Origin of the sequence: Marinobacter sp. C2H3, from assembly GCF_037080155.1 — a bacterium.
Classification (GTDB): Bacteria; Pseudomonadota; Gammaproteobacteria; order Pseudomonadales; family Oleiphilaceae; genus Marinobacter.
The window spans coordinates 1-56,779 of sequence record NZ_JBBBNZ010000005.1; the positions used below are offsets into that span (position 1 = coordinate 1).

At 62.0% G+C, this 56,779-nt stretch carries 54 protein-coding genes and 2 tRNA genes (1 of these 56 cut by a window edge); 40 read left to right on the top strand and 16 right to left on the bottom strand.

Annotated features, from left to right (window positions below; all coding sequences use genetic code 11):
• Positions 1-74: 74 nt before the first annotated feature.
• The 5 genes from V3388_RS13690 to V3388_RS13710 all read right to left on the bottom strand — a co-directional run bounded on the left by V3388_RS13690 (position 75) and on the right by V3388_RS13710 (position 5,993).
• Positions 75-650, bottom strand: a complete 576-nt coding sequence (locus V3388_RS13690; protein ID WP_336368139.1) for a hypothetical protein — start codon at positions 648-650, stop codon at positions 75-77.
• Between the two features lie 106 nt (positions 651-756).
• The gene (locus V3388_RS13695; RefSeq protein WP_336368140.1) at positions 757-2,220 is read right to left on the bottom strand and encodes a hypothetical protein; all 1,464 of its coding nucleotides are present in this window, start codon (positions 2,218-2,220) and stop codon (positions 757-759) included.
• Positions 2,221-2,351: 131 nt separating this feature from the next.
• On the bottom strand, positions 2,352-2,753 hold the full coding sequence (locus V3388_RS13700; protein WP_336368141.1) for a hypothetical protein: 402 nt from the start codon (positions 2,751-2,753) through the stop codon (positions 2,352-2,354).
• A gap of 379 nt (positions 2,754-3,132) precedes the next feature.
• Positions 3,133-3,825: a TSCPD domain-containing protein gene (locus V3388_RS13705; RefSeq protein ID WP_336368142.1), complete on the bottom strand. Its 693-nt coding sequence runs from the start codon at positions 3,823-3,825 to the stop codon at positions 3,133-3,135.
• A 29-nt stretch (positions 3,826-3,854) separates the two neighbouring features.
• Positions 3,855-5,993: an adenosylcobalamin-dependent ribonucleoside-diphosphate reductase gene (locus V3388_RS13710; protein ID WP_336368143.1), complete on the bottom strand. Its 2,139-nt coding sequence runs from the start codon at positions 5,991-5,993 to the stop codon at positions 3,855-3,857.
• Between the two features lie 486 nt (positions 5,994-6,479).
• On the opposite strand from V3388_RS13710, the gene V3388_RS13715 reads away from it, so the two are divergent.
• Positions 6,480-7,292 (top strand): DUF6160 family protein, encoded by an 813-nt coding sequence (locus tag V3388_RS13715; RefSeq protein WP_336368144.1) that lies wholly within the window; start codon positions 6,480-6,482, stop codon positions 7,290-7,292.
• 80 nt (positions 7,293-7,372) lie between these two features.
• On the opposite strand, the gene V3388_RS13720 is transcribed toward V3388_RS13715, so the two are convergent.
• From V3388_RS13720 to V3388_RS13730, 3 genes are all read right to left on the bottom strand, one after another.
• On the bottom strand, positions 7,373-8,167 hold the full coding sequence (locus V3388_RS13720) for an ABC transporter ATP-binding protein (protein WP_336368145.1): 795 nt from the start codon (positions 8,165-8,167) through the stop codon (positions 7,373-7,375).
• Between the two features lie 9 nt (positions 8,168-8,176).
• Positions 8,177-9,079 carry an ABC transporter permease gene (locus V3388_RS13725; RefSeq protein WP_336368146.1) on the bottom strand — a complete coding sequence of 301 codons (903 nt, stop codon included), beginning with the start codon at positions 9,077-9,079 and terminating at the stop codon, positions 8,177-8,179.
• A 65-nt stretch (positions 9,080-9,144) separates the two neighbouring features.
• Positions 9,145-10,167, bottom strand: coding sequence for an ABC transporter substrate-binding protein (locus V3388_RS13730; protein WP_336368147.1), 1,023 nt, complete (start codon positions 10,165-10,167; stop codon positions 9,145-9,147).
• Positions 10,168-10,376: 209 nt separating this feature from the next.
• Here V3388_RS13730 and V3388_RS13735 point away from each other — a divergent pair, with 209 nt between their 5' ends.
• The 5 genes from V3388_RS13735 to V3388_RS13755 all read left to right on the top strand — a co-directional run bounded on the left by V3388_RS13735 (position 10,377) and on the right by V3388_RS13755 (position 15,034).
• On the top strand, positions 10,377-12,044 hold the full coding sequence (locus V3388_RS13735) for an AMP-binding protein (protein WP_336368148.1): 1,668 nt from the start codon (positions 10,377-10,379) through the stop codon (positions 12,042-12,044).
• 105 nt (positions 12,045-12,149) lie between these two features.
• On the top strand, positions 12,150-12,635 hold the full coding sequence (locus V3388_RS13740) for a thioesterase domain-containing protein (RefSeq protein WP_336368149.1): 486 nt from the start codon (positions 12,150-12,152) through the stop codon (positions 12,633-12,635).
• A gap of 18 nt (positions 12,636-12,653) precedes the next feature.
• A complete protein-coding gene (locus V3388_RS13745) occupies positions 12,654-12,926 on the top strand; it encodes a PilZ domain-containing protein (protein ID WP_336368150.1) in 273 nt (90 codons plus the stop codon).
• A 43-nt stretch (positions 12,927-12,969) separates the two neighbouring features.
• The gene (locus V3388_RS13750) at positions 12,970-13,545 is read left to right on the top strand and encodes a hypothetical protein (protein ID WP_336368151.1); all 576 of its coding nucleotides are present in this window, start codon (positions 12,970-12,972) and stop codon (positions 13,543-13,545) included.
• A gap of 175 nt (positions 13,546-13,720) precedes the next feature.
• Entirely contained in the window at positions 13,721-15,034 is a 1,314-nt protein-coding gene (locus tag V3388_RS13755; protein ID WP_336368152.1) for an HD-GYP domain-containing protein, read from the top strand.
• Between the two features lie 36 nt (positions 15,035-15,070).
• On the opposite strand, the gene V3388_RS13760 is transcribed toward V3388_RS13755, so the two are convergent.
• Complete coding sequence (locus V3388_RS13760) at positions 15,071-16,189, bottom strand: organic solvent ABC transporter permease (protein ID WP_336368153.1); 1,119 nt, start codon at positions 16,187-16,189, stop codon at positions 15,071-15,073.
• 260 nt (positions 16,190-16,449) lie between these two features.
• On the opposite strand from V3388_RS13760, the gene V3388_RS13765 reads away from it, so the two are divergent.
• From V3388_RS13765 to queF, 3 genes are read left to right on the top strand one after another with little or no spacing between them, the layout of a single operon-like run.
• The gene (locus tag V3388_RS13765; protein ID WP_336368154.1) at positions 16,450-17,370 is read left to right on the top strand and encodes an ABC transporter ATP-binding protein; all 921 of its coding nucleotides are present in this window, start codon (positions 16,450-16,452) and stop codon (positions 17,368-17,370) included.
• Positions 17,367-18,140: an ABC transporter permease gene (locus V3388_RS13770; RefSeq protein WP_336368155.1), complete on the top strand. Its 774-nt coding sequence runs from the start codon at positions 17,367-17,369 to the stop codon at positions 18,138-18,140. Before V3388_RS13765 ends, V3388_RS13770 begins: the two co-directional genes overlap by 4 nt.
• A 14-nt stretch (positions 18,141-18,154) precedes the next feature.
• A complete protein-coding gene (queF, locus tag V3388_RS13775) occupies positions 18,155-18,985 on the top strand; it encodes an NADPH-dependent 7-cyano-7-deazaguanine reductase QueF (protein ID WP_336368156.1) in 831 nt (276 codons plus the stop codon).
• 6 nt (positions 18,986-18,991) lie between these two features.
• Here the strand turns inward: queF and V3388_RS13780 are convergent, their stop codons facing one another.
• Positions 18,992-20,494, bottom strand: coding sequence for an adenylate/guanylate cyclase domain-containing protein (locus V3388_RS13780; protein WP_336368157.1), 1,503 nt, complete (start codon positions 20,492-20,494; stop codon positions 18,992-18,994).
• A 1-nt stretch (position 20,495) separates the two neighbouring features.
• The gene (locus V3388_RS13785) at positions 20,496-20,807 is read right to left on the bottom strand and encodes an Mpo1-like protein (RefSeq protein WP_336368158.1); all 312 of its coding nucleotides are present in this window, start codon (positions 20,805-20,807) and stop codon (positions 20,496-20,498) included.
• Between the two features lie 201 nt (positions 20,808-21,008).
• Here V3388_RS13785 and V3388_RS13790 point away from each other — a divergent pair, with 201 nt between their 5' ends.
• The 18 genes from V3388_RS13790 to secF all read left to right on the top strand — a co-directional run bounded on the left by V3388_RS13790 (position 21,009) and on the right by secF (position 39,079).
• A complete protein-coding gene (locus V3388_RS13790; protein ID WP_336368159.1) occupies positions 21,009-21,590 on the top strand; it encodes a nitroreductase family protein in 582 nt (193 codons plus the stop codon).
• Between the two features lie 330 nt (positions 21,591-21,920).
• On the top strand, positions 21,921-22,319 hold the full coding sequence (flgB, locus tag V3388_RS13795) for a flagellar basal body rod protein FlgB (RefSeq protein WP_336368160.1): 399 nt from the start codon (positions 21,921-21,923) through the stop codon (positions 22,317-22,319).
• A gap of 29 nt (positions 22,320-22,348) precedes the next feature.
• Positions 22,349-22,798 (top strand): flagellar basal body rod protein FlgC, encoded by a 450-nt coding sequence (gene flgC / locus V3388_RS13800; RefSeq protein ID WP_336368161.1) that lies wholly within the window; start codon positions 22,349-22,351, stop codon positions 22,796-22,798.
• 18 nt (positions 22,799-22,816) lie between these two features.
• Positions 22,817-23,494: a flagellar hook assembly protein FlgD gene (locus tag V3388_RS13805; RefSeq protein WP_336368162.1), complete on the top strand. Its 678-nt coding sequence runs from the start codon at positions 22,817-22,819 to the stop codon at positions 23,492-23,494.
• 27 nt (positions 23,495-23,521) lie between these two features.
• Entirely contained in the window at positions 23,522-25,408 is a 1,887-nt protein-coding gene (locus tag V3388_RS13810) for a flagellar hook protein FlgE (protein WP_336368163.1), read from the top strand.
• Between the two features lie 84 nt (positions 25,409-25,492).
• Positions 25,493-26,248 (top strand): flagellar basal body rod protein FlgF, encoded by a 756-nt coding sequence (locus V3388_RS13815; RefSeq protein ID WP_336368164.1) that lies wholly within the window; start codon positions 25,493-25,495, stop codon positions 26,246-26,248.
• Between the two features lie 81 nt (positions 26,249-26,329).
• Complete coding sequence (gene flgG / locus V3388_RS13820; protein WP_336368165.1) at positions 26,330-27,118, top strand: flagellar basal-body rod protein FlgG; 789 nt, start codon at positions 26,330-26,332, stop codon at positions 27,116-27,118.
• A gap of 43 nt (positions 27,119-27,161) precedes the next feature.
• Positions 27,162-27,863 (top strand): flagellar basal body L-ring protein FlgH, encoded by a 702-nt coding sequence (gene flgH / locus V3388_RS13825; RefSeq protein ID WP_336368313.1) that lies wholly within the window; start codon positions 27,162-27,164, stop codon positions 27,861-27,863.
• Positions 27,864-27,892: 29 nt separating this feature from the next.
• Positions 27,893-28,972: a flagellar basal body P-ring protein FlgI gene (locus tag V3388_RS13830; RefSeq protein WP_336368166.1), complete on the top strand. Its 1,080-nt coding sequence runs from the start codon at positions 27,893-27,895 to the stop codon at positions 28,970-28,972.
• Positions 28,973-28,996: 24 nt separating this feature from the next.
• The gene (gene flgJ, locus V3388_RS13835; RefSeq protein ID WP_336368167.1) at positions 28,997-30,025 is read left to right on the top strand and encodes a flagellar assembly peptidoglycan hydrolase FlgJ; all 1,029 of its coding nucleotides are present in this window, start codon (positions 28,997-28,999) and stop codon (positions 30,023-30,025) included.
• A 5-nt stretch (positions 30,026-30,030) separates the two neighbouring features.
• On the top strand, positions 30,031-32,091 hold the full coding sequence (gene flgK, locus V3388_RS13840; protein ID WP_336368168.1) for a flagellar hook-associated protein FlgK: 2,061 nt from the start codon (positions 30,031-30,033) through the stop codon (positions 32,089-32,091).
• Between the two features lie 49 nt (positions 32,092-32,140).
• Positions 32,141-33,355, top strand: a complete 1,215-nt coding sequence (gene flgL / locus V3388_RS13845) for a flagellar hook-associated protein FlgL (protein ID WP_336368169.1) — start codon at positions 32,141-32,143, stop codon at positions 33,353-33,355.
• Positions 33,356-33,419: 64 nt separating this feature from the next.
• Positions 33,420-33,506 (top strand) — tRNA-Leu (locus V3388_RS13850).
• Positions 33,507-33,540: 34 nt separating this feature from the next.
• Positions 33,541-34,635 carry a tRNA preQ1(34) S-adenosylmethionine ribosyltransferase-isomerase QueA gene (gene queA / locus V3388_RS13855; RefSeq protein WP_336368170.1) on the top strand — a complete coding sequence of 365 codons (1,095 nt, stop codon included), beginning with the start codon at positions 33,541-33,543 and terminating at the stop codon, positions 34,633-34,635.
• 14 nt (positions 34,636-34,649) lie between these two features.
• The gene (gene tgt, locus V3388_RS13860) at positions 34,650-35,771 is read left to right on the top strand and encodes a tRNA guanosine(34) transglycosylase Tgt (protein WP_336368314.1); all 1,122 of its coding nucleotides are present in this window, start codon (positions 34,650-34,652) and stop codon (positions 35,769-35,771) included.
• Between the two features lie 29 nt (positions 35,772-35,800).
• On the top strand, positions 35,801-36,169 hold the full coding sequence (yajC, locus tag V3388_RS13865; RefSeq protein WP_336368171.1) for a preprotein translocase subunit YajC: 369 nt from the start codon (positions 35,801-35,803) through the stop codon (positions 36,167-36,169).
• Between the two features lie 92 nt (positions 36,170-36,261).
• Entirely contained in the window at positions 36,262-38,136 is a 1,875-nt protein-coding gene (gene secD, locus V3388_RS13870) for a protein translocase subunit SecD (RefSeq protein WP_336368172.1), read from the top strand.
• Positions 38,129-39,079 carry a protein translocase subunit SecF gene (gene secF, locus V3388_RS13875; protein ID WP_336368173.1) on the top strand — a complete coding sequence of 317 codons (951 nt, stop codon included), beginning with the start codon at positions 38,129-38,131 and terminating at the stop codon, positions 39,077-39,079. The genes secD and secF overlap by 8 nt, the downstream gene beginning before the upstream one ends.
• Before the next feature lie 111 nt (positions 39,080-39,190).
• On the opposite strand, the gene V3388_RS13880 is transcribed toward secF, so the two are convergent.
• Positions 39,191-39,991 (bottom strand): inositol monophosphatase family protein, encoded by an 801-nt coding sequence (locus V3388_RS13880; RefSeq protein WP_336368174.1) that lies wholly within the window; start codon positions 39,989-39,991, stop codon positions 39,191-39,193.
• 200 nt (positions 39,992-40,191) lie between these two features.
• Here V3388_RS13880 and trmJ point away from each other — a divergent pair, with 200 nt between their 5' ends.
• The 13 genes from trmJ (at position 40,192) to der (ending at position 53,029) form a co-directional block, all read left to right on the top strand.
• Positions 40,192-41,070, top strand: a complete 879-nt coding sequence (trmJ, locus tag V3388_RS13885; RefSeq protein ID WP_336368175.1) for a tRNA (cytosine(32)/uridine(32)-2'-O)-methyltransferase TrmJ — start codon at positions 40,192-40,194, stop codon at positions 41,068-41,070.
• Positions 41,063-41,836, top strand: a complete 774-nt coding sequence (gene cysE, locus V3388_RS13890) for a serine O-acetyltransferase (RefSeq protein ID WP_336368176.1) — start codon at positions 41,063-41,065, stop codon at positions 41,834-41,836. The genes trmJ and cysE overlap by 8 nt, the downstream gene beginning before the upstream one ends.
• A 98-nt stretch (positions 41,837-41,934) precedes the next feature.
• Entirely contained in the window at positions 41,935-42,432 is a 498-nt protein-coding gene (locus V3388_RS13895; protein ID WP_336368177.1) for a Fe-S cluster assembly transcription factor, read from the top strand.
• Positions 42,433-42,455: 23 nt separating this feature from the next.
• On the top strand, positions 42,456-43,604 hold the full coding sequence (locus V3388_RS13900; protein WP_336368178.1) for an IscS subfamily cysteine desulfurase: 1,149 nt from the start codon (positions 42,456-42,458) through the stop codon (positions 43,602-43,604).
• Between the two features lie 132 nt (positions 43,605-43,736).
• Positions 43,737-44,165 (top strand): nucleoside-diphosphate kinase, encoded by a 429-nt coding sequence (gene ndk, locus V3388_RS13905; protein ID WP_336368179.1) that lies wholly within the window; start codon positions 43,737-43,739, stop codon positions 44,163-44,165.
• 58 nt (positions 44,166-44,223) lie between these two features.
• Positions 44,224-45,336 (top strand): 23S rRNA (adenine(2503)-C(2))-methyltransferase RlmN, encoded by a 1,113-nt coding sequence (gene rlmN, locus V3388_RS13910; RefSeq protein WP_336368180.1) that lies wholly within the window; start codon positions 44,224-44,226, stop codon positions 45,334-45,336.
• A gap of 50 nt (positions 45,337-45,386) precedes the next feature.
• The gene (gene pilW, locus V3388_RS13915) at positions 45,387-46,178 is read left to right on the top strand and encodes a type IV pilus biogenesis/stability protein PilW (protein ID WP_336368181.1); all 792 of its coding nucleotides are present in this window, start codon (positions 45,387-45,389) and stop codon (positions 46,176-46,178) included.
• On the top strand, positions 46,168-47,208 hold the full coding sequence (locus V3388_RS13920; protein ID WP_336368182.1) for a RodZ domain-containing protein: 1,041 nt from the start codon (positions 46,168-46,170) through the stop codon (positions 47,206-47,208). The genes pilW and V3388_RS13920 overlap by 11 nt, the downstream gene beginning before the upstream one ends.
• Before the next feature lie 53 nt (positions 47,209-47,261).
• Positions 47,262-48,380 carry a flavodoxin-dependent (E)-4-hydroxy-3-methylbut-2-enyl-diphosphate synthase gene (gene ispG, locus V3388_RS13925; protein WP_336368183.1) on the top strand — a complete coding sequence of 373 codons (1,119 nt, stop codon included), beginning with the start codon at positions 47,262-47,264 and terminating at the stop codon, positions 48,378-48,380.
• Between the two features lie 47 nt (positions 48,381-48,427).
• On the top strand, positions 48,428-49,708 hold the full coding sequence (hisS, locus tag V3388_RS13930; protein ID WP_336368184.1) for a histidine--tRNA ligase: 1,281 nt from the start codon (positions 48,428-48,430) through the stop codon (positions 49,706-49,708).
• Between the two features lie 41 nt (positions 49,709-49,749).
• Positions 49,750-50,406 carry a YfgM family protein gene (locus tag V3388_RS13935; protein ID WP_336368185.1) on the top strand — a complete coding sequence of 219 codons (657 nt, stop codon included), beginning with the start codon at positions 49,750-49,752 and terminating at the stop codon, positions 50,404-50,406.
• Complete coding sequence (gene bamB, locus V3388_RS13940; RefSeq protein WP_336368186.1) at positions 50,406-51,578, top strand: outer membrane protein assembly factor BamB; 1,173 nt, start codon at positions 50,406-50,408, stop codon at positions 51,576-51,578. The genes V3388_RS13935 and bamB overlap by 1 nt, the downstream gene beginning before the upstream one ends.
• A 29-nt stretch (positions 51,579-51,607) precedes the next feature.
• Positions 51,608-53,029 (top strand): ribosome biogenesis GTPase Der, encoded by a 1,422-nt coding sequence (gene der / locus V3388_RS13945; protein WP_336368187.1) that lies wholly within the window; start codon positions 51,608-51,610, stop codon positions 53,027-53,029.
• Positions 53,030-53,036: 7 nt separating this feature from the next.
• Here der and V3388_RS13950 read toward each other — a convergent pair whose 3' ends face one another.
• From V3388_RS13950 to V3388_RS13965, 4 genes are all read right to left on the bottom strand, one after another.
• Positions 53,037-55,463, bottom strand: coding sequence for a bifunctional diguanylate cyclase/phosphodiesterase (locus V3388_RS13950; protein ID WP_336368188.1), 2,427 nt, complete (start codon positions 55,461-55,463; stop codon positions 53,037-53,039).
• Between the two features lie 210 nt (positions 55,464-55,673).
• A tRNA-Glu gene (locus V3388_RS13955) sits at positions 55,674-55,749 on the bottom strand.
• A 64-nt stretch (positions 55,750-55,813) separates the two neighbouring features.
• Complete coding sequence (locus V3388_RS13960; RefSeq protein ID WP_336368189.1) at positions 55,814-56,740, bottom strand: TIGR01777 family oxidoreductase; 927 nt, start codon at positions 56,738-56,740, stop codon at positions 55,814-55,816.
• Positions 56,737-56,779: the 3' end of a sirohydrochlorin chelatase gene (locus tag V3388_RS13965; RefSeq protein WP_336368190.1), read on the bottom strand. 329 nt of this gene lie beyond the right edge of the window; 43 of the gene's 372 nt are visible here — the last part of the coding sequence; the start codon falls outside the window, past its right edge; it ends in the stop codon at positions 56,737-56,739. The genes V3388_RS13960 and V3388_RS13965 overlap by 4 nt, the downstream gene beginning before the upstream one ends.

Sequence of the window (56,779 nt, forward strand, 5' to 3'; positions counted from 1 at the left end):
TACCATGATCAAAAACCAGGAATCATGGCGGGGTGAAATGGCTTAATTTATGGAATTGACACCACAGTCACTTGTTACCTTGCCAGAACATTGAGCCAGACACTGTCTATTTTAAGTACATCTAAACGCGATTTCAGTGATGCTGCCGTTTCCTCTATAGGCTCGAAGAAACCTTGCTTCCGAAGTTCGATCGCGCTTCGTTCGTGATAATAATAAAGATTTAACAAATACAATGCTGTAAAGGCATTTAGGACATTGCCTAGATTGGCGTCCCTGAAATTGACGCCGCGATTGTGTTTCACGCCATTATGTTTTTTCCACCAATCTGGCGTAGATAGCTGCTCCCATTCGGAAAATGGCGTCATTGAGAGCCCAAATCTCTGGAAATTCACGGTTTGCGAACAAAGCCCCTTCTTTGACGAAACGATCACTTCAGCATATTCGTTGATTCTTGAGGGATTAGAGCCAGCGTCGAGAAGCTTGCAGTACGCTTTTAGAAGTACATCAATTTCGGAACATATGGCCAAGTACAAGCGTGTAAGCTCTACCGAATAAACGGAAAAGTTCTGTTCAGAGGGTTCTATATACCGAAAGAGCCGATCAATGTCCTCCTCAAACGAGAGGTAGTACTGCCAATAATTAGCTTCCACCATATCTCCTCAGGAAAGGTAACGCCACTCAGCACGCGCGGCTACAGAATGGAGGCGAAGCCGCAATGCAGTAGCCGTCGCTGTGCCTGAGTTTGTTAGGCCAGCATCAGTCGTTGGTCCAGCCAAGCTCTCGGGCATAATTTTTTAACTTCTCCAAAATATACTGAGCCACTGTTGAGCGGTAATTTGATGAAAGGAAATCGCTCTTTCTCCAAGTGTATTCCACGCACTGGACTCGGTTCTCAAAATAAACGGCGTTATCGGGTATCAAGGGACAAAATGAAAGCTTCTCTTCTGCAGTAACTCTTTCAAAAGGGATCTCAGAATCATGAAGAAGGTGATCAATACCGATGGCCATTACTCCATTCAGGTTCTTGTCTTTACCTAGATTAAAACCTGACTCTGCGAGCAGTTGGAATGCGGCTGTAGCTTCGTCGCCCGGAGTGCCTCGCGCTTCAAAACGGGACATTGGCGAGTTTGTAAGAAACTTACCTAGATCGCTTCGCAAAAAATCTCGCACACCTCGGGCTGGGCCATACCGCCGATAACCTGCTTCGTCAAAAAGAGACATCTCACTAGAAAAGTTTCTGATACATGATGCTGCTGTGGTGGGAGGTAAGCAAAGTGCTGATGCACTAAGCTGAACGATAGTTCTGGTCAATAATCCTCTTCTCTGATCCCACCACTTACCGATAACACTTTGCGGGGTTACTGAAATAAGTGAATGACCATCTAAAAGTCCGTATTTTGCGGAGGAGGTGATCTGGGTTAGCACGCCCGGATCAGCGCTTTGGCTCACGAAGACGATAGTGACAGAGACCGGAACTTCTAACTCTGATCGAAGCGCTTGAATTCGTTTGTTGAAGTCTCGCGAAATTCTTCTTAGAAAATCACCGAGGGACCGAAACCTTTGTGGCTCGTAGTCTTCAGGATCGACACCGAGCTCCTCAAGGTGAGGAAGATCGTTGCAAAGAGAGAGCGTATGACGCGCAATTTCTCTCCACATATCATGTGCCGGACCCTCGCAAACCACAGGTAGGTCTACAGAAGCCTCACCCGCGATTCCCACGTACCTGTCAGAAAGAGTGTTAGCCGTTTCAGGGTCTGTTTCTGGCCAAAAGACGACTACCGGAACTCCTGCAGCATTTGTACGCAAAAACCGCTTAATAGCAGCCAGTTCTGCGTCAGAAGGTGGATTATTTTCACGATGATCAATATTGATTGGAATTATCCTAGCGTTATCGGCTGGCAACGATTTAGAAAATTCCTTAACTGCGCGATTTAGGGAGTCAAAATCAAGTTCACCTTCGTACTGAAGCGACTGGGTAAATTCGCCTGGAACCCATTGTGCAGCGTTCATTGCAAAAGTAGTCTTGCCAACCCCAGTTTGTCCGCTGAGAGGGACCAAAACTCCCTCTTTCCGTGTCTTGATCTCGTCAGACAGCACCCTCAGCGTTTCAATATTGGAGTCAGCTGGCTGCACAAGTAGATTGGCAATGTCATCGCCAAGGTGGTCGCGGAGACGCTCGTACCTATCGGGTAAAACGAGTTGATTGAGTATGTGATCCATATATTGTTGGTTTTCTCCTTAATTTGTGTATTGGCTAACGCCAATATTCAGCGGCGGCCTTTGCGTAGCGAAGCGGAGAAAAGGCGGTCCGGTGGAGGCCCTTTAGGGCTGTAACGAACTGGAATGACTTGTTAAGCATTTACAGCTTCTCGGTTTGATATAAGCTCGATTCCCATTTCTCGATATCGCGCCAGCGGGTCTTTACCATCCCAATCCTGTGGCATGCTCTTATTCAAACCAGCCGATTTGAGCATCTGGTCTTCATCCTTGGTGATGAGCGCTATCAGGTTAAGCTGCTGTAGCAAAGCGCGAATTGAAGGCTCATCGACAGTTTCCAATGCGAGTAAATGCCGCTGAAGATAAATGAATGGCACCGCATGATCATAAACCAGCTTTCCTTTCCCAAATGATAGGCCCACCGCAGATCTTGAACGATAATGTGCAGCCGCAGCTTTCGATCCAGCTCTTCGCTCCCACAAAAAGTGGATGGGCTCTCGCAGTGCTTTAGAAAAGGCTGAGGCAGGCATACCCATTGCGCTAACTCGCTGACAATAGCGAACGGCCTCAGCTATTAACTCCAATCGCTTGGACTCACTCATCTCCCTAACTTTCAACAGATAGGCTCCCGACGAACAAATTTGCAGGGCTTTCAGTGCTTAACAGCTTGTATATAGGTCATTCCGATCATTTTCTCTGATCGAATTTAAAAATTACCATATAAGAAAGTAGCGTAAAGCGGTGCTAATTCAAGCCTTTAAACCAAAAGCTCAAAAAAACCACCTGCAAAAACGATCAAAACGCCCACCTACCCAAATATCCCACCCTTTCTGATCACCGCGATCACTTTCTCCCAAAACAAAAAAGGCCCAGCCACTCCCGCAGCCAGGCCTTCCTCACTCAGCGGTCACTACCTCAACCGCACTTGCTGTCCCCACAGGACAAGCAGGTCGCACAGCCGTCCATCACAATCACCGCCTTGGTGCTGCACTTGGCGCACATGGTGGCGTTGGCGGGGTACTCGCTGGCGCTTTCGTCGTTGGTGGCGGCTTTCTGGCTGGCCTCAAACTCGGCGCGTTTTTCGGCGAGGATGCGCTTGGTGGTTTCGCTCATCTCGTCGCTTTCCAGCAGGCCGATGGCCTTCAGGTGCTTCTCGATCACGGCGCCGATTTCGGCCACCAGGGAGGGCATGAACACGCCGCCTTTCTTGAAGTAGCCGCCGTTGGGGTCGTACACGCTGCGCAGCTCTTCCACCAGGAAGGTCACGTCGCCGCCTTTGCGGAATACCGCAGAGATAACGCGGGTGAGGGCGATGACCCACTGGAAGTGTTCCATGGACTTGGAGTTGATGAACACCTCGTACGGCTGCCGGCTTTCATGGTCGGTGCCTTCGTTCAACACGATGTCGTTGATCGTGATGTACATGGCGTGCTCGGCCACCGGCGGTTTGATCTTGTAGGTGGTGCCTAGCAGAAAGTCCGGCCGCTCGATGGTTTCGTTCATGCGAACGGGCTTGGCTTCCACCGGGGCGGCCGCCGGTGCCGCTTGTTCGGTGTCGGCTTTCTTCACGCGGTAGCCGACGATTTTATGATCAATTTTAACGGTCATGGTTGTGTTCCTGTGTGTCGGTTCCCGGATCAGTATTTGCCGTAGGTGCCTTCTTTGAGCGCGTCGAACAGGTTGGCGGCGGTGTGGGTTTCGCCGTCGTACTCGACCTGTTCGTTGCCCTTGAGGGTGACCTTGCTGCCGTCGTCCAGGGTGAATTCGTAAAGGGTGTTCTCAAGGTCTTTCTCTTTTACCAGTACGCCCTGGAAGGCTTCCGGGTTAAAGCGGAAGGTGGTGCAGCCCTTCAGGCCCTTGTCGTAGGCGTACAGGTAGATGTTCTTGAAGTCCTTGTAGGCGAAGTCCGTGGGCACGTTGGCGGTCTTGGAGATGGAGGAATCCACCCACTTCTGGGCCGCGGCCTGGATGTCCACGTGCTGGTCCGGGGTCACGTCGTCGGAGGTGGTGAAGTAGCTCGGCAGCTTCTTGTCTTCGTCTTCGGAGAAGGGCATGGCGCCGGCGTTCACCAGGTGGCGGTAGGCCAGCAGCTCGAAGCTGAACACGTCCACTTTTTCTTTGGTCTTGCGGCCTTCCCGGATGATGTTGCGGGCGTAGTGGTGCGAGAAGCTCGGCTCAATGCCGTTGCTGGCGTTGTTGGCCAGGGACAGGCTGATGGTGCCGGTGGGCGCGATGGAGGTGTGGTGGGTGAAGCGGCCACCTTTCTCGGCCAGCTGGGCCACCAGCTCCGGCTCCACTTCGGCAATGCGGTTCATGTAGCGGCTGTACTTGGCGTGCAGCACCTTGCCCTTGAGCTTGTCGCCCACCTTGATGCCGTCTTCGGCCAGGCGCGGGCACTTGCTCATCATCTTGGGGGTAATCTCGAATTCCTGGTCCATGATCGGCGCCGGGCCTTTTTCTTCGGCCAGGGCGAGGGACTGGCGCCAGCCTTCCACGGCCATTTCGCGCACCACTTCCTCGGTGAACTTCACGGACTCGTCGGAGCCGTAGGGCATGCGCAGCATGGCGAGGGTGGAGCCCAGGCCCAGAATGCCCATGCCGTGGCGGCGCTTGGTGGTGATTTCATGGCGCTGCTCGGCCAGGGGCAGGCCGTTGATTTCCACCACGTTGTCCAGCATGCGGGTGAAGGTGGCCACCACCTTGCGGTACTTCTCGTAGTTGAAGCTGGCCTTCTCGGTAAACGGGTATTCAACGAACTTGGTGAGGTTCACGGAGCCCAGCAGGCAACTGCCGTATGGGGGCAGGGGCTGCTCGCCGCAGGGGTTGGTGGCGCGGATGTCTTCGCAGAACCAGTTGTTGTTCATCTGGTTGACCTTGTCGATCAGGATGAAGCCCGGTTCGGCGTAGTCGTAGGTGCTGGTCATGATGGTGTCCCAGATGAACTGGGCTTTCACCGTCTTGTAGATGCGGCAGGCGACTTTGCCTTCGTCGTTCACCACGTAGCCTTTCTGCACGGGGAAATCCCGGTACAGGAAGCGGGTGCTGTCGGAGAGGTCCAGGCCTTCGTCTTCGGCTTCCTTCTCGGTAACCGGGAACGACAGGTGCCAGTCGTCGCCGTTGCGAACGGCTTCAATGAAGTCTTCGGTGATCAGCAGGGACAGGTTGAACTGGCGCAGGCGGCCGTCTTCCCGCTTGGCCTGGATGAACTCGATCACGTCCGGGTGGTGCACGTCGAAGGTGGCCATCTGGGCGCCACGGCGGCCACCGGCGGAGGACACGGTGAAGCACATGCGATCGAAGATATCCATGAACGACAGCGGGCCGGAGGTGGTGGCGCCGGCGCCGGCCACGTAGGCACCCCGGGGGCGCAGGGTGGAGAATTCATAACCGATGCCGCAGCCGGCCTTGAGGGTCAGGCCGGCTTCGTGGTTTTTCTCCAGGATGTCGTTCATGGAGTCCTGCACGGTGCCGGACACGGTGCAGTTGATGGTGGAGGTGGCAGGCTTGTGGGCTTCCGCGCCGGCGTTGGAGGTGATGCGGCCGGCGGGAATGGCGCCGTTCTGCAGCGCCCACAGGAATTCCTTCATGTACTTGTCGCGGACGCTTTTCTTCTCGACTTCCGCCAGGGCGCGGGCCACGCGCTCGTAGGTGGCTTCGATGTCCTTGTCGACCGGTTCGCCCGTTTTGGTCTTGAGCTGGTACTTGCTGCTCCAGATGTCCAGTGAGGCTTCCTGCATCGGAATTGTTGTGATCACTGCCTGTGCCTTCGCGTTCATTGCCACCCTCGATGTATTCAGTATGTCGCGTTTTGATGGTGCTGTCGCATGCACCATACCCCGGTAAATCTGCGGTCCGGCGGCGCCACGGCGGGCTTGGCCGGCGGTGCCGCTGGTGAATCCTTAACCACTACATGTGGGCTTGTTTTCGCAGGAGTATAACAGGATATAGTGTTCTGTGAAGTCGAGAGAACACTATTGAAGCCCGGCTTGCGGCAGAGAAAATCAATGGGTGAGGGGTTGCTTCGGCGGGAGGCCGCCATTAGTGCGGGGTTGGCGGATTCCGGCAAATCGGGCCCGGTTTTGGGGTGGGGCGGGACGGGGTAGGTTCGCCGCGCGGTCAATAGTTTGTTTGTGCAAGTTATTTTGTGATGCCTGCACGTATCTCCCTGCGACCTGTCGTTACAGTAGAGCAGTGGCGTCGTAGTACGGCAGTGGCCCACAGGATGTGATCACCACGACACAACGATAATAAGGGACAAACCAATGAAAGGCCTGAAACCTTCTTTGCTGGCGCTGTGTGTTGCAGGCGCGCCGCCTGCGGCCATGGCCGAAATCCAGAGCCTGGATGAAGCCGCAATGGGGAACATCACCGGCCAGGCCGGTGTGACCATTGAGCTGGAAACCAAGGTGAACATCGACCGTTTTATCTACACCGATGAGGGTTCACTGGAAGTGAACGACATCTTCGTGGGTGGTGGTAACCGGAACGATTACTTCTCCGAGCTGGGCTTCAACCTCACCGGGCAGGCACCGACGGATCGGATTGACAACCTGCGCATCAACATCGACATCGCCAACGACGGCGATGCCATCATCAACATCCTGCCGATGGCGTTCGGCGCGGTGGATTTCACTGTGGCCACGGGCGCGTGGAACCTGGTGGGTACCGGCGGCAGCACGACCATCCTGGATAACTTCAAGATGGACGCGCTGATCGGCTCCGGCACCATCCGGGTGGACACCGCCACGGACAAGCTGAACTTCAAGTCGTCGTTCGCCATCGACGATATGGACTTTGATGTGCCGTTCCTGGCCATCGGCGTGCGGGACTTCCAGCTCACCGGCGCGGATTACGATCTGTCCGCTCCGCAGCCGCTGGACCTCTTCGCCGAGGTGAACATGGATATCTACAAGGCGCCGAACGCGGCGGGTGTGGATAGCCTGGCAGTGGATCTGCAGTCGTTCACGGCGGACATCCGCATCGGCGGTGTTCTGGTGGGCGGCACGTCCATTGGCTCCATTGCCATGGACAACCTGGCCATCACCAACACGGCGATGCGCATCTACGGTCACTGATCGTTGGTGTGAGGCAAACAAAAACGGCGGAGCCGGTCTGGCTCCGCCGTTTTTTTTGGCCGAATGGCCGGGCAGGGCAGTTAGCCCAGCAGCAAGCTGTCGTCGTCCACTTCCAGGCCGCGCTGTTTCTCGAACAGGCCCAGCAGGTCTTTCACTTCCAGCCCTTCCCGCTCCTTGCCGGCAATGTCGAACACCACCTGGCCCTGGTGCAGCATTACCGTGCGGTCGCCCACGTCCAGCGCCTGCTTCATGCTGTGGGTGACCATCAGCGCGGTGAGCTTCTGCTCGGCGATGATCTGGGTGGTCAGCTCCAGCACGAAGGCCGCGGTCTTCGGGTCCAGGGCGGCGGTGTGTTCGTCCAGCAGCAGGATGCTGGAGGGCGTGAGGCTGGCCATCAGCAGGCTCACCGCCTGGCGCTGGCCGCCGGAGAGCAGGCCCATTTTGTCCCCGAGGCGGTTTTCCAGGCCCAGGTTGAGGGAGGAGAGGCTCTCGCGGAACCGGTCCAGGTACTGCCGTTTCACCGCACTGGTCAGCCCACGGCGCTGGCCGCGCTTGATGGCCAGGGCGAGGTTCTCCTCAATGGAGAGGGTCTCGCAGGTGCCCGCGAGCGGGTCCTGGAACACCCGGGCCACCCGGGCGGCGCGCTTGTGGGTGGGCAGGCGGGTGACGTCCTGGTTGTCGATCAGGATCTGCCCGCTGTCCACCAGCACCTCGCCGGAGAGGGCGTTCAGGAAGGTGGACTTGCCGGCGCCGTTACTGCCGATCACGGTGACGAACTCGCCCTGGTTCACCGTCAGGCTCATGCCCCGCAGGGCCGGGTTTTCCAGCGGCGTCCCCTTGCCGAAGGTCAGTCTCAGGTCGTTTGCGCTGATCATGGGGACTCCTCAGGCCTTGTTTCGGGAGAATTTGGCGGCGATGTTGGTGCGCACCCCCGGCAGTACGATGGCCAGGGTCACCAGCACGGCGGTGATCAGGTTCAGGTCCTGGGCCTGCAGGCCGAGCACGTCCGCGTTCAGGGCGAAGGCAATGGCCAGGCGGTACAGGATGGCGCCCACCACACAGGCAATCAGGGCCCGGAACACGGTGGAGGGCGTCACGATGGCTTCACCGCCGATCAGCGAGGCCAGGCCGATCACAATCACACCCACGCCCATGGTGACGTCGGCGGCGCCCTGGCTCTGAGCGAACAGGGCGCCCGCCAGGCCCACCAGGCCGTTGGAGAGCGCCACGCCGAGCACAATCATGCCGCCGGTAGCGATGCCCTGGGCCCGGGCCATGCGAGGGTTGGCACCGGTGGCGCGCATGGCCAGGCCGGTTTCGGATTTCATGAAGCGCCACAGCAGCACCAGCGCCACTACAATCACGATGCTGAACAGCAGCACGGGCACTTGGTGGTAGGCCAGGCCCAGGTCGTACCAGGGCGTGAGCACCGTGTCTTCGGACAGCAGCGCGATGTTCGGCCGGCCCATCACCCGCAGGTTCACCGAGTACAGGGCAATCATGGTGAGGATGGACGCCAGCAGGTTGAGGATCTTCAGCTTGACGTTGAGCAGGGCGGTGACGGCCCCGGCGGCCATGCCGGCGAGGATGGCGGCGCCGGTGGCAATCCAGGGGTTCCAGCCGTGGATGATCAGCACCGCGGCCACGGCGGCACCCAGGGGGAAGCTGCCGTCCACGGTGAGGTCGGGAAAATCGAGAACGCGGAACGAGAGGTAGATGGCGAAGGCGACGAGGCCGTAGATCAGGCCGGTCTCCAGGGCGCCGAAAAAGGCGATTTCACTGAGCATGGGGTGTTTTCACTGTGACGAACAACGGGCGGGCCCTTGTGGAGCCCGCCCGTTGAGGTGGAACGTTACTTGTCGTTTTTGACGACTTCTTTGGCGTCCTTGATAAGATCGTCCGACAGGGTAATGCCCATTTCCTTGGCAGCGGCCGGGTTTACGTACAGGTCGAGCTGGTCCATGGTTTCCACCGGCATGTCGGCGGTGCTGGCACCGTTGAGGATACGGGCGACCATCTTGCCGGTCTGGCGGCCGTGGTTGTAGTAGTTGAAGCCCAGGGCGGCAACGGCGCCGCGCTCGACGGTGGCGGTGTCGGCGGCGAACACGGGGATGTCCGCGCGCTCACCCACGGAGATTACCGCTTCGGCGGCGCTGATCACGGTGTTGTCGGTGGTCAGGTAGATGGCGTCCACCTTGCCCACCAGGGAGCGGGCGGCGCCCAGCACTTCGGAGGTCTTGGTGGCGGCGGCCTTTTCCAGGGTCAGGCCCCGGGCTTTCAGGCGCTCGTCCAGCAGGTTCACCAGGGACACGGCGTTGGCCTCACCCGGGTTGTACACGGTGCCGATGCGCTTGGCGTTGGGCATGACCCGCTGCAGCATATCCAGGTGCTTGTCGATGGGCAGCATGTCGCTGACGCCGGTGATGTTGGCGCCGGGCTTGTCCAGGCTTTTGACCAGCTTGGCGCCGACCGGATCGGTGACGGCGGAGAACACCACGGGAATGTCGTGGGCGGCGGCGGCCACGGTCTGGGCGGACGGGGTGGCGATGGCCACGATCACGTCCGGCTGATCGCCGACGAACTTGCGGGCGATCTGCGCGGCGATGGCCTGGTTGCCCTGGGCGCTTTCGTGCATCACCTTGAGGTTCTCGCCTTCCTTGAAGCCTTCATCGGCAAGTTCGTCCTTGATGCCCTGGTACACGGCATCCAGCGCCGGGTGCTCTACAATCTGGGTGATGGCGACGGTTTTCATATCCTGTGCCTGGGCCAGGCCGCTGGCGGCCAGCAGGGAGGTGCCCAGAAGGGAGGCGCCGAGGACGGTGCGCAGTGTCTTGCCAAAGGGGGTATTCAGGGTCCGGAATCTCGTGGTGGCCATGTAACCCGTCTCCAAGTGTGTCAGGGGATAGTGGTGGGTGGTCGGGATCGCGAAAGAGCGTGAGTCTATCACGTTTTGACCCCAAACCTGTGTTGCAATACCCTACGAAAGTCTAATAATGATGCCTATAAAAACACGACAGCGACAGGCTGCAAGTTATAACGATCACAACACGTAACGACGATCATAACGAAAAACAAGGAAGGTCCATGGACAACGTAACCACGCTCCCGCTGGAAATGGTCTATCACTGGGAAAAGGCCAAGGCGAACGCGCTTTACATGACCCAACCGATTGGCGACGGCAAGGTGGTGGAATACACCTGGGGCCGCGCCGTGGACGAAGCCCGCCGCATGGCGGCCTATCTGAAATCCCTGAATTTGCCGGAAGGCAGCCGTATCGGCCTGATCTCCAAGAACTGCGCCCACTGGATCATGACTGACTGGGCCATCTGGATGGCCGGCCACGTCTCCGTGCCGCTTTATCCCACCCTGAATGCCGATACCGTCAGCTATATTCTCGAGCACTCCGGTTGCGAAGTGCTGTTCGTAGGCAAGCTGGACGACTGGGACATGATGAAACCGGGCGTTCCCGAGTCCCTGCGCTGCATTGCCTATCCGCTGAGCCCGCCCAACGATTTCGAATCCTGGGACGACATCATCAGCAAGTACCCGCCGCTGGCCGAGAACACCCACCGCGCCCCGGACGAGCTGGCCACCATTGTGTACACCTCCGGCAGCACCGGCCGGCCCAAGGGCGTGATGCTCAGCTTCGGCAACATGGCGTTCGCCGCCGCCGGCGGTATCCAGACCCTGGGCGTGGGCCCGAACGAGCGCATGCTGTCCTACCTGCCGCTGGCCCACGTGTTCGAACGTACCTTTGTGGAGCTGGGCTCCCTGTACTCCGGTTTCCAGCTGTTCTTCGCCGAGTCCCTCGATACCTTCGTGCAGGACCTGCAGCGGGCCCAGCCGACCCTGTTCCTGTCCGTGCCGCGCCTGTGGGTGAAGTTCCAGCACGGCGTGCTGCAGAAGATGCCCAAGAAGAAACTCGACCGCCTGCTGAAGATTCCGGTGCTCAACCGGGTGATCAAGAAGAAGGTGCTCAAGGCCCTGGGCCTGGACAAGGTCAAGCTGGCCGGCAGCGGCTCCGCGCCCCTGTCCCACGATGTGCTCGATTGGTACCGGAGCCTGGGCCTGGAGCTGCTCGAGGGCTACGGCATGTCCGAGAACTTCGCCTATTCCCACATGAACAAGCCGGGCCGCAGCCGCACCGGCTACGTGGGTGAGGCGCTGCCGGGCGTGGATGTGAAAATCAGCGAGCAGGGCGAAGTACTGATCAAGAGCCCGGCCACCATGATGGGGTACTTCAAGGACGAGGAGAAAACCAAGGAAGCGTTCACCGAGGACGGCTACCTGCGCACCGGCGATAAGGGCGAGATCGACGAGATGGGCCGCCTGAAGCTGACCGGCCGCATCAAGGAAATCTTCAAGACCAGCAAGGGCAAGTACGTGGCCCCGGCGCCCATCGAGAACCGCCTGATGGCCCACAGCGCCATCGAAATGGTGTGCGTGTCCGGTGCCAACCAGACCCAGCCCCACGCGCTGGTGATGCTGGGGGAGGAAGCGCGGCCCAAGCTGGCAGACGAAGCGTTCCGGAAGGATCTGGAGCTGAGCTTCAAGAGCCTGATCCAGGAAGTGAACAAGACCGTCGACCCCCACGAGCAGTTGGCCTTCATTACCGTAGTCAGCGATGAATGGTCCATCGAGAACAGCTTCCTGACCCCCACGCTGAAGCTCAAGCGCAACGTGGTGGAAGACGCCTACCAGGGCCAGGTGGACCAGTGGTACGCCAAGAAGCAGCCGGTGATCTGGCAGTAAGCCGTTACCGGGCCGGTGCCGCTCGTGTGGGCGGCACCGGCCCGACGTTAGTCGCATAGGGTTTCATCCGGGCCAGGCCTAGACTCAGGGTGTCAGGAGGAAGGTATGACGCAGTTGGCCCTGTTTGAAAAACGCATTCACGAGGACATCCCGCTCACCCGCGCACTCGGGGTGCGGCTGAACCATTGGGATGGCCGGGTGCTGGTGGTGTCCGCACCGCTGGCGCCAAACCAGAACCACCAGGGCACCGGGTTTGGCGGCAGCGTCTACTCGGTGGCGGTCACCGCCGCCTGGGGGCTCACGGAACTCGCGCTGGCGGATCTTGGCCTGAAAGGCTCCGTGGTCGTGCAGAACGGCACCATAGACTACCGCGAGCCGGTGACCACCGATTTTTACGCGCTCTGCCGGCTGCCGGGGGATGAGATTCCCGAACGGTTCCGCAAGAGCCTGGCGCGCCACGGCAAGGGCCGGCTGGACCTGAACGTAACGGTGTACCTTGGCGAGCCCACGCCGGAGCCCACAGCGGACCCGGTCGCGCTGTTCCACGGGCGCTTTGTGGTTCGGGATGTGCACTCCCGGCTGAGCCTTTAACTTTCCGGAAGTCCGTTCATGGCAGTAGACGATCGACGAGAACACATCCGCACCGCGATGAGTGCCAAGGTGAAAGTGGTGCACCACACCCAGGGCGAGTTCGTGTTCTCCACCCGGGACATCTCGGACGGCGGCATTTTTGTGGTGGTGGACGAGGCCCCGTTCGAACCGACCATCGGCGATCCGGTGACGGTTCAGGTGCAGGGCCTGCCGGTGCCGGCGCCCGTGCTCGACATGGTGGTGGTGCGCAAAACCAACGATGGCTACGGGCTCCAGTTCGCCAACGACTGACCGGCCCGCGATTCCCGCAAGACACGCTCGAAGGACTGATGCGATGCAATCCGTTCGATGGACCTTTCTGTTGATTCCGGCGCTGCTGTCCGGCTGCGCCAGCTATTACACCCACTACGCCATGTTTCCGGCGGAAAACAGCCAGGGCGATGTGCGCCAGGTGAGGGTGTCCTGGGATACCGCAGAATACCCCGGCTGGTGGGTCCAGCAGGACCAGGCCACGTCCATGAAGGTGGAAACCCAGTGCAGCGAGCGGGTCTGGCGGCTGCGGGATGCCAGCCAGGAAAACGCCGGTGCCTGCGGCGACGGCATTCGCGCCTGTGGCGACGCTGGCCAGGACCGGCGGGTGGTGCAGGTACCTGCCATGGCCCCCGGCGCCTGCCTGGCGGTCAACCCGGAAGACCCGTCCGCCCGGGTGGCCACCGTCGGTGACAGTTTTGAGCTGCTGGTGGCCTGCCAGCCGGTGAAGCCGGTGGTCGGGCAGGGCGACGATGCGGTAAACATGAGCTACCCCCGGGCCTCGGCGGTGCCTTACACCGTGTATGCCCGGAAAGTGCCACGGGGTTCTCTGCGGGCCCGTCCGCCGGCGTTCGACGAGCACGTCTGCGAGCAAAAGTAGTTCCCTTTCCTAATGTGATGCGGGTCACACTGCTACATTCTGTTTCCGCACTCACGATTTCCGTTACGCAATGTTTCCTCGTGCGGGTATTTCGCTACCAAAACGTAATGGACTCTTGCACCGGCCGGCGCACAATGTAAAACATCGAAAAATTTCATCAGGTCGGAGGTGCCCCGTGGGCGTACAACAGCGAAAGGTTGCCGTGCATGATCTGGAGCTGGGCATGTTCGTGTCGGACCTCGACCGACCCTGGCACCAGACACCGTTCCCTATCCAGGGGTTTCACATCCGCTCCCAGGACGATATCCGCGCGCTCGTCTCCCACTGCAAGTGGGTGATGGTGGATGTGGCGGAAACGCGCGAATCCAAGAGCAGCGCCACCGCAGAAACGGGCTCCGTGTTCGGTCGGCGTCCGCGCAAGATGAAAGGCGACCGGGAAGAGCTGAAGCTGCCGCCGCTGCACATCCGTGAGCCGGTCGCCTACGAGACCGTCACGACGCTGAAAAAGGAAGTGAAAACCGCCCGGCACCTGCTGGACGATGCCGAGCTGGCGCTGGATCGCTACGTTAAGTCAGTGGCCAACGGCAGCCCGGCGGACGTTCGGCCGGTGCTGGAGATTACCCGGAAAATGGTCAGCAGCGTGGTGCGCCAACCCGACGCGCTGCTCTGGCTGAGCCGCATTCGCAGTACCGACGATTATCTGTACCGCCATGGCCTGAACACCGCCGTGTGGGCGTTGGTGTGTGGCCGCCAACTGGGGCTGAACGAAGGGCTGCTGAACCATCTGGGCCTCGGCTGCCTGCTGTCTCAGGTGGGCAAGCTGGCGCTGCCGGCGGAACTGCTGAACCAGGAAGGTCACTTTACGGCGGAGGACTATGCGGTTTATCGCACCTACGTGGAAAAGGGCCTTTCCATGCTGGAGTCGTCCGGCCTGTCACGGGCGGTGCTGAGCGTGGTCCAGTGCCATCGTGAGCGGCACAACGGCTCTGGCTTCCCGGAAGGCATTCGGGGCGACCGCATTCCCCTGTTGGCCAAGGTGGCCGGTATTGCCGAATTCTTCGAGTCCCTGATCGCCCCCCGGGAAGGTGGTGGCGAACCGATGACGCCGGCCCGGGCCGTAAGCCTGCTGTACGAGATGCGCAACATCGAGTTCCAGGAAGACCTGGTGGAGCACTTCATCCAGGCCATTGGCATCTACCCGACCGGCACGCTGGTGGAACTGAGCGACGGGCAGCGGGGCGTCGTGGTTAGCCATACACCGGATCGCCGGCTGTGGCCAAAGATCATGGTGATGACGGACGCCGAGCGCCAGCCGCTGAAGTCCGCGCACATCATCGACCTGGCCCGGCTCAACGAAGAGCGGCTGCACGGCGACGCCATCACCGTGAAGGAGTGCCTGCCCCATGGCACCGAGGGCCTGGATCCGGCCCGGTACGACGTTACCGGCGGCGAGTCCCGCTGGGGCCTGGGCCGGTTGCTGAACGGCTGAGGCCGTTCGGCAGGCGCCCGCCAGCGCCCCGCCGGGTTATTCGATCCGCACCCGCAGGGATTTGCGAATCCAACGGTAGGTGTCGTCCGGCCGGAAGTTGATCAGCAACTCGGACGAGCCGCCGGCGTCGCCGCTGACAAAATACTCCACCTGCGCCGTCTGCCAGCTCCAGCTGTGCACCGTCACGTCCACCGGGCGGGTGCTGATGGCTTCAATATCCTGCAACGACGGCGTTCCCCCGATCTTCCGTAACGTGACCGACTTGATCGCGGTGTCGCTGGCGGCAACGTTGGCGATGTCGTCGTCCAGGTAGTAGCGGTTGCCGTAGACGGTGGTGATTGCGTCCAGTTCATGGGTGAGGTAATCCCGGGCGTCTTCGGTGGCAACGTCATCAATGGAGCGTACGGCGTTCAGAATGCGGTCCCGCTTGTTGATAAGATCCTGGCGGTACTCCACGTTCGGATCCCAGAGGGCTTCGTCGTCCGGACGGATGGGCGCGCCGTCGATCTCCGCCTGCGTGGGCGGCGCCTCGCACAGTTCGTCGTCCTTTTCGTAGAAGCAGATCTGGGCCAGCAACTGGTTCGCCGGTGACATCGAGGCCCCGGTGGCGGCAAAGGTCTGGGGCGGCACAGTGAAATCAATGGCGCCCTGAACGTTGGGGAGCGCCCGGTTGAGCTGGTCAATCACCCGCTGGCGGATCTCGATGCCTTCGCCTTCTTTCACGCCTTCGGTCCAGTCGAGGGACATCAGGAACCGGGTGAGGTTCATCAGGGTATTGTTCTGCAGGAGCTGCTGTTCGGTGAGACGGTGAGAGCGGAGATTCTGGCTGTCCACCATGGCGTCGGTCAGTGCGTTGCGGGTGACCGCGAAGAATTCGAGTGGCGTAACGTAACGCTGCGCCGGCACGCCGGACACCAGGGCCAGGTCGCCGACGGCGAACGACAGGGTTTCACCGGGGTAGTAGCGGAACTCGCCCCGGGCGCTGGTGGTGCCGCTCTGGCTGGCGGTCTGGTAGTTCAGGCCGCTGATGCCGTTGGCGTTGACCTGGCCGGTACTGGCGTCGTTGCCGCCGCCACCGCCACCCCCGCCGCAGCCGGCGACGCCAAGGGTGGTCAGCAGCAGGGCCAGGGCGGAAAGTCGTTGCGCGGGTTTCATGCTGGTCGGTGCGTCCACGGTTTGTAAATTGTTGTAACCGCATTATAAGGAGGGTGCTGCAGGCAGTTCGGGATTCCCGTCGCAGTTTGGCGGTTTTCGGGAAACCGGTCCGGGCGGCCTTGAATTTCCCACGCCAGCCACAATACTTAGCCCTCCTGATTCTTTCGTAGCACGCTACCCGATTCTCATCCGTCCGGCGCCCGCCGAACGTGTAGCGCAGCGTGCTGACGGCGACTGTATGACGCAACCCGGGATCACCTATGACCAACGCACTGGAAATCGAGGGCCTGACCAAGACCTACGGGGATGGGTTCAAGGCGCTCAAAGGGATTGATCTGAACGTCAGGGAAGGGGACTTTTTTGCACTGCTGGGCCCCAACGGCGCGGGCAAATCCACCACGCTGGGCGTTGTGTGCTCGCTGGTGAACAAGACCGCCGGGCGGGTCCGGGTGTTTGGTCACGACATCGACACCGATCTGGTCAAGGCCAAGCTGAACCTGGGCGTGGTGCCCCAGGAGTTCAACTTCAACCAGTTTGAAAAGGTGTTCGACATCGTCGTCACCCAGGCCGGCTATTACGGCATTCCCCTGGCAAAGGCCTCGGTCTCGGCGGAGAAATACCTGCGCCAACTCGGGCTCTGGGAAAAACGGGATTCCCCGGCGCGGATGCTGTCCGGCGGCATGAAGCGCCGGCTGATGATTGCCCGGGCCCTGGTGCACGAGCCCAAGCTGCTGATCCTGGACGAGCCCACCGCCGGCGTGGACATCGAGCTGCGCCGCTCCATGTGGACCTTCCTGGAGGACATCAACCGCCAGGGCACCACCATCATCCTGACCACCCATTACCTGGAAGAAGCGGAAGCGTTGTGCCGCAACATCGCCATTATTGACCGTGGCCAGATCGTCAAGCACACCAGCAAGCGGGACCTGTTGCAGCAACTGAGCGTGGAAACGTTCGTGCTGGACACCGAAAAAGACCTGCCGGAAGCGCCCACGCTGGAGGGTGTGCAGTGCCGCCTGAACGGCGACGGCGCTCTGGAAGTGGAGGTGGAAAAAGGCCAGGGCCTGAACGCCGTGTTCGCCCAGCTGGACGCCCTGGGTATCAAGGTGGTGAGCATGCGTACCAAGGCCAACCGCCTTGAAGAACTGTTCCTGCGGCTGGTGGAGGAGAATGCAGCATGACGTTTAACGCACTCTGGGTTGCCTTCAGCACCATTGTTATCCGGGAAGTCCGCCGGTTCACCCGCATCTGGCCGCAGACCCTGCTGCCGCCGGTGGTGACCATGACGCTGTACTTCATCATTTTCGGCAACCTGATCGGCTCCCGCATCGGCGAGATGGGCGGGCTCACCTACATGCAGTTCATTGTGCCGGGGCTGATCATGATGTCCGTGATCACCAACTCCTACTCCAACGTGGTGTCCTCGTTCTTCTCCATGAAGTTCCAGCGCAGCATTGAGGAGCTTCTGGTATCGCCGGTGCCGAACTGGGTGATCCTGGCCGGCTGGGTGGTGGGCGGCATGGCTCGGGGCCTCAGCATTGGTGTGATTGTCACCATTGTCTCTCTGGTGTTTACCCACCTGACCATCCATAACCTGCCGATGATCGTGGTGACCGTGGTCCTGACCTCCGCACTGTTTTCCGTGGGCGGGTTCATCAACGCCATGCTGGCTACCAAGTTTGACGATATCTCCATCGTGCCGACCTTCGTGCTCACACCACTGACCTACCTGGGCGGGGTGTTCTACAGCATCGATCTGCTGCCGGACTTCTGGCAGGGCGTGTCCATGGCGAACCCGATCCTGTACATGGTGAACGGCTTCCGCTACGGCATTCTGGGGGTATCGGACGTTAATCCGTTCGTGTCCCTTGGTATGATTCTGGCCTTCATCATCGTGCTGTCGGCGGTGGCCCTGCGGCTGCTCAAGCGCGGTAAAGGCATCCGCCACTGATTTCAGGAGCCACCATGGCCTTGCACAACGCGCCGCTGGGCACATCCAGCGAATACCCGGACCGTTACGATCCGGACCTGCTGTTCCCGGTGCCCCGGGTGGAGAACCGTCAGCGCATCGGGCTGGAGGACGGCCGGTGGCCCTGGTTTGGTGAAGATCTCTGGCAGGCGTGGGAGTTGTCCTGGCTGCGCCCGGGCGGCGTGCCAGTGGTGGCCTGGGCGGAGATTCACGTGCCGGCCGCGGCGCCCAACCTGATTGAATCCAAGTCGCTGAAGCTGTACCTGAACTCCCTGAACCAGGAGGTGTTCGGCAGCGCCGAGCAGGCCAGGGAGCGCATCGTCGCCGACCTGTCGAGCGCCTGTGGCGCCTCGGTGCGGGTGGATCTTCATAGCGTTGATGAGGCGGGCACGGCGGAAGGGCGGCCGGCCGGTTTCACGTTGATCGACGACGTGCCGCTTGAGGATGTGGTGTACGAGTATGCGCCGGAATCCCTGGTGTGCGAGGGCGGGGAAGGCGATGAGGTGGTGACCGAAGCCCTGTGCTCGCACCTGCTCAAGAGCAACTGCCCGGTGACCGGCCAGCCGGACTGGGGCACGTTGCTGATTCGCTACACCGGCCGCAGGATCGACCGGGCCGGACTGCTGCGGTACGTGGTGAGTTTCCGGAACAAGCAGGATTTTCACGAGCACTGCGTGGAGACGGTGTTTACCGATCTGATGGCCCGGTGCCAGCCGGAGTCGCTCACCGTGTGCGCCCGCTACACCCGACGGGGCGGGCTGGACATTAACCCCTGGCGCAGCACGACGCCGGACGCCAGTCCCGGGCCTCGGCTGGTGCGTCAGTAACGGGCATCAGCTCAGCCGGGAGGTTTCGGAGGAGGTCGGGGAGTCGGCCTGGGCGTCGGCCCGCGGGTCGGAATCGGGCAGATCGTCTTCGGAGCGCAGTTTGTCGGCGGCGTCTTCCAGAGCCTGGAGGATCGCACGGCGCTCTCGCTCGGTGATCTTGTCGGAATCCAGGTACATGGCAAACCCGCTGTGTTCGTGCTCCATGAAGCTGCGGTTTGGCCCCAGATCCCGGCGGAAATCCACCACCTCGTAGATGGCCACCGGCTTGGCAAAGCCCTTGACGGTGATCTCGCCCTTGTCCCGGCACATGATCCGGTCCTTGATCAGCGAGAAGGTCTCGTAGGAAATCAGGATTTCGCCGGGCTGGGCCAGGGATTCCAGACGACTGGCCAGGTTCACTTCTTTTCCGATGATGGTGTAGTCCATCCGGTTTTCGGCGCCGAAATTGCCCACGGTGGTGTAGCCGGTGCTGATGCCCGTGCGGATTTCCAGCGGCGTCTTGATACCCTGGCTGCGCCATTTCTGCCGCATGATCTTCATCAGCTTGCGCATCTCGATGGCCATGGATACGCAGGCGAAGGCGTCCTCCCGCTGGCCCCGGCTGGTGGGGTCGCCGAAGAACACCATGATGGAATCGCCCACGAACTTGTCGATGGTACCGCCGTAGCGCAGGGCCACTTCAGACATCTCGTTGAAGTAGTGGTTCAGAAGCTCGGTGAGGGCCTCGGGTTCCATTTCCTCGGACAGCTCGGTGAAGCCCTTGATGTCCGAGAAGAACACCACCAGCTTTTTGCGCTGGGTTTCCAGGCGGACATCCCGCTCCCCGGTAAAGATGGACTGCCACACCTGAGGCGACAGGTACTTGGACAGTTTGTGGGAGAGGGCGATGGACTGTTCCCGCTGGTTCTGGATCTGGGTCTTGGCCAGCATCAGGGCCCGGGCCTGCTGGTGGGAGTAGAAGGCGGTCACACAGATGTACAGCCCGGTGGACAGAATGGCCGCCACGCTGGTCAGCAGCGGCGACTGGAAGGTCTCGGCGGGCCCGACGATGGCCAGGGCAATCACGGCGGCGATGGCCATCAGCCCGGTGCCGAAAAGCCACTGGCGGATGCCGCCCACCATCAGGCAACTGAACATCAGCATCAGCACCACGGAAACCGACGGAACGGCCACCAGCCCGGTGCACCCGATAAATCCGCCGCCGATCAGGCAGTCCACCAGCAGCATTTTATGGCGAATGCGGGACGAACGACGCAGGAAGGTTTTCCGGGTCAGGCCGTAGACGACATGGGGCCAGAGCAGGGCGCCGGCGAGCAACCAGAGCAGCCAGTGGGCAAAGCTTTGCTGGATAACCCCGATGATGATGATGGCGGCCGTGGCGGTGTAGGCAAGAATGCGGCCGCTGTAATCCGGCATCGGCGGGATCGCAATGGCGTCCCCCGACAGCTCACCGGTGAGGGTGCGGGTGGCGCTGCCAGCGCTTCTCAAGTCCGTTTGGGCGCTCATCATGTCAGAACCGGATCCGACCGGTCAGCATATCCCGGAACATGACCCAGTCACCCATCAGGCTGTACAGTGGGTGGCGGAACGTGGCCGGGCGGTTTTTTTCGAATTTGAAGTGACCGACCCAGGCGAAGCCGTAGCCAATCACCGGAATGGCCAGCAGCCACAGGGGTTGGGCGGTACCGAGGGCATACAGGGCAACCGCAATCACCAGCGTGCTGCCCACGAAGTGCAGGCGTCGGCAGGTAACGTTACTGTGCTCTTCCAGATAGTACGGATAGAATTCCGAAAAACTGCGAAAGGTCTGTTTGTCCGTCATCGTGCTGCCATCGTGATTTGTCGTTGTTTGGCAAGGCGGCCTACGACTAAAGGATAACAGTATGACACAGATCTCACAATCTGCCTGTAAAGCGGCTCGACATACCCGCGCAAGTGCGCTTCGGATGTCCGTGCAGCGCTCCGTGATGGCGATTGCGCCGTGTGCCTTCGTGCTGGATTCATTGAACACAAGAGAGGCTGTATGACGTCTGCAACCGTCGCTTTTTCCGTAACCGATTTTCTGCTGTCCCGCGCCTCGGAGCCTCGGCTGACCGAGCCGGCACCGGGTCCGGCGATTCTGGCCCGGGCGTTTGCGTGCGCGGCGCGAACGCCGGATCACGCCCTGCTGCGGCCCTGGCGCTATCTCGTGGTCGAGGGCGACGGCCGGGATCGGCTCGGTGAGTTGCTGGCCAGCACCGCCCCGGCCGACGACGAGGCCAAGCAGGCGAAACTGCGCAAGGCGCCGCTCCGCGCCCCGATGGTCATCGTTGGCATTGCGTCGCCAACGCCCCACCCGAAAGTCCCCGAGGTGGAACAGGTCATGTCGGCGGCCGTGGGCATGGGCTTTCTCGAGCTGGCGCTGGCGGATGCCGGCTTTGGTGTCATGTGGCGCAGTGGAGACGTGGCCCATCATCCGGACGTTCGAAAAGGGCTTGGGTTGGCCGAGGGCGAGACCATCACCGGCTTCCTTTATGTGGGCACCGTGCTGGAGGCCAAGCCGCCGGTGCCCCGGCCGGAGCCGGAACGGTTCGTTCGCCGCTGGCCGGAGGACGGCCCACTGTAATCCCGCCATCGTTCGGAGGGCCGCCTGGCCGGCCACCGGGCGGATGAGGCAGGGGTTTGCCGCCTTCCGCCGCCGGGCCGGTCGGCCCCGCGGTTTTTCGGCTTCCCCGGGCCCGAAAAGCCGGCTTCCGCGAACCATTCCATTCACCACGCCCTGCCGCCAAACCTTGCCTCCAAACTGCGCCGCTACTGGCTTTCCAGAGAATTCGATGGTGCCGGCGCCCGCCGCACCGTGATCACTTCGGATCTTGGCATCAGGATTGCTTTATCCCTTCCAGAGACTTCGACCGGCAACCCATGCCCGGTTGCAACGGATCATGAGGAGAACGGGATGGCGATTTCCTTCGACAACGCCCTCGGCATTCACGAGCGGGCCCTGCAGGTTCGGGTCCAGCGCGCGGAAGTGCTGGCCAACAACCTGGCGAACGCCGATACCCCGGGCTACAAGGCGCGGGACATCGACTTCCGGGCCATGCTCCAGCAGGCCAACGAGTCCATGAGCGGTCTGGCCATGGAGCGTACCAACAGCGCCCACCTGTCCGGCGGTTCCGGTGGTGGCGACGGCGACCTGCTGTACCGGAATCCATACCAGCCGTCCGTTGACGGCAACACCGTGGATGCCCAGCAGGAGCAGGCGCGGTACATGCGCAACGCCATGGACTTCCAGGCCAGTTTCCAGTTTCTCAGCAGCAAGTTTGCCGGCCTGACCAAGGCCCTCAAAGGTGAGTAATCCGGGGTTCCGGGTTCAAGGAGACAGTTATGTCATTGGGTAGCATTTTTGACATCGCCGGTTCCGGCATGACCGCCCAGTCCCTGCGGTTGAACACCACCGCCTCGAACATCGCCAACGCGGAAACCGCCAGTTCCAGTACCGGTGAAACCTACCGGGCCCGCAAGCCGGTGTTTGCCGCCATCCAGCAGTCCATGCTGGACCCGGAGCGGCAGGGGTTTATGACCCAGGGCAACGAAGGCCCCGGCGCGGGCGTGCAGGTGGCTGGAATCGTCGAGAGCGACGCCGAGCTGCAGATGCGCTACGAGCCAGACAACCCCGCGGCCAACGAAGACGGGTACGTGTACTACCCGAACGTGAACGTGGTGGAGGAAATGGCGGACATGATGTCTTCATCCCGCAGTTTCCAGATGAACGTGGATGTGATGAACACGGCCAAATCCATGATGCAGCGCATTCTGACGCTGGGTCAGCAGTAACGGGCGGGGAGCAGGATCATGAGCGCCATTAACGCAACGGATGTATCGGATGTCCTTGGCCAGTACCGGGCCAAAAATGCATCGTCCGGCCAGGGCAGCAGTGAACTGGGCCGCAACGAATTCATGGATCTGATGCTGGCCCAGCTGAAAAACCAGAACCCGCTTGAGCCCCAGGACAACGGTGAATTCATCTCCCAGCTGGCCCAGTTCAGCTCCCTCCAGGAGATGCAGAACCTCTCGAGCACCGTGGACGACGTGGTCGGCCAGTTCCGGTCCTCCCAGGCCCTGCAGGCCTCGGCGATGGTGGGCAAGAGCGTGCTGGCACCGTCCGGGGTTGGCCTGCTGGGTGCCAGTGGGCAGCTGACGGGTGCCATCGAGGTGCCGGCGTCCACGGGTGGCCTGAAGCTGTCCGTGGCCAACGCCTCCGGTGAGCTGGTGCGCCAGATTGACCTCGGCAGCAGCCCGGCCGGCGTCACCAGCTTTACCTGGGACGGCAAGGATGGCAACGGCAACGCCTTGCCGCCCGGCCGCTACCAGATCATTGCCGAAGGGTCCTACCCCGGCGGTACCGAACAACTGAACACCATGGTCAGCGCCAACGTGGACAGCGTCTCCCTCGGGCAGGGCGGCTCCATTACGCTGAACCTGGCGGGCATGGGCTCCATCGCCCTGTCCGATGTGAAACAGATCAACTGAGCGCGGTCGCGGACCGAGAGGTGAATCATGGCATTTAATACCGGATTGAGCGGCCTGCGGGCGGCATCGGTGGATCTGGACGTGACCGGCAACAACATTGCCAACGCCAGTACCGTCGGCTTCAAGGGCAGCCGGGTGCAGTTCGGCGACCTCTACGCGAACGGTTTCCTGAGCTCCGGCACCAACCCGGTGGGTGACGGTGTGCGGGTGCAGGACATCCAGCAGTCCTTCGGCCAGGGCAACATCAGCTTCACCGACAACGGCCTGGACATGGCCATCAACGGCGATGGCTTTTTCATCCTGAGCAACAACGGCGAGGTACGCTACTCCCGGGCCGGCCAGTTCAACATTGATAAAGACGGCTTCGTTGTTAACAACCAGAACATGAAGGTTCAGGGCTATACGGCGGACGACGATGGCAACCTGTCCGGCGTTCGTGGGGATATCCAGATAGCCACCGGCAACCTGGCGCCCCGGCGGACCACCAACCTGCAAACCGACGTGAACCTGGATTCCCGGCAGAGCGTGCTGGAAAAGCGCGTGCGCGATATCGGCCCGTTGGGTGTCGGCACGATCGCCGGCGAGACGTTCGCGTTCCAGTACGCCGACGGCACCCCGGACTACAGCGTAACCATCCCAGCCGCCTCCAGTGCAGCGGAGGCCGCCGCAGCCATTGACAATGCGCCCGGTGTCAGCGCCTCGGCGACAACGACCGCCTTGCTGCCCACCACCCTGAATAACGCCTACATTTCCGGCGCCAGCCCGTTTTCCTTCAGCCTGTCCATTGGCGGCGCTCCGCTGGCCCTGGACACGTCAGGTGTAAACTCGCTTCAGGATCTGGCCGACGCCATCAACAATTCCAGTGAGACCACCATCTCCGCGTCCGTGGTGGACGAGGGCTCGGGCCCGCAGCTGCGGGTGATCCAGAGCCGTGGTGAAAACCTGGACTACTCCTTCAACGATGGTTCGGGTGCCACCACCGGTACGGTGCAGGGCGACGTGAACGTCACCACGGATCGCACCATCACCGGCGTGGCCGCGACCAGCGGCGGCACCGATTTTGCGGATGCGTTTACGGCGTCGCCGATTCGCATCACCAACGCGTTCAACCCGATCGACCAGCGCACGTACAACCACGCCACCTCCACGACCATCTATGACAGTCTGGGCAACTCCCATGAGCTGACCCAGTTCTACGTCAAGGAACCGTCGCCGGGCAACGGGGTGGGCCAGAGCCAGTGGTCGATCTATCTGCAGATCGACGGTGAACTGGTGGCCGGCACCGACCAGCAGCCGTACACCGCGCTCTTTGACCAGGACGGCCAGCTGCAGTCGATCAACGGCGACCCGAACGGCGAGATCGTCGTGACCGACTGGGTGCCCAAGGACGATAGCGGCGCGCCCAACGGCGCGGATGGCCCGCCGGCGGATCCGACCAGTGTGGTGAGCCCGATTCCCGAGCCGCCGACCAGCTCGGCGTTTGTGGTGGATCTGGGCAATACCACCCAGTACGGCGCCGCGTTTGGCGTCAACGACCAGCAGCAGAACGGCTACACCACCGGTCGCCTCTCTGGCCTGGACGTGTCGGATCAGGGCGTGGTTTTTGCTCGGTACACCAACGGGCAGTCCAAGTCCCTGGGGCAGGTGGCACTGGCGTCCTTCAACAACACCGACGGCCTGTCGCCGGCGGGCGACACCACCTGGGTGGAAACGTTTGAATCCGGCCAGCCCATCATTGGCAAGCCGGATACCGGCACCCTGGGCTCCATCAAGGCCAGTTCGGTGGAGGAGTCCAACGTCGACCTGTCGGCAGAGCTGGTGAACCTGATCATTGCCCAGCGCAACTACCAGGCCAACGCCAAAACCATTGAAACCTCCGATGCGGTCACCCAGACCATCATCAACCTGCGGTAATTCCCTCCCACAGGCGCTTTAGCGGACATGGCACAACTCCTGCTTAGAATAGACTGAACGTCATTATTCCGGCAGGAGTTTGCCATGGACAAAGCGCTCTACATCGGTATGTCCGGGGCCAAGCAGAACATGCTGTCCCAACGGGCCCACGCCAACAACCTGGCCAACGTCAGCACCACCGGCTTCAAGCGGGATTTCGCCCAGGCTCGCAGTATGCCTGTGTTTGGCGAGCACTTTCCCACCCGCGCCTACGCCATGTCCGAAAGACCCGGCACGGACCTCTCTGCGGGCCCGCTGATGCAGACCGGCCGGGACCTGGACCTGGCCGTTCAGGGCGACGGATTGATGGCCGTGCAGAACCGGGCCGGCCAGGAAGTGTTCACCCGTACCGGCAGCCTCCAGGTGGACGTGAACGGGCTCCTGCGCCTGCCCAGCGGCGAACTGGTGCTGGGCAATGGCGGCCCGATTGCGCTGCCGCCGTTTGACAAGCTCGACATCGGCGAAGACGGCACGATCTCCATTGTTCCCAGGGGCGCAGGCGCCGGCCAGGTGGTGCAGATTGACCGCCTGAAGCTGGTGAATCCCCCCCGGGACGCGCTGGAAAAAGGCGAGGACGGGTTCCTGCGGCGCAAACCGGACCAGGCCGTCGGTGGCGTTGAGCCACCGGACGGCACGGTGCGCGTGGCCTCCGGCTTCCTGGAAGGCTCCAACGTGAACGCGGTGGAAGAGATGATCGACAACCTTCAGCTGTCTCGCCAGTACGAGATGCAGGTGAAGGTGATGCGGACCGCCCGGGACAACTCTGAGGCAACGGCACGACTGTTGCAGAATCTGGGTTAACGACGACATAACCGGCTCCGGGGCGGCGAAAGCGGCAAACCATCGCCGCCCCGGGCATCGCCACAGGCGAGGAGAAACACCATGAATCCAGCACTTTGGGTAGCCAAGACCGGCCTGAGCGCGCAGGACATGAAACTGTCCACCATTTCCAACAACCTGGCGAACGTGAACACCACCGGGTTCAAGCGGGACCGGGCTCAGTTCCAGGATCTGCTGTACCAGATTAAGCGTCAGCCGGGTGGGCTCAATACCCAGAACACCGAGCTGCCGTCTGGCCTGCAACTGGGCACCGGTGTCCGGGTCGTGGGCACCACCAAGCAATTCTCCCAGGGCAACCTTCAGATTACGGACCAGCCGCTGGACATGGCGGTGAACGGCCGTGGGTTCCTGCAGGTGGAAACCCCGGACGGCCAGATCGCCTACACCCGGGACGGCCAGTTCCAGTTGAACTCCGATGGCGATGTGGTCACGCCCAACGGCTTCCCGCTGGTGCCGAACATCAACGTTCCGCAAAACGCCACCAACCTGACCATCGGCAAGGATGGCACGGTAACCGCCGTGGTGGACGACCAGGCCGCGCCCATCAATCTCGGGCAGATCACCCTGGTGGACTTCATTAACCCCCAGGGGCTGCAGGCCATCGGGGATAACCTGTTCAAGGCCACCAACGCCAGCGGTGATCCGGTGGAAGGTGAGGCGGGCTTGAACGGGCTGGGCTCCATCGAGCAGGGCCAGGTGGAGGCGTCGAACGTGGAGGTGGTGCAGGAGCTGGTGGACATGATCACGACCCAGCGCGCCTACGAGATGAACTCCAAGGTGGTCTCCACCGCGGATCAGATGCTTCAGTTCCTGACCAACAACATTGGTTAACGGGCCGGGTGGCCGGGAAGGTAGTGTGATGGTTGAGCCGAAAATGACAGCGAACCGGGTAGGCCAGCGGGCCCGTGCGCTGGCCACCGTTGGTCTGGTTCTGGTTTTGGCCGTGTTGCAGGGCTGCGTGGCCATGACCCGGCCCCGGCCGGTGCCGGACGATCCGGCCTACGCGCCGGTCGCCCCCCAGGCCATGATGCCCCGTGACCCGAATTCCGGCGCCATTTTCCAATCGGCGCGGAACTACGATTTCTACGGAGACACGACCGCCCTGAACGTGGGCGACGTGCTGACCGTGACCCTGCAGGAGTCCACCCGGGCGAGCAAATCCCAGGACACGGACATCAAGAAGGAAAACAACATTTCCCTGCCGAACCCGACCATCCTGGGCCGGAACAAGCTTGGGCTGACCACCGATCTCGACAACAAGCGGGATTTCAAGGGCCAGGCGGGCGCCGACCAGAGCAACAGCCTGAACGGCAACATTACCGTGACGGTGACCGAAGTGCTGCCCAACGGGGTACTGCGCATCCGGGGCGAGAAATGGCTGTCGCTGACCAACGGTGACGAGTACATCCGCCTGACGGGCCTGGTGCGGCCGCAGGATATCCAGCCGGACAACACGGTCGCCTCCAACCGGATTGCGGACGCCCGCATCGGCTACGGCGGCACCGGTGACCTCGACCAGGCCAATCGAATGGGCTGGGCGTCCCGGTTCTTTAACAGTGAATGGTGGCCGTTATGAGTCGGTATTTCTGGCGCGGAACGCGCGTAATGGCCTGTCTGCTGGCCGTCGCCCTGGTGTCGGGGCCGGTGTTGGCGGATCGGCTCAAGGACCTGGCGCGGGTGAAGGGCGTGCGGAACAACCAGCTCGTGGGCTATGGCCTGGTGGTGGGCCTGGACGGCTCCGGTGATTCTGCCCCGTTCACCAACCAGACCTTCCGAAACATGATGAACCAGTTTGGCATCACCCTGCCGGACGGGGTCAACCCGAACACCAAGAACGTGGCGGCGGTGACCATCAGCGCCACCCTGCCGCCGTTCGCCAAGCGCGGCCAGGAAATCGACATCACGGTCTCGTCCATTGGTAACGCCAAAAGCCTGCGGGGTGGCACGCTGCTGATGTCACCGCTCAAGGGCGCGGACGGCCAGATCTACGCCATGGCCCAGGGCAACCTGGTGGTGGGCGGCTTCGGGGCGGAGGGGCAGGACGGCTCCAAGATCACCGTGAACATTCCCAGCGTGGGCCGGATTCCGAACGGCGCCACCGTCGAGCGGGAAGTGTCCACGCCGTTTGATCAGGGCGACACCATTACCTTCAACCTGATGAACGCGGACTTCACCACCGCCCGGCGCGTGGTGGAAGCCATCAACAGCACGCTGGGGCCGGACATGGCCTATGCCCACGACGCCACGTCCATTTCCGTGCGCGCCCCCCGGGATCCGTCCCAGCGGGTCAGCTTCCTGTCGATCCTGGAAAACATCAACGTGGACCCGGCGGAAGAGGCGGCCAAAGTGGTGATCAACAGCCGGACTGGCACCATCGTGGTGGGCCAGAACGTGCAGGTCAGCCCGGCAGCGGTCACCCACGGCAGCCTGACCGTGACCATTCAGGAAAACCCGAACGTGAGCCAGCCCAACCCGCTGTCCCAGGGCCAGACCGCCGTGACCCAGGACAGCCAGATTGCGGTGACCCAGGGCCCGTCCCACATGTTCAAGTTCGGGCCAGCGGTCACCCTGAACCAGATCGTGGAAGCGGTGAACCAGGTGGGCGCGGCCCCGGGCGACGTCATGGCCATTCTGGAAGCTCTCAAGCAGGCCGGCGCGCTGCGCGCCGAGCTGATTGTGATCTGAACGGACCCGCGGGAGTGCTGAGCGATGCAGGATAACCGGATTGCGCAGGCCCAGGTCTACACCGACCTGCAGGGCCTGAACGCCCTGAAAACCGAGGCCCGGCACGATAAACAGGCAGCCCTGCGGCAGGTGGCGAAGCAGTTCGAGAGCTTGTTCCTGGCGGAAATGCTGAAATCCATGCGCAAGGCCGGCGACGTGCTGTCCGAAGGCAATTACATGAACAGCCAGCAGTCCAAATTCTACCGGGACATGTTCGACAAGCAGCTGAGCGTCACCCTGGCGGGCAATCAGGGCACCGGCCTCGCCGATGTCATGGTGCGCCAGCTCAGCCAGCAGATTCCCGGTATGCAGCCGGACGGCCAACCTCTGGCGGCCCATCGGGCGAGCTTGGCGGATTACCGCCGTTCCGCCATACCGGTATCGCCCCAATTGCCGGAGCAGCTCAACCGCGTGCGTGCCCTCGAGGCGCCGTCATCCGTGGCGACAGACACAGCGGCTCAGGCTGCGGCTCCGGAGGCGGTCGCGGGCGATGCGCCCACGTTGCCCGCCCGTTTCGACTCGCCGGAGCAGTTTGTCCAGACGCTGCTGCCGTTGGCCCGCCGGGCCGCCGGCGACAGTGGTATTGATCCGCAGGTGATGGTGGCCCAGGCCGCCCTGGAAACCGGCTGGGGTAAACACATGATTGAAGGCGAGGGCGGTCAGCCCAGCCACAACCTGTTTGGCATCAAGGCCGATGCCCGCTGGGCAGGTGGCTCGGTGGCGATCACTACCACGGAATACCGCAATGGCTTGCCCCTGAAGGAGCAGGCGGATTTTCGCGCCTACGGTAGCTACGAGGACAGTTTCCGGGATTACGTGGATTTCCTGCAGTCCAACCCCCGTTACCGCGATGTGCTGGCGGCGGCGGATCAGCCCCGGGAATTTGCCCGCCGGCTGCAACAGGCCGGTTACGCCACCGATCCGGCATACGGCCAGAAGATTCACAGCATTCTGGGGCGCAGTGCCCTGATGACGGCGACCGGTGGCGAGACGCCGCCCGAGCGTGAGGAATAACCACCATGTCGAGCCTGATCAATATCGGACTGACCGGCATCATCGGCCACCAGACCGCGCTGAACACCACCGGCAACAACATCACCAACGCCAATACGCCGGGCTATAGCCGCCAGGAAGTGCAGTTCAGCACCCAGCCGGAGCAGCGCACGGGTGCCGGCTCGATTGGCAGCGGCGTCAATGTGGACAATATCCGCCGCCTGGCCAGTGAGTACCTGGTGCAGCAGGTGCGGGAAGACACCTCGCTGAGCGGCGAGCAGGAAGCGCTGAACACCGAGCTGACCCGCCTGGACGATCTGCTTGGCGGCGAATCCACCGGCCTGAGCAGCGCGTTGAACAATTTCTTCGCGGCGCTGCAGAATGCCTCCGAAGACCCCACATCGCTGCCACAGCGCCAGCAGATCCTGAGCGAGGCGCAGCAGGTGGTCAACCGGTTCCAGGGCATCAACGAGCAGCTTATCCAGCAGCGGGAATCGGTAAAAACCCAGGAGCAGCAGGGCGTCAAGGATGCCAACACCCTGCTCAAGAGCATCGCCGACCTGAACCTGGCGATTTCCGAATCGCCGGGTCTTGCCCAGGGCAAGATGCCGAATGAGTTGCTGGACCAGCGGGACGAAAAACTGCGCCAGCTGTCCGAGCTGGTCAGCATTCGGGTCAGCGCGGCGGATGGCGGGCAGGTCAACGTGTCGCTGAACAACGGCCTGGCCCTTGTGGTCGGCAACAATGCGGCGGAGTTTGGCACCCGTGAGAACGCGGCCGACCCCACCCAGCTTGAGTTTACCCTGCAATCCGGTGGCCGCACCCTGGTGGTGGACGATCAGATTGTGGGCGGCAAGCTCGGCGGTCTCCGACGGTTTGAGACCGAGGGCCTCAGATCGGCCTTTGAGGACCTGGGTAACGTGGCACTGGCGTTGTCGGCCGAGATCAACCACCAGCACGAAATCGGCATGGACCTCGAGGGCGACCTTGGCGGGCTGTTCTTCACGGACATCAACGATCCGGCGGTACAGAACAGCCGGGTGATTGCCAACGCCAATAACCAGTCGCCGCAAAACACCCAGCTGGCGGTGGAGATCACCGACACGGGTGCCCTGCAGGGCGGCACTTACACGCTTCAGTTTGGCAACAACGGCAGTTACGAGGTGCTCGATGGCACAACCGGCGAGGTCATCAAACAGGGGCGGCTGCCCAATGATCCAAAAGCCGAGATCAACCTGCCTGGCTTCAATATCCGCTATGAAAGCGGCAGCATCAACGCCGGTGACAAGTTCCTGATCCAGCCCAGCCGGAACGCCGCCGCCAATATGGGGCTGGTGGTCCGGCGTGAGGAAGACCTGGCGCTGGCCAGCCCCATTCGCGCCCTGACCGGGGCGGTGACCAGCGCGAACCCGCTGGCGGTTGCGGACACCAACAAGGGCACCGGGATCATCAATCAGGGCACCATGCTGAACGTGCGCAACCCGCTCACCAACAGCCCGCTGCCCGGATTTACCCAACAGCAGGACCTGGCCAACGGGCCGCTGCAGGTGGAGTTCTCGGACGACGGCGCCGGCAACCTTCAGTTCAGCGTGTTCGACAACGCCGGTACCGCGCTGATCACCAACCAGCCGTTTACCCAGGGCGTCGCCAACAAAGTGTTCAGCGAAGACCCCGGCGCCGGTGCTGCGTACCAGGGCTATCAGTTCGAAATCTCGGGCAAGCCGGAACCGGGCGACACCTTCACCATCGATTTCAACGCCGGTGGCGTGTCCGACAACCGCAACGCGCAGTTTCTCGCGGCATTGGGCACGGCCAATACCATGAACGGTAACAGCCAGAGCTTTGCCGAAGGCTATGCGGGGCTGGTGGAGGACGTGGGTGTGAAAACCCGTCAGAGCCAGCTGGACCTGGACGCCGGCAAAACCTTGCTGGAGCAGTCCACCAATCAGCGCGAATCCATCTCTGGGGTGAACCTGGATGAGGAAGCCGGCCGGCTGATCCAGTACCAGGCTGCCTACAACGCCTCGGCCAAGGTGATTTCCGTGGGCCAGGATCTGTTCAATACGCTGTTGCAGAGTTTTGCGTGATGAACGCAGTGACCAGGGGGTTAGCGGCAGTGTCAACGTGGGGTGACGTATGATCCGTATCTCTTCGCAGCAGGTGTTTTCCGGTGGCGTCAATCGGCTTCAGGAGCTGAACGCCAGCCTGAATAAGACCCAGCAGCAGATCTCGACCGGCAAGAAGGTTAATCAGCCGTCGGACGACCCGGTTGCCGCTGCGCGCATCCTCAAGCTGGACCAGGAGGTCAAGCGCATTGAAACCTATCAGCGCAACACCTCGCTGGCGGATAACCGGCTGAAGCAGGAAGAGAGTGCTCTGGCGAGCGCTACCGACATCATTCAGCGCATCCGGGAACTGACCGTGCAGGCCGGTAACGGTGCTCTGTCGGTAACGGACCGCGATTCCATCGCGGCGGAGCTTCAGGAGCGCGTCGATCAGCTGGCCGACATTACCAACACCCAGGACGCGTCCGGTGAATATGTGTTCAGCGGATTTCAGGGCAGACAGCCGGCGTTCGTAAAACAGCCGGACGGCTCCTGGCAGTACAACGGTGACGAGGGCCAGCGGGTGCTGGAAATTGATGACGGCGTCACGGTGCCGGTCAGCGACCCGGGCAAGGGCATCTTTGTGGACATTCCCCGGGCAGTGACGGTCAAGGACTACACGCCCGCTAACCCGGCCGCGCCGGATGGCTACATCTCGGACCTGACGCTCGACGACGCTCAGGCCCTGCGCAGCGCGTTTGCGCCCCGGGTGCCCGATGACATGACGGTGACCATCGGCGCCGCCGGCGCGATCACCGTGACCGACCCGAACGGCAACACCCTTGGCACGGGCACGGTGGGCGAGCCGTTTACCGTGGCCGGCGTGAGCCTGACCGTTAACGACGCGGTGGCGGGTGACACGTTTACCTTGGGGGTGGGTGATCGCCAGTCGATGTTTGGCACCATTGAAAACCTGATCAGCGGCCTGACCTCTATCGACAAAGGCTCGCCCAAGGGCTCGGCTGCCTACGACGCCCTGATCGCCGAATCCCTGGCCAATCTCGACAACGCCCAGGAAAGCATCACCCTGAAGCAGACCGAGCTGGGCGGGCGCATGAACGCCGTGGAGTCCACCCAGGGCTTCCTGGAGGACTCCAACCTGTACGCCAAGGACATTCGCTCTCAGCTGCAGGACGTCGACTATTCCGAGGCGATCAGCAATCTCAGCTTCCAGAGCTTTGTGCTGCAGGCGGCCCAGCAGTCGTTCGCGAAGGTGTCCCAGTTGTCGCTGTTTGACCGTCTGTAGGCAGGGAAGCCCTGCGGTTATTGCTTTCGCAAGTCACCTCAGTATAATCCCCACACTCTTCGATGGCGGCGTGGTGAAATTGGTAGACACGACGGATTCAAAATCCGTTGGGGTAAAACCCGTGGCGGTTCGAGTCCGCCCGCCGCTACCACTTTCACTCCCTGCATGCGCATGCCAGTTCAGCCATGAATGTGTCCGATTTTCACTTCGACCTGCCGGACGAGCTGATCGCCCGCTATCCTCTGAAAGACCGTACCAGCTCCCGTCTGCTGGCGCTGGATGGCGTCACCGGTGACATCCACCATGGCCAGTTCACCGACCTTACCGATCTGGTGCGCCCCGGCGACCTTCTGGTGTTCAACGATACCCGCGTGATCCCGGCCCGGCTGTTTGGCCACAAGGACACCGGTGGTCAACTGGAAATCCTGGTGGAGAGGGTGACCTCCGAGCACGACTTCCTTGCGCACGTCCGAGCCTCCAAGGCGCTCAAACCGGGGCAGGGCGTGGTGCTGGAAGACGGCAGCCGGCTGACCATGGTGGAGCGGCAGGACGCTCTGTTCCGCCTGCAAGTGGCCGGCGACGAGCCGGTGCTTGAGCTGCTCGAGCGCATCGGGCACATGCCGCTGCCACCCTATGTGGATCGCCCGGACGAGTCCTCGGACCGGGAGCGCTACCAGACGGTCTACGCCCGGGAAGCCGGCGCGGTGGCCGCGCCCACCGCTGGCCTGCACTTTGACGAGGCGCTGATGGCCCGTCTGAAGGATCATGGCGTCGACATGGCGTTTGTGACCCTGCACGTGGGCGCCGGCACCTTCCAGCCGGTCCGGGTCGATCGTATTGAAGATCACGTGATGCACAGCGAAGTGGCCCACGTGCCGGAGCAAGCGGTGGCCGCCATTGAGCGCGCCCGGGCCCGGGGCGGCCGGGTGATCGCCGTCGGGACCACCTCGGTGCGGTCGCTGGAATCGGCCACCCGGGACGGTGTCACACGGGTGTTCCAGGGAGAGACGGATATCTTTATTCACCCGGGCTACCGGTTTCAGGCCATTGACGCGCTGATTACCAATTTCCATCTGCCGGAATCCACGCTGATCATGCTGGTCAGCGCCTTTGCCGGCTACGAGCACACCATGAACGCCTATCGGGCCGCCGTGGCCGAGCGCTATCGCTTCTTTAGCTACGGCGACGCCATGTTCATCACCGGCTGCGAGCCCAGCGTCGGGCGCGAGCGCGCCCAGGCGGGCCGCGCCGGCGCCACACCTTCTGGAGACGGCCTGTGAGCACCCCCTGTTTCATGCAGTTTGAGCACCTCGGTAACGATGGCCAGGCCCGTCGTGGCCGGCTCACTTTTCCCCGGGGCGTGGTGGAAACCCCGGCCTTTATGCCGGTGGGCACCTACGGCACCGTCAAGGGCATGCTGCCCAGGGACATTGAGGCCATCGGCGCGCAGATTATTCTCGGCAACACGTTTCACCTGATGCTGCGTCCGGGTACAGACGTGGTAAAAGCCCACGGCGATCTGCACGATTTTACCCAGTGGCAGGGGCCGATTCTCACGGATTCCGGCGGCTTTCAGGTGTTCAGCCTGGGGGATATGCGCAAGATCACGGAGCAGGGCGTGACCTTCCGGTCGCCGGTGGATGGTTCGCCGGTGGAACTTTCTCCGGAAATTGCGATCAGGGTGCAACGGGATCTGGGCTCAGACATCGTGATGATCTTTGACGAGTGCACCCCGTACCCGGCCACCGAGCAGGAGGCCCGGGAGTCCATGCAGTTGTCCCTGCGCTGGGCGGAACGCAGCAAGCGCGCCCATGAGGGCAACCCGGCGGTGCTGTTTGGTATCGTGCAGGGCGGCATGTATGAGCCGCTGCGGGAACAGTCCCTGAAAGGGCTGACGGACATCGGGTTTGACGGCTATGCCATTGGCGGCCTGTCCGTCGGCGAGCCCAAAGAAGACATGCTGCGCATCCTCGATTTCCTGCCGGCGCGCATGCCGGAGGATCGGCCCCGTTACCTGATGGGCGTTGGCCGGCCGGAGGATATCGTTGAGGCGGTCCGCCGGGGCGTGGACATGTTTGATTGCGTGATGCCCACGCGCAACGCCCGCAACGGTTATCTGTTCACCTCCGAGGGGATCGTGAAAATCCGGAACGCGAAGCACCGGCACGATACCTCACCGCTGGACAGCCGGTGCGACTGTTACACGTGTGAGAATTTTTCGAGAAGCTATCTGCATCATCTGGATAAATGTGGAGAAATGCTCGGTTCCCAGCTGAACACCATCCACAACCTCCGGTACTATCAGAACCTGATGGCCGGATTGCGTGGGGCCATTGAAGCAGGTAAATTGTCGGACTTCATTAGCGAATTCTATCGCCTGCGGGGGCAAGACGTACCACCCGTGGCCGGTGCCTGAACATTCTTGAAAACCAACGGAGAGAACGAATGAAAGCAATCAAACTGCTGACCGCGGGCCTGCTGGGTCTCACACCGGCGCTGGCCATGGCGCAGGACGCGGGTGCCGCAGCGGGCGGCATGGGTGTGATGGGGCAGATCATTTTCTTTGCCGGCTTCATCCTGATCTTCTACTTCCTGATCTGGCGTCCCCAGTCCAAGCGGGCGAAAGAGCACAAGAACCTGATGTCCAGCCTGAACAAGGGCGACGAGATTGTCACTTCCGGTGGCGTGATCGGCCGGATTACCAAGGTCACCGATGATTTCATCGTGCTTGAGGTCTCGGACAACGTCGAGATCAAGATCCAGAAAGTGGCTGTCGCCGCCGCCCTGCCAAAGGGCACCCTGAAAGACATCTGATCCCGATCGGGGGCGCTGGAGACAGCGCCCCCGTTCCGCGTTTACTGGCTGACAACCCAGGCTGGCCGCCCAGGCCGGCGACAAGGTAACCCATGCTGAACAAATACCCGCTCTGGAAAAACCTGGTCATCCTCGTTGCGGTGGTGATCGGGATCATCTACGCGTTGCCCAACCTGTTCCCGGACGACTACGCCATTCAGATTACCGGCGCCCGCAGCAGTACCGAAGTGAACGAGCGGGTTCTCGACCGCGCGGTGTCCGCCCTTGAGAGCAAGGGCTTCGAGGTGAAAGGCAGCAACCTCCAGGATCGCAACGCCCTGATCCGCCTGAAAAGCTCCGACGCCCAGTTGAAAGCCCGGCCGCTGGTGCAGCAGGCTCTTGGCAAGGACTATCTGGTGGCGCTGAACATGGCACCGTCCACGCCGGGCTGGCTGAAATCCCTCGGCGCCGGCCCGATGAAGCTGGGCCTCGACCTGCGCGGCGGTGTGCACTTCCTGCTGGAAGTGGATATGGAGACGGCGGTTACCCAACGGCTGGACGCACTGTCCGGACAGATCAAGCGGGAGCTGCGTGAGGAGCGGGTGCGTTACCGTGGCGGCGACGTCACCGAGGACCGCGAAATTGTCCTGACGTTCCGTGATGAAGCCTCCCGGGCCGATGCCATTGCCCAGATCAAGCAGCGTTACAACCAGTTCCAGGTTGACGAGTCCCAAAAGGACGGGGAATACCTGGCGGTGCTGTCCCTGACCGAAAAGGAAGTCAAATCCATCCAGGAATATGCCCTGGAGCAGAACCTGACCACCATCCGTAACCGGGTCAACGAGCTGGGCGTGGCTGAACCACTGGTCCAGCGCCAGGGCGCCAACCAGATCATCGTTGAGCTGCCGGGCGTGCAGGATACGGCCCAGGCCAAACGGGTACTGGGAGCGACGGCCAATCTGGAGTTCCGGCTTGAAGCCCGCCAGGACGCGCCGTCCGGCGAGACCGAGACCTTCCCGTTCCGGGACAACCCGGACCGTGAGGCGCGCCTGGAGCGGGACGTGATCGTTACCGGTAACAACGTCTCCAACGCCCAGCAGTCCTTCGACCAGAACGGCCAGCCCCAGGTCAACATTACCCTGGATTCCGTGGGCGGCGACCTGATGAACCGGGCCACCCGGAACGCCATCGGCCGGCGCATGGCGGTGCTGTTCATCGAGTACCGGACCGAGCAGGAAACCAAGATGGTGGACGGCGAGCCCAAGACCGTCGACAAGCGGGTGGTGGATAAAGGCATCATCAGCCTGGCCACCGTGCAGTCCGCCCTGGGCAGCAGCTTCCGGATCACCGGGCTGGATTCCATCCCCGAGGCCTCGGAATTGGCGCTGCTGCTGCGGGCCGGTGCCCTGGCGGCACCCATGTACTTCGTGCAGGAACGCACCATCGGCCCGAGCCTGGGGCAGCAGAACATCGACGCGGGTGTGACGTCGGCCATCGCCGGCCTGATCCTGGTGCTGATCTACATGATCCTGTACTACCGGGTGTTTGGCCTGATTGCCAACGTGGCGCTGACGCTCAACCTGATGCTGCTGGTGGCGTGCATGTCCATCCTCTCGGCCACCCTTACATTGCCGGGTATTGCCGGTATCGTGCTGACCATGGGTATGGCCGTGGATGCGAACGTGCTGATTTTCGAACGGATACGGGAAGAACTGCGATCCGGGGCCTCGCCCCAGTTGGCGATCAACGCGGGCTTCGGCCGGGCGTTCGTGTCCATCGTCGATTCCAACGTGACCACGCTGCTGGTCGCCATCATTCTGTTTGCCATGGGTTCCGGCCCGGTCAAGGGCTTCGCGGTGACGCTGAGCCTTGGCATCCTGACGTCCATGTTCTCCGGGCTGATGATCACCCGGTCCATCGTGAATCTGGTGTACGGCGGTCGCAGAGTGGAGAAACTGTCTATCGGGGGGAAGCTGGCCAATGTTTGACCAGGATAAGAAACCGTTTGATTTCATGGGCCTGAGTAAGGCCGCTTCCATCCTGTCGATTGTTCTCGTGGTGTTGTCGATTGTCGCAATTTCCGTGCGAGGCCTGAATCTTGGGATGGACTTCACCGGGGGTACCTCGGTGGAACTGCAGTACGAAGAGGCGCCGTCGCTGGACGCGGTCCGGCAGACTCTGGAGCAGTCAGGCTTTGACAAGTTCGTTGTGCAGAACTTTGGCTCCGACCGTACCGTGTTGGTGCGCCTGGCCGAAGCGGGCAACAACGAGCTGGCGCAGCGGGTGGTTGACACCCTGGAAGCCAGCGGCGAGAAGCTGGAGTTGGTCGGTTCCGAGTTCATTGGTTCCCAGGTGGGTGACAAGCTCAAGGAAGACAGTGGCCTCGGCCTGCTGCTTGCTCTGGCAGTGGTGCTGATTTACGTGGGCATGCGGTTCCAGTTCAAGTTCGGCATCGCGTCGGTGATTCCGCTGTTCCACGACGTGATCGTGGTGCTGGGCGTGTTCGCCGTGTTCCAGTGGACGTTCGATCTGACGGTGCTGGCGGCATTGCTGGCAATCATCGGCTACTCGCTGAACGACACGATCATCGTTGCGGACCGGATTCGTGAGAATTTCCGCCGGATGCGGGTCGGCAGTAGCTGGGAGATTATCAACACCTCCATTCACCAGACCATGGGCCGGACCATCAACACCTCCGGTACCACGTTGGTGGTGTTGTTCGCGCTGTACTTCTTCGGTGGTGAGGCCATCAACAAGTTCGCGCTGGCGCTGATCATCGGTATCGTGATCGGTACCTATTCCTCAATCTACGTGGCGGCAAACCTGCTGCTGGTCTTCCGGGTCACCCGTGAGGACATGGCGCTGCCGGTCAAGGAAGGCGCCAAGGGCGAGCAGGAAGAAGAGCCGCCCGAATGGCTGAACCGGATGTGATGTGCCAGAGGCGCTCCGTCTGCCGGGGCGCCAGGCACAAAAAAACCGCCGATATCGGCGGTTTTTTTATGCCCGGTTTCCGGCGGCAGCGCCCGGACGCCGTCGCGTCGCTCAGCGCGGCAGACGGCCTCGGAACGGGTGCAGTGCCTTGAGCACCTCCCGGAACAGCTTGGGGTTGGCAACCACCAGTTGGCGGGCGCCGGCGCTGGAGGGGTTGCCGGCGAAATCGCCCGTCAGCGCGCCGGATTCCATCGCCAGCAGAATGCCAATATCCAGCTCGATGTTCTCCGGGCGGAAGATCACTGCGCTGTCCAGATGGCCGGAGGCAACGCGAGCGATATCGAGGGCCACGCAGCCGCTGGTGCGGAAGTCGCTGGCGCTTTGGGCCAGGGTGGCGGCCATTTCGCCCCACAGCGGCGCTTGCTCGCTGTTGCGGGCCTGGGCCAGCAGGTTGCTGACGACGGCGGCTCTATCCAGCGTGCGGGTCTCCGACGTGCGTACCCGACGGCTGTTCAGCGCTGCGCCGTGTCCCCGGGACGCGGAATATTCCTCGCCGGTGATGGGGTTCACCATGAGCAGGTTTTCGATTCGGTTGTTCCGTTTCTGCGCCAGCGCCAGAACAAAATCGGGGATGCCGCGAAGGAAATTCTCGCGCCCCAACACCGGGAAGATGTGCCAGCTTCGTTCCTGTCCGTCCGCATCCGCCTCGTACATGGCGGCAATGCCGTGATCCTTGTAGGCCTTCTCGAGCTGCTCGCGGAAGTTGTCGTAGATGGACTGTTCCACCCGGTCCAGCTGTTGGCCGAGGTCCCGGCCTTCCTTGCTGTTCGGTTCCTGGCGTTCGAAGTGGGCTTTCAGGTAATCGGCTCCCTGGCGCGCAACGCGCAGGGCCATCTTGATAGCTGGTTGCATCGGAGTGTTCGTTTTCCCGGTGTGTTAAAGGCGCGTATCATAGCAAAACTGCGGCCGCCCTGTCTGTCTTTTGCCTCCGGAAATGCACGGATGCGTTGGTGTCCGTGGATCTCCGGAGCGGCGGCCGCCGGGGCCATCTGGTATAGTGTCGCGCCTGATAAACGGGCTCCACCGGAGCCACCAAGAGAACGGGCATTCCAATGACGCAAGACGTGGCAGAGCAGGGCGCGAGGACGGTGCCGGTCGACAGCTTCAACGGACGCATTCGCATTGTCCTGGTGGAAACCACCCATTCTGGAAACATCGGCGCGGTGGCACGTGCCATGAAGAACATGGGGCTTGGCAACCTCTGGCTGGTCAACCCGAAATCGTTTCCGGATGAAGCCTCATACGCCCGGTCGGCGGGCGCCTCGGATGTGCTTGATCGGGCCACCGTGGTCAGCCATCTGGACCAGGCTCTGGAAGGCTGCACCCTGGTGATGGGCACCAGCGCCCGGGGCCGCAAGATTCCATGGCCGGTTATGCCGCCGGCCCAGGCTGCCGACACCGCAGTGTCGGCGACCCGTGACGGTGAGGTTGCACTGGTGTTCGGCCGGGAAAGCAATGGCCTGAGCAATGAAGAGTTGCAGCGTTGCCACCACCACATCCACATTCCGTCCAATCCTGACTACAGCTCACTGAACCTGGCCATGGCGGTTCAGGTGCTGTGCTACGAACTTCGCATGTTCCATCTCCGCCACCTTGAAAGCGGGGAAGCCAACCCCTATCTGAAGCCGATGGCAGCGCCTGGCGACGAGGGCTGGGATGTGGCGCCGGCCTCGGTGGCGGAAGTGGAAGGCCTGTTCGAGCACCTGGAGCAGGCGTTGGTGGACGTGGCGTTCCACCGCCGGGACAAGCCGGGGCAGTTGATGACCCGGTTGCGGCGCCTGTTCCAGCGGGCCAGACTGGATCGCATGGAAGTGAACATTCTCCGCGGCATCCTGACCTCCGTCCAGAAGGCCGCGGGCGCTGACGATTCGCACTCTCACAAGACCGGGGCCGAGGCGCCGGTCACCGGACAGGATTCTCACCATGTTTGATCAGTTGCGGGAAGACGTAAACAGCGTGTTTCACCGGGACCCGGCGGCCCGGAACACCTTTGAGGTGCTGACCAACTACCCGGGTCTGCACGCGCTGATGTTCCACCGCCTTGCGCACTGGCTGTGGGGGCTGGGCTTCAAGTGGCTGGCCCGGACCCTGTCGACCCTGGCCCGGTGGTTTACCGGCATCGAGATTCATCCGGGCGCCCAGATCGGCCGCCGCTTCTTCATTGATCACGGTATGGGTGTGGTGATCGGCGAGACCACGGTCATTGGCGACGACGTGACGCTCTATCAGGGCGTGACACTCGGTGGTACCTCCTGGAACAAGGGCAAGCGTCATCCGACCATCGGCAACGGTGTGGTTGTTGGGGCCGGTGCCAAGATCCTGGGGCCGTTTGAAGTAGGCGAGGGCGCCAAGATTGGATCCAATTCCGTGGTGACCAAGGCCGTTCCGGCCGGCGCCACCGTGGTGGGTATCCCGGGCCGCGCCATCGTCAAGCAGCGCAACGAGGACGACGTGCGGCGCAAGGAGATGGAAGAGCGCATGGGCTTTGATGCTTACGGTGTCACCGAGGAAATGCCGGATCCGGTCGCCCGGTCCATGCGGGCCCTGTTGGACCACATGCACGCGGTGGATGATCGCATCGAAACCATGTGCAAGGCGCTGCGCAAGGTCAACAGCGAGTACCAGAACGGCGCTCTGCCGCCGTTGCAGGACGAGGATTTTGACTGCGTCCGGGACGAGTCGGAGACCCGTTCCTGAATACTTGACTGATTTACTGGGTCAATCCATACTCGGGCCGTTGTTATTGATCAACGCTTGATCAATGTTCGATCAACTCCCGACACAGGGCTGAGATCATGAAGCTGACCACCAAAGGCCGCTATGCCGTTACGGCGATGTTGGATCTGGCCCTGCACGGGGATCAGGGGCCGGTCAGTCTGGCGGATATCTCCACCCGCCAGGAGATCTCCCTGTCTTACCTCGAGCAGCTCTTTTCCCGCCTGCGCCGCTGTGACCTGGTGGTAAGCGTGCGCGGCCCTGGCGGCGGTTACCGCCTGAGCCGGGGCCCCGATCAGGTGTTCATTGCCGATGTGGTGGACGCCGTCAGCGAGTCTCTGGATACCACCCGGTGTGGCAACAAAGGCGATTGCCAGAACGGCGAAAAGTGCCTGACCCATCACCTGTGGTCGGACCTGAGCGACCAGATTCACCAGTTCCTGAGTGAGATCAGCCTGGGCGACCTGATGAAAAAACACGAGATCCGCCAGGTGGCCGATCGGCAGAACCGCCGTCAGGACGGGTCGGATTCGGATACCATCAACACCGAGCGCCTGACCGATCGGGCGCCGGCCTGACCACAATACGTTTCTGATTCACCATGAAAAAACCCGTTTATCTGGATTACGCCGCCACCACGCCGGTGGCGCCGGAAGTGGCTGCTGTCATGGCCGATTGCCTGACCCTCGAGGGTACCTTTGGCAATCCTGCCTCGCGTTCCCATGTGTATGGCTGGCAGGCCGAGGCCGCCGTGGAAGCTGCCCGACGGCAGGTGGCGGACCTGATCCATGCGGACCCACGGGAGATCGTATGGACCTCCGGCGCCACCGAGTCCGATAACCTCGCCATCAAGGGCGCGGTGGCGGGCCACCAGTCGCCTCACGTTGTCACCTCGATGATTGAGCACAAGGCGGTGGTGGATACCTGCAAATGGCTGGAGCAGCAGGGCGTTGAGGTGACCTGGCTGTCACCGGACCGGGACGGTCGGACCCCGCCGGAGCGGGTGCTGGAGGCGCTGAGGGACAACACGGTACTGGTCAGCCTGATGCTGGTGAACAATGAGCTGGGCTGCGTGAACGACGTTGCCACCCTCGGCGCGGTCCTTCGGGAGCGGGGCGTGCTGTTTCACGTGGACGCGGCTCAGGCGGCCGGCAAGATGCCGGTCGACGTGCGCTCCATGCCGGTTGACCTGATGGCGTTGTCCGGCCACAAGGTCTACGGCCCCAAAGGCATTGGCGCCCTGTACGTGCGCCGGTCCCCGGACGTGCGCATTGCCGCCCAGATGCACGGCGGCGGCCACGAGCGGGGCATGCGCTCCGGCACCCTGCCGACACACCAGATTGTCGGCATGGGTAAGGCATTTGCTCTGGCGGCGGACACCCTGGACGAGGAAATGGCGAGGCTGGAGTCCCTCCGCGCCGTCTTGCTGGAGGGCCTCCGCGACCTGGATGGCGTTACCTTGAACGGCAGTGAGGAACACCGGGTACCTGGTCTCCTGAACCTGTCGTTTGCGGGTGTCGAGGCCGAGTCGCTGATGATTGGGCTCCGGGATCTGGCGGTGTCGTCTGGCTCCGCCTGCGCCTCTGCGACCATCGAGCCGTCGTTTGTGCTTCGAGGCATTGGTCTGGAGGATGCTGAGGCACATCGGGCACTGCGTTTTTCCCTGGGGCGGTATACCACGGACGAAGACGTCCGGTTTGCGGCCCATCAGATCACCGAGGTGGTTCGCCGGTTGCGAAATGTCCGCTGACGTGGGTGTCTGATTCGGGTGTGGCATGCGCCGGTCGCGGTTGCGGTAGGCAGTCGAGGCCGGACTGCGTATAATCGCAGGCCTGATTTTTCAACCTGACACACTCACCCAGACCCACAGTGGAGATACACCATGTCAACTGAGCGCACGCTCTCCATCATCAAGCCGGATGCCGTTGCCAAGAACGTGATCGGCGAGATCTATACCCGTTTCGAGAAAGCCGGCCTGCGTATCGTCGCAGCCCGCATGATGCACCTGACCCAGGAACAGGCCGAAGGCTTCTACGCCGAGCACAAAGAGCGCCCGTTCTTCAACGACCTGGTGGCCTTCATGACCTCCGGCCCGGTGGTTGTCCAGGTTCTGGAGGGCGAAGGCGCCATCCTGAAGAATCGTGACCTGATGGGTGCCACCAACCCGAAAGAAGCCGCGCCGGGCACTATCCGCGCCGACTTCGCTTCCAGCATCGACGCCAACGCGGTTCACGGTTCTGACTCCGCCGCCTCCGCTGAGCGTGAGATTGCTTACTTCTTCAACGACGACGAGCTTTGCCCGCGCGGCTGAGCCGAACGTCCGGGGCCGCGCTGAGCGGCCCCGATTGGTTATCTGATCGAGGTTTTTCATGACCGCTACCACCGAAAAAACCAACCTGCTCGGGCTTCCGAAGGCCAAGCTCGAGGCGTTCTTCGAGACGCTGGGCGAGAAGCGCTTCCGGGCGCAGCAGGTGCTTCAGTGGATTCACCAGCGGGGTGTGGACGACTTCGATCAAATGACCAATATGAGCAAGGTCTTGCGGGATCGGCTCAAGGAAGTGGCGGAAGTCCGCGGCCCGGAGGTGGTGTACGACGAAACCTCCAAGGACGGTACCCGTAAGTGGGTGATGCGCATGGACAACGGCAACAGCGTTGAGACAGTGCTGATCCCCGACGGCGAGCGGGGCACCCTGTGCGTCTCGTCCCAGATTGGCTGCAGCCTGGACTGCACCTTCTGCTCCACCGGCAAGCGTGGCTTCAACCGTAACCTGACGGCGGCCGAGATCATTGGCCAGGTGTGGGTCGCCCGCAAGGCGTTCATGCCCTTTGAGCCGAATGCCGACCGGCCGATCACCAACGTCGTGATGATGGGCATGGGCGAGCCGCTGCTGAATTTTGACAACGTGGTGGATGCCATGAACCTGATGATGGAGGACCTGGCCTATGGGATCTCCAAGCGTCGGGTGACCCTGAGCACTTCAGGCGTGGTGCCGGCCCTGGATCGCCTGGGGGAGGTTACCGATGTTTCACTGGCCATTTCACTCCATGCGCCCAATGATGCGTTGCGTAACCAGTTGGTTCCATTGAACAAAAAATACCCGATTGCCGAGCTTCTCGCGGCCACCCGCCGTTACCTGGCGCGCCTGCCGGACAAGCGCAAGGCCACCATCGAGTACACGGTGATTGAGGGGGTGAACGATCAGCCCGAGCACGCACGGGAGTTGGTCACCTTGCTGCGCGGACTGCCCTGCAAGATTAACCTGATTCCGTTCAACCCGTTCCCGGAAAGTGATTTCCGCCGGCCGAGCATGAACGCGACCCGTCGTTTCCAGGCCGTTCTCAACGAAGCTGGCTACATAACGACCGTACGTACCACCCGGGGTGATGACATCGACGCCGCCTGCGGACAACTGGTCGGCCGGGTGGAAGACCGGACCCGCCGGAGCCAGCGTTACATTGCGGTGCAGCAGGTCAATCCCTGAAGCGACGGCCACGGGCAAGCGAGGATGGCGTAGCAGTGAGGACACAACCCATGATCCGAAAAGTCTCTGTGGCGTTCCTGATGGTGGGGCTGGTCGCATTGTCCGGTTGCGTAACCACCAGTACCAGCCCCTTTGCCCGCGAGGCTGACCGGCAGGAAGCCATCCAGAACTACGTCAAGCTGGCGACGGCCTATATCGGCCAGGGCAACTTTGAGCGGGCCCGGCATCACCTGGACCGCGCCCTGGAACTGGACCCGGATAACGCCGCTGCGCTGTCCGCCCGGGGCCTGGTGGAGAACGCCAACGGCGAACCCGAGCTGGCGGAACGCAGTTTCCGAGAAGCCATTGATTCCGACAGTGGATACACCCGGGGGCGGGTATATTACGGGGCTTTTCTTTACGCCCAGGGGCGCTTCCAGGACGCCCGCAACCAGTTCATGGCCGCGTCCCGGGATACCGATTACGACGACCGCGCCTCCGTGTTCTTCAACCTGGGCCTCACCGAGGAACGTCTGAAAGAGCTGGAGCGGGCGGAAACCGCCTACACCCGCGCGGTGGAGCTGTCCCGCGGCGAGCCGCGAACGCTCCTTGCTCTGTCCCGGGTGCTGGTGGAAGAAGAGAAATACAGCATGGCGTCCCGCTACTATAGCCGTCTGCTGTCCATCATGGCCCGCAACAAGTCGGTAACCCATTCGGCGGAAAGCCTCTACACCGGCATCCGCATTGCGCGCCACTTTGGCGACCGGGATCAGGAAGCCAGCCTTGCCCTGATGCTCAGGAATAACTTCCCGGATTCGGTGGAATACCAACAATATAAGGTGCTGATTTCCCATGGCGAGTGATGACGTTCCCCAGTCAGAGTCGATCCTTTCCGTCGGCCAGCAGCTCAAACAGGCCCGTGAACAGCGCGGCCTGAGCGTCAGTGACGTGGCCAACGTCCAGCACCTGCGGCCGGCCGTTATTCAGGCGATTGAGAACGGCGAACACGAACGCATCGACAGCGAATTGTTTCTGAAGGGGTACGTCCGCACCTACGCCGTTCAGGTTGGTCTTGAGCCCGACGCCTTGATTGCCCAGCTCGACCAGGAACTGGAGCCGTTGCGCCTGGAGCGAGAGCGTGCACTGGAAGCCAATCCGCTGGTGGACATCGAGCGCCGGCGGCGGCGCAAACGCCGGATTGCCCGGGTATTAGCGGTGGTGGCGCTGCTGGTGGTCATTGGCGTGCTGACGGCCTATGTGCTCCGTCCGGGCGGGCCGGTCAGCAGCGATAGCGCGTCCGACGCGCCTGCTGCCGACAGCGCCGGCAGTGGCACCGGTGACGTTTCCAGCGGCGCCGACACCAGCGCCGACAACAGCGAGACGCCAATTCCGGATAGCGCCGAGGCGCCGGCTGACAGCCTGCCCGATCCGGCCACGGACGAGTCATCGGCCGATGCCCCCGTCGCAGAAGACGGTATGGTCACGGGGCAGGTGACGGACCCGGCCGCGGCGACCGACGGCTCGGCGTCCGTTGAGGCACCGTACAATGTTCGGGAGCCGGTTGACGAGCCAACGCTGTTGGCCGGTGACGCAGCCGAGGCCGCAGAGCCCGTTGCCGAGGCCGCTCAACCGGCCGCAGACTCAGGCCAGACACCGCTGGTAATCAACTTCAGCGCGGATTGTTGGATTCAGATCATCGACGCGGACGGTCAGCGGTTGACCGCATCTCTCCAGCGAGCCGGCGATCGCCTTTCCGTGTCCGGTAAGGCTCCGATGAAGGTTGTCATCGGGGCGGTGGACGCGGTTCAGGCCATGGAATTTGACGGACGGACGGTGAACCTGAGCCAGTATCCGGCGTCCAACAACCGGGCGGAATTTACCCTGACGCGGTAAGCCACCGGTTTTTTCGACCAGACGACATTCGACACAGTACGGGTCATCACGACATGAAGCACGACTCCCCGATTCGCAGACGCACATCCCGCCAGATCATGGTCGGCAACGTGCCCGTGGGCGGCGACGCGCCCATCGCCGTGCAGAGCATGACCAACACCGAAACCTGCGACGTGGCGGCCACCGTTGGCCAGATCCGCGCGCTTCAGGAGGCCGGCGCGGATATCGTGCGGGTGTCCGTCCCGAGCATGGACGCCGCCGAGGCGTTCGGCCAGATTCGCGCCCAGGTGGACATTCCGCTGGTGGCGGACATTCATTTTGACTACAAGATTGCCCTGCGGGTGGCCGAGCTGGGCGTCGACTGTCTGCGCATCAACCCCGGCAACATTGGCCGGGAAGACCGGGTCAGCGCGGTGATCAGCGCCGCCCGGGACCGGGGCATTCCGATCCGGATTGGTGTAAACGCCGGCTCCCTGGAAAAGGAACTGCAGCGCAAGTACGGGGAGCCGACGGCGGACGCCCTGGTGGAATCCGCCATGCGCCACATCGACATTCTGGACCGCCACGATTTCCAGGATTTCAAGGTCAGCCTCAAGGCCTCCGAAGTGTTCATGACCGTGGACGCCTATCGCAAGATCGCAGGCCAGATTGAGCAGCCGCTACACCTGGGCATTACCGAGGCGGGCGGTTTCCGGTCCGGCACAGTGAAATCAGCGATTGGCCTGGGGATGCTGCTGATGGACGGCATTGGTGACACCATCCGGGTGTCCTTGGCGGCAGACCCGGTTCAGGAGATCAAGGTTGGGTACGACATCCTCAAGAGCCTGCGCCTGCGTAGCCGGGGCATCAACTTTATCGCGTGTCCGAGTTGCTCCCGGCAGAACTTCGACGTGATCCAGACCATGAACGATCTGGAGAACCGGCTGGAGGACGTCAATGTGCCCATGGACGTAGCCATCATCGGCTGCGTGGTGAACGGCCCTGGCGAGGCGAAAGAAGCGGATATCGGCCTGACCGGCGGCAGCCCCAAGAACCTGTTCTACCTCGGGGGCAAGCCGAACCAGAAGCTGGATAACGCGACGCTGACCGACGATCTGGAGCGCTTGATCCGCGATGAGGTTGCCAAGCGGCAGGCAGACGCGGACGCGATCATCGCTCGTTCCGGCGACTGAACGGGCGCGTATACACACCACCAAGACAGCAGACGTAAGGGTTATTCTTGGCAAAGATTCAGGCAATCCGGGGGATGAACGACATCCTGCCGGAGCAAACACCGGTATGGCAGTACGTTGAGAGGACGGTTCGGCAGGTGCTGGGGCAGTATGGCTACCAGGAAATCCGCATGCCCATCGTGGAGCAGACTGACCTGTTCAAGCGGTCCATCGGCGAAGTCACTGACATTGTCGAGAAGGAGATGTACACCTTCGACGATCGCAATGGGGACAGTCTGACCCTGCGTCCGGAAGGCACCGCCGGTTGCGTACGGGCGGCAGAGCAGCACGGGCTGCTGTTCAACCAGACCCAGCGTCTTTGGTACACCGGCCCGATGTTCCGGCACGAGCGGCCGCAGAAGGGCCGGTATCGCCAGTTCCACCAGATTGGCGTGGAGTGCTTTGGCATGGCCGGGCCGGACATTGACGCGGAACTGCTGGTTCTGACCGCGCGGTTGTGGCGCGCGCTGGGGCTGGATGGCCACACCCGCCTTGAAATCAATTCCATTGGCTCCTCCGATGCCAGAAAAGCCTTCCGGGAAGCACTCGTGGCGCACCTGGAGCCGGTAAAATCCCAACTGGACGAGGACAGCCAGCGGCGGCTGCAAACCAACCCGCTGCGGATTCTCGACACCAAGGACCCGTCAACCCGGGCCTTGCTGGAGGATGCGCCCAGTCTTTCGGACTTCCTGGACGAGGAGTCCCGCGCCCATTTTGATCAGCTCAAAGCGCTGTTGGACGCCGCCGGTATTGCGTATACGGTAAACCCTGCGCTGGTTCGGGGCCTCGATTACTACGGCAAGACCGTGTTCGAATGGGTGACGGATAGCCTTGGCGCCCAGGGTACCGTGTGTGCCGGTGGACGTTACGACGGCCTGGTGGCGCAACTGGGCGGCAAGCCGACCACGGCGGTGGGGTTTGCCATGGGCGTCGAGCGGCTGATCCTGATGCTGGAGACCCTGGACCTTGTGCCGGCGGACGTGAACGCCGATGTGGACGTTTACGTGATGGCCATGGGAGAGCCCGCTGTAGGGCCCGCCATGGCGCTGGCTGAACGTCTGCGGGATGGATTGCCCGGCCACGCGGTGGTCATGCACTGTGGCGGCGGCAGCTTTAAGAGTCAGATGAAAAAAGCGGATAAGAGCGGTGCCCGGTACGCGGTGATTCTCGGTGAGAATGAACTGGCTGAGGGAACGGCGGCCCTGAAACCGCTGCGTTCGGACGAACCGCAGCAATCCGTGTCGCAGAATGAGCTGGCCGAGGCCCTGTCCCGGGCGCTCGCACACTGAACTGAAAACGACAAGATCGAACCCTCGTAACAGGAGTCAACATGGCCGAACTTCGGACGGAAGAAGAGCAGATCCAGGCGATCAAGGACTGGTGGAAGAACAACGGAACGTCGCTGCTTGTGGGCATCGCGTTGGCCCTGGCCATTGTCTTTGGCTGGCAGGCCTGGCAGAACAAACAGGCCCAGGAACGTACCGAGGCCTCGAACCAGTTCACCAACCTGCTGAACGCGTTCTCCGGCGCCGATAGCAAGGAGGCCCGGGAAACCGTGGCTTACGAGGCGAAACAGCTGCGGGAGCAACACAGTGACAGCGCGTATGCGGTCTACGCCAACCTGCTGGTGGCCCGCCAACAACTGATGGCCGACAACGATCCGAAAGCGGCCCAGGAGTCCCTGAAGTGGGCCCTGGCCAACGTCGGCGATCACGCCGCCCTGCGGCTGGTGGTTCAGAATCGCCTGGCCCGCGCCCAGATGGCGGCCGGCCAATACGATGAGGCCTTGGCCACCATTGAGAGCGTCAAGTCGCCGGGTAGCTTTGCTTCACTGTTCTCCGAACTCAAAGGCGACATCCTGCTGGCCAAGGGCGATCGGGACGGTGCCCGCAAGGCGTACCTGGCCGCCCGCGAGGAAAGCAAGCAGGGGCGCAGCGGCGTCCTCGAGCTGAAACTGTCAGACCTCGGCGTCGGGGGGGATGCCTGATGCCGGTCTTGAGCAAAGCACTCCGTTGCGGCCTTCTGGCAGCGGGTGTCGGAGCGCTACTTGCCGCGGCGGGTTGCAGCACGACCGACACGTTCGAGCAGCCGGCGCCGGTGCCGGAGGTGAGTGGCGGTGTTGAGTTCGATGAAGTGTGGGATATGTCTGTCGGCGATGGCCATGACGGCAGCCTTCTTTACCTGGGCCCGCTGAACGCTGGCGATACGCTGTACGCGGCCTCTGCCGACGGCGACGTGGTGGCGGTAAAGACCGACAACGGCAGTCTGGTGTGGGAGCGGGAACTGGACGACCGGATTTTTGCCGGCGTCGGTGGCGACGCTGGGCACCTTTACCTGGTCAATCGCAAGGCCGAACTGATCGCCCTGTCCCGGGACGATGGCAAGGAACTGTGGCGCACCGCGTTGCCCACCGAGGTGCTGGCCGCACCGCAATCCAACGGTTCGCTGGTGGTGGTGCAGACCACCGACGGCCGGGTGTTGTCGTTCGATACCGCCAAGGGTGAGCGCCAGTGGCAGTATGAGAGCACCAATCCGGCGCTGAGCCTCCGGGCGGCGGCGGCGCCGCTGGTCGGCGGCGACGTGGTGATCGCGTCGTTTGCCAACGGCAAACTGATCGCCCTGGCGGCCGACAGTGGCCAGCCGATCTGGCAGTATGACGTGGGCGAGCCGAGCGGTCGCACGGAGCTGGAACGTCTCGTGGACATCACCGGGCAGCCTCTGGTGCTCGATCGGGCACTCATGGTGGTCGGCTACCAGGGCAAACTGGCCCTGATTGATATCCAGACTGGTCGCGAGGTTTGGAGCACCAAGGCGTCCAGCCTGTATTCCCCGTCCGTGGCGGACGGCAACATTTTCCTGTCCCTGGCCAACGGCGATCTGGTGTCTTTGCAGGGTTCGGATCGTCAGGAGCTCTGGCGTCAGGACAAGCTGGCCTGGCGCCAGCTGACCCAGCCCGTGGTGGTTGGCGATCATCTGGTCGTCGGCGATTTTGAAGGCTACCTCTACGCTGTGTCCCTCAAGGACGGCAGCCTCCAGGGCGAGACCGAATTCGATGATGAGGGAATCCGCGTACCGGTCCAGCCCCTGGGGGATGGTAAGCTGCTCGTTTACGGAAACGGCGGCCGTCTGGCCGTTCTCAAGCTCCAACCTTCTGAATAACGTACGTTAAACGAGAGCACCCAAGTAACATGACCCCTGTGATCGCCCTTGTCGGTCGGCCCAACGTTGGCAAATCGACCCTGTTCAACCAGATGACCCGGTCCCGGGACGCCCTGGTCGCGGATTTTCCCGGCCTGACCCGCGACCGGAAATACGGTGAGGGTAACATTGAGGGTCGCCGCTTCATTGTCATCGACACCGGAGGCCTGACCGGCGACGAGCAGGGCATAGACGCCGAAATGGCGCGGCAGTCGCTGCAGGCGGTCGAGGAAGCGGACATTGTGCTGTTCCTCGTGGACGGGCGTGCTGGCCTGACCGCTGGCGACGAGATGATTGCCGATCAGCTCCGTCGCAGCGGCAAGAAGGCGTACCTGGTGGTCAATAAGACCGACGGGCAGGACCCGGATGTTGCCGCCGCTGATTTCTATCAGCTCGGGCTAGAGGAATCCTTCCAGATCGCCGCCGCCCACAACCGGGGCATTCGGTCCATGCTGGAGATTCTGTTGCCGGAGCCGGAAGAGGGCGCCGAGGCGGACGTTGCGGACCGCTACCCGGGCATTCGCATCGGCGTGGTGGGCCGGCCGAACGTGGGGAAATCCACCCTGGTGAACCGTCTGCTGGGCGAAGAACGGGTGATTGTGTTCGACATGCCGGGCACCACCCGGGACAGCGTCTACATTCCCTACGAGCGCCACGACCGGCCCTATACCCTGATTGACACCGCCGGCGTACGCCGCCGCAAGAACGTGCGGGAGACGGTGGAGAAGTTTTCCATCATCAAGACCCTGCAGGCCATCGACGATGCCCATGTGGTGATCCTGGTCATTGATGCCCGGGAAGGGCTGGTGGATCAAGACCTTCACCTGATCGGTTTTGTGCTGGACGCTGGCCGCTCCCTGGTGGTCGCGGTCAACAAATGGGACGGCATGGACCCGGAGGCCCGGGAGAAAGTTAAGGAACAGGTTCGCCGCCGGCTGGACTTCATTGATTACGCGGACAAGCACTATATCTCGGCGCTGCACGGCTCCGGCGTGGGTGTGCTCTACGATTCCATTGAGGCTTGCTACGAATCGGCCATGGCCAAGTGGCCCACCAACCGGCTGACGGCCATCCTCCAGGACGCGGTGGCCCAGCACCAGCCGCCAATGGTCCAGGGCCGCCGCATCAAGTTGCGTTACGCCCATCAGGGCGGCTCCAACCCGCCGGTGGTGGTTGTCCATGGCAATCAGACCGACGCGTTGCCCGGCGCCTACAAGCGCTACCTGGAAAACACCTTCCGCAAGGTGTTGAAGGTGAATGGCTCGCCGCTGCGGTTTGAGTTCAAGTCCGGCGACAACCCGTTCGCTAATCGGGTGAACCGCCTGACGCCCCGCCAGAAAGTGAAGAAAGACAACGATGCCAAGCAGGGTCGTAAGGTCAGCAAACCCCGCCAGAAGAGCCTCAAGCGCTAACCGGACGTTACGCGTTCAGGAAGCGGGCCCGGTCGTTGGTTTCCAGCCAGCGTTCAAAGTCCGCTTCCGGCTGCGGCCGGGCATAGAAATAGCCTTGGGAAAGATCGCAGCCCTCGTGGCGCAGGAAATGGGTTTGCGCCTCTTCCTCGACCCCTTCGGCCACCACCGCCAGGCCCAGGCTATGGGCCATGTTGATGATGGCGCGCACCAATGACGCATCCTCCGGCTCCTTGAGCACATCCTGCACGAACGACTTGTCAATTTTCAGCGTGTCGAACGGGTAGCTCTTCAGGTAGCTCAGGGCCGAATAGCCGGTACCGAAATCGTCCACCGACAGGCGCACGCCCGCCTGGTCCAGCTGCCGAAGGATCTCCGCCGTCTCGATGGAATTGTCCAGCAGCAGCCGTTCGGTAATTTCCAGCTCCAGCAACGTCGGGTCCAGGCCCGTGCGGCCCAGCACATCGAGCACGACCCCGGTAAAGCCCGGGTCCCGGAACTGGCGTGGGGAGACGTTCACCGAGATGCCGATGTCCCGGCCCACCAGGGAGCGCCAGTAGACCGCCGCTCGGCAGGCTTGCTCGATCACCCATTCGCCGATGGGTATGATCATGCCGGTCTCTTCGGCCAGGGGAATAAACCGGTCCGGCATCACCATCCCCATGGACGGGTTGTTCCAGCGCAACAGGGCTTCGGCGCCATGAAGCTGGCCGGTGTCGGTATTGACGATCGGCTGGTAGTAGAGCTCAAATTCCCGCAGTTCCAGGGCACGCCGCATGCGTGATTCCATCTGCAGGCGCTCATGGGAGACTTCCGTCATTTCCGGGGCGAAGTGGGCGAACGCGCTTTTGCCTTTATGCTTTGCCTGATACATGGCGGCATCGGCGTGCTGGAGCAGGGTGCCGCTGTTGTCGGAATCGGTCGGGAAGATGGCAATGCCAATGCTGGTGGTGACGAACACTTCCTGGCCGTTCAGCATGTAGGGCGAGGAAAAGGTCTGCAGAATCCGTTCGGCAACTTGAGATGACGCCTCCGCGCCGGTCAACCCGGGCAGGATGACCAGGAACTCATCGCCGCCCAGGCGGGCCACGGTGCTGGTGCCCCGCAGGCAGCTGGAAATTCGCCGGGCCGCCTCAATCAGCAGATTGTCCCCGGCGTCGTGGCCGAGGGTGTCGTTGATGTGCTTGAAGTTGTCCAGGTCCAGGAACATCACGCCGACCAGGGAGTTTTCCCGGCGCGCCTGGGCCAGGGCCAGCTTCAGGCGATCCAGCGCCAGCATGCGGTTGGGCAGGCCGGTGAGGATGTCGTAGTTGGCCTGACGAAGCAGCTGTTGTTCGTAGCGTTTTCGTATGCTGATGTCCTCGCCGAGGATCAGGTAACCGGTGACGTCGCCGCTGGCGTCCTTGATCGGGGTAACGATCAGCTGTTCCCAGAATCGGTCGCCGCTGCGGCGGATGCTGTTGACCTCTCCCTGCCAGACACCGACCCGCTGGACCTGGAGCCGGATGGACTGCCACAGTTGTCGGCTTTCCCGCTTGTCGACCCTGCCGTCGGTCAGTTCCGCCGGGTGTTTCCCGAGAATGGCCTTGGCCTCAAAGCCGGTGAGCTGGCTGAATTTCTGGTTGGCGTATTCGATCTGCCATTGCCGGTCGCAGATCAGAACGGATGACGGGCTCTGTTCGATGGCTTTGGAGAACTTGCGGATCTCCGCCGCGTCGTGCTCCTGGCGGGCGAGGTCGGCGTTAAGGCGCTCGCGCATCTGATTGATGGCGTCGGTGACCCGGCCGAGTTCGTCCCGTCGATGGCCCGGCGTATCCGGGCGGTCCAGGGTCAGCGGCTGGCTCAGGGTTTCCAGGGACAGATCCCGGGCGTAGTCGGCCATGCGGGCGAGGTGGCGGGTCACAAGGAACCGGAAAATCCACAAAATGAGCACGGACACGAAAAACGTTTTGAAAAACTGGGTAGCAAGGATGACGCCCACTTTGCGCCGCATTTCCCGGTAGACCCGAGCCAGGCTCGCGGTCACGGTCAGCTCACCGAGTTTCACGTTCCGGTCGCCCTCATGGTAGAGCGGGAAGCTGTGAACGCGGGTCTCCTCGCCCCGGGGCACGTCCCCCAGCACCAGTTCAGAGTCCGGCTCAATGCGCAGGCGAATGTGAACGATGTCCGGGAGGCTGAGGATGCCTTCGATCTGGGTTTGCAGGAGTTTCTGGTCCAGGGCCCAGAGGCTGCGGGACAGGCTGGAGGAGTATCCGGATTCAATAACGTCCATGCGCCGGTCAATCTGGTCCAGGTCCTTGGTGTAGTCGGAGTAGATCTGGATGCCGGAGGCGATCAGCGTAAACAGCGAACTGAACAGGAGAATCCAGGCCAGGAGCCTGAATGAGAGCGGCGAATTCGCCCGAATGCGCTGAAGTCCTGTCAACACTGGGTTCATGACGTCCGGTCCGCCATCCTCGGTTCCTGCAATACGGTGATGCTCAGGCGCGGCACGGCGCGCGACAACAGGTCGAATATAGCAGCAGTGTTTTTAAAATGCTCTGCAAATACAGGAAAAATCGACAGAAATGTGTTGTGGTTTGGTAAATAGGTGTGAGGAAGGAAGAAAGGGAGGCAAGCAGTGAACGTTGCTTCAGAGCGGAAAAATTGGCGTCCCCTAGGGGGTTCGAACCCCTGTTGCCGCCGTGAAAGGGCGGAGTCCTAGGCCACTAGACGAAGGGGACGCAACGTTTTCAACCGCTTACCTCGTCGAGGTGGCGAGTATATTAAGTTCGGTCTGAGCCTCTGTCAACGGTTCGCGGTATTTTTTCTGCCGCCGTTAACGGCGTCGTCCAGCGCCGGAGTCAGCTCAGGCCAGGCAGGTTCGAACCCGGCTTCCAGAAGTCGCTGTGGCCGGGCGTTTTGCCCCGTGAGCAGCAGTCGGGCCATCTCGCCCAGGCCCAGCTTCAGCACGGTAGCCGGCACCGGGAAGGGCGTGGGACGCCCCAAAACCTGGCCAAGGGCCCGAGTGAAGTCCCGGTTGGTCGCCGGCGCGGGGCTGACCACGTTGTAGGCGTCGGACGCATCCGGGCTATCGAGCATCCACAGCAGGGCCCGGACCACGTCGTCCCGATGCACCCAGGGCATGTACTGGTGCCCGTCGCCCAGCCGGCCGCCCAGACCGAGCCGGAACGGCGGCAGCATGCGCTGCAGGAAGCCGCCGCCGGCCCCGACGACGACGCCGGTGCGAGACAGGCACACGCGAACCCCCAAGGCGGATGCTTGGTTCGCGGCGGCCTCCCAGTCCCGGCACAACCGATGGGTGAATTCGTCGTGGGGGGGCGTCGCTTCGGTCACTGGCGTGTCGCCCTTGTCCCCATAGAACCCCACCGCGGAACCAGACACCAGTACTGACGGCTTGAGGGGCCACCGCTCAATGAGTTGAACAAGCTGTTCGGTGAGGGCAATACGGCTGTCCCTGAGCGCCTGTTTCCGAGCCTCGGACCATCGTTTCTCGGCAATGCCTTCGCCGGCAAGGTTGATCATGGCGTCAAACCCGTCGACCTCCCGGAGGGCGTCCAGGCTGGACACGCAACTGACCCGCCCGCAGATGGCCTGAACGTCTGCCGGGGTCTTGCGGCTCAGTACCCAGAGATCATCGCCCCGGGCCAAGAGGTGGCGGCAGAGCACGCGGCCAATGAAGCCGGTTCCACCGGTGATCAGCAGGCGGCTCATGATGCCTCCAGACGTTCGAGCACAAGGTCGCGGATGGCG

Excerpts from the sequence above, each read along its gene's own strand:
- rlmN (WP_336368180.1), top strand. The coding sequence starts at position 44,224 with ATGACCGCTACCACCGAAAAAACCAACCTGCTCGGGCTTCCGAAGGCC.
- V3388_RS13935 (WP_336368185.1), top strand. The coding sequence starts at position 49,750 with ATGGCCGAACTTCGGACGGAAGAAGAGCAGATCCAGGCGATCAAGGAC.
- flgK (WP_336368168.1), top strand. The coding sequence starts at position 30,031 with ATGTCGAGCCTGATCAATATCGGACTGACCGGCATCATCGGCCACCAG.
- flgJ (WP_336368167.1), top strand. The coding sequence starts at position 28,997 with ATGCAGGATAACCGGATTGCGCAGGCCCAGGTCTACACCGACCTGCAG.
- V3388_RS13790 (WP_336368159.1), top strand. The coding sequence starts at position 21,009 with ATGACGTCTGCAACCGTCGCTTTTTCCGTAACCGATTTTCTGCTGTCC.
- V3388_RS13810 (WP_336368163.1), top strand. The coding sequence starts at position 23,522 with ATGGCATTTAATACCGGATTGAGCGGCCTGCGGGCGGCATCGGTGGAT.
- V3388_RS13750 (WP_336368151.1), top strand. The coding sequence starts at position 12,970 with ATGCAATCCGTTCGATGGACCTTTCTGTTGATTCCGGCGCTGCTGTCC.
- V3388_RS13740 (WP_336368149.1), top strand. The coding sequence starts at position 12,150 with ATGACGCAGTTGGCCCTGTTTGAAAAACGCATTCACGAGGACATCCCG.
- flgH (WP_336368313.1), top strand. The coding sequence starts at position 27,162 with ATGACAGCGAACCGGGTAGGCCAGCGGGCCCGTGCGCTGGCCACCGTT.
- V3388_RS13715 (WP_336368144.1), top strand. The coding sequence starts at position 6,480 with ATGAAAGGCCTGAAACCTTCTTTGCTGGCGCTGTGTGTTGCAGGCGCG.
- V3388_RS13735 (WP_336368148.1), top strand. The coding sequence starts at position 10,377 with ATGGACAACGTAACCACGCTCCCGCTGGAAATGGTCTATCACTGGGAA.
- V3388_RS13805 (WP_336368162.1), top strand. The coding sequence starts at position 22,817 with ATGAGCGCCATTAACGCAACGGATGTATCGGATGTCCTTGGCCAGTAC.
- cysE (WP_336368176.1), top strand. The coding sequence starts at position 41,063 with ATGTTTGATCAGTTGCGGGAAGACGTAAACAGCGTGTTTCACCGGGAC.
- V3388_RS13950 (WP_336368188.1), bottom strand. The coding sequence starts at position 55,463 with ATGAACCCAGTGTTGACAGGACTTCAGCGCATTCGGGCGAATTCGCCG.
- V3388_RS13785 (WP_336368158.1), bottom strand. The coding sequence starts at position 20,807 with ATGACGGACAAACAGACCTTTCGCAGTTTTTCGGAATTCTATCCGTAC.
- ndk (WP_336368179.1), top strand. The coding sequence starts at position 43,737 with ATGTCAACTGAGCGCACGCTCTCCATCATCAAGCCGGATGCCGTTGCC.
- V3388_RS13960 (WP_336368189.1), bottom strand. The coding sequence starts at position 56,740 with ATGAGCCGCCTGCTGATCACCGGTGGAACCGGCTTCATTGGCCGCGTG.
- V3388_RS13765 (WP_336368154.1), top strand. The coding sequence starts at position 16,450 with ATGACCAACGCACTGGAAATCGAGGGCCTGACCAAGACCTACGGGGAT.
- queF (WP_336368156.1), top strand. The coding sequence starts at position 18,155 with ATGGCCTTGCACAACGCGCCGCTGGGCACATCCAGCGAATACCCGGAC.
- yajC (WP_336368171.1), top strand. The coding sequence starts at position 35,801 with ATGAAAGCAATCAAACTGCTGACCGCGGGCCTGCTGGGTCTCACACCG.
- flgB (WP_336368160.1), top strand. The coding sequence starts at position 21,921 with ATGGCGATTTCCTTCGACAACGCCCTCGGCATTCACGAGCGGGCCCTG.
- bamB (WP_336368186.1), top strand. The coding sequence starts at position 50,406 with ATGCCGGTCTTGAGCAAAGCACTCCGTTGCGGCCTTCTGGCAGCGGGT.
- tgt (WP_336368314.1), top strand. The coding sequence starts at position 34,650 with ATGCAGTTTGAGCACCTCGGTAACGATGGCCAGGCCCGTCGTGGCCGG.
- V3388_RS13725 (WP_336368146.1), bottom strand. The coding sequence starts at position 9,079 with ATGCTCAGTGAAATCGCCTTTTTCGGCGCCCTGGAGACCGGCCTGATC.
- V3388_RS13815 (WP_336368164.1), top strand. The coding sequence starts at position 25,493 with ATGGACAAAGCGCTCTACATCGGTATGTCCGGGGCCAAGCAGAACATG.
- V3388_RS13710 (WP_336368143.1), bottom strand. The coding sequence starts at position 5,993 with ATGAACGCGAAGGCACAGGCAGTGATCACAACAATTCCGATGCAGGAA.
- V3388_RS13830 (WP_336368166.1), top strand. The coding sequence starts at position 27,893 with ATGGCCTGTCTGCTGGCCGTCGCCCTGGTGTCGGGGCCGGTGTTGGCG.
- V3388_RS13695 (WP_336368140.1), bottom strand. The coding sequence starts at position 2,220 with ATGGATCACATACTCAATCAACTCGTTTTACCCGATAGGTACGAGCGT.
- V3388_RS13720 (WP_336368145.1), bottom strand. The coding sequence starts at position 8,167 with ATGATCAGCGCAAACGACCTGAGACTGACCTTCGGCAAGGGGACGCCG.
- V3388_RS13770 (WP_336368155.1), top strand. The coding sequence starts at position 17,367 with ATGACGTTTAACGCACTCTGGGTTGCCTTCAGCACCATTGTTATCCGG.
- V3388_RS13880 (WP_336368174.1), bottom strand. The coding sequence starts at position 39,991 with ATGCAACCAGCTATCAAGATGGCCCTGCGCGTTGCGCGCCAGGGAGCC.
- V3388_RS13920 (WP_336368182.1), top strand. The coding sequence starts at position 46,168 with ATGGCGAGTGATGACGTTCCCCAGTCAGAGTCGATCCTTTCCGTCGGC.
- queA (WP_336368170.1), top strand. The coding sequence starts at position 33,541 with ATGAATGTGTCCGATTTTCACTTCGACCTGCCGGACGAGCTGATCGCC.
- V3388_RS13745 (WP_336368150.1), top strand. The coding sequence starts at position 12,654 with ATGGCAGTAGACGATCGACGAGAACACATCCGCACCGCGATGAGTGCC.
- V3388_RS13700 (WP_336368141.1), bottom strand. The coding sequence starts at position 2,753 with ATGGGTATGCCTGCCTCAGCCTTTTCTAAAGCACTGCGAGAGCCCATC.
- V3388_RS13780 (WP_336368157.1), bottom strand. The coding sequence starts at position 20,494 with ATGATGAGCGCCCAAACGGACTTGAGAAGCGCTGGCAGCGCCACCCGC.
- V3388_RS13895 (WP_336368177.1), top strand. The coding sequence starts at position 41,935 with ATGAAGCTGACCACCAAAGGCCGCTATGCCGTTACGGCGATGTTGGAT.
- ispG (WP_336368183.1), top strand. The coding sequence starts at position 47,262 with ATGAAGCACGACTCCCCGATTCGCAGACGCACATCCCGCCAGATCATG.
- V3388_RS13730 (WP_336368147.1), bottom strand. The coding sequence starts at position 10,167 with ATGGCCACCACGAGATTCCGGACCCTGAATACCCCCTTTGGCAAGACA.
- trmJ (WP_336368175.1), top strand. The coding sequence starts at position 40,192 with ATGACGCAAGACGTGGCAGAGCAGGGCGCGAGGACGGTGCCGGTCGAC.
- secF (WP_336368173.1), top strand. The coding sequence starts at position 38,129 with ATGTTTGACCAGGATAAGAAACCGTTTGATTTCATGGGCCTGAGTAAG.
- V3388_RS13900 (WP_336368178.1), top strand. The coding sequence starts at position 42,456 with ATGAAAAAACCCGTTTATCTGGATTACGCCGCCACCACGCCGGTGGCG.
- der (WP_336368187.1), top strand. The coding sequence starts at position 51,608 with ATGACCCCTGTGATCGCCCTTGTCGGTCGGCCCAACGTTGGCAAATCG.
- secD (WP_336368172.1), top strand. The coding sequence starts at position 36,262 with ATGCTGAACAAATACCCGCTCTGGAAAAACCTGGTCATCCTCGTTGCG.
- V3388_RS13760 (WP_336368153.1), bottom strand. The coding sequence starts at position 16,189 with ATGAAACCCGCGCAACGACTTTCCGCCCTGGCCCTGCTGCTGACCACC.
- flgC (WP_336368161.1), top strand. The coding sequence starts at position 22,349 with ATGTCATTGGGTAGCATTTTTGACATCGCCGGTTCCGGCATGACCGCC.
- pilW (WP_336368181.1), top strand. The coding sequence starts at position 45,387 with ATGATCCGAAAAGTCTCTGTGGCGTTCCTGATGGTGGGGCTGGTCGCA.
- flgG (WP_336368165.1), top strand. The coding sequence starts at position 26,330 with ATGAATCCAGCACTTTGGGTAGCCAAGACCGGCCTGAGCGCGCAGGAC.
- V3388_RS13705 (WP_336368142.1), bottom strand. The coding sequence starts at position 3,825 with ATGACCGTTAAAATTGATCATAAAATCGTCGGCTACCGCGTGAAGAAA.
- flgL (WP_336368169.1), top strand. The coding sequence starts at position 32,141 with ATGATCCGTATCTCTTCGCAGCAGGTGTTTTCCGGTGGCGTCAATCGG.